Below are 57,671 nucleotides of genomic sequence, written 5' to 3' on the forward strand. Positions count from 1 at the left end.
TGCATAAAAAATCCCCTCCATTGATTCTTCGTCTAGCTTACTACGTTAAGTAACCTAGACTCAAATCCAATTTCGGGGCTTAAGAGAAAGTATGTTATAATCGGTAGGGAGTACAGACGATGGTGATCTGCTTGAGGGCGATGTGACGACGGTCGTACTTGGAACCTACTGGCGAGGTAATTTATATGTAAGGGTATAGCTTTAGCTATACCCTTTTGTTCTAAAATGATCTGTTGGCATTCACCACTCATTACTTGTGCGAAAACCGAGGAAGGAGTCTGTCATTGAAACTTCTAACTTTTACAGCGTTAGAGATTACGAATAAATTCATACGTATTCCCAAAACGGAATCGAAATTATTAAAAGAACAGTTTGAAGAAGCGTTTTGTGACATAGAGTCAGGATCATATATAGATTATAAGAGAGAATTCGGATATATGCTTTGGGATTGTATGATTGGTGGACCTGTAGTACTGACAATCGAGCAAATAAATACGAATCCTCCTTTTACAGGAGATGTTTATGTTTTCTGGGATGTACCTGAAATGAGTAAAGAATTGCATATATTAGGAAGAGACTACGTTCATAAAATGACATTTAAAGAGTTTATGCTTAACTTTTATTCATTCCCGCAAGAAACTTACGTTTTTAATGAAGAATTTCAGCACGCAATTGTTCTTTCGCATGAATATTTCCATGAACATTTACAGAATTTTTGCTTATATACTCCAGCTGAAAAAGATAACTGGTATAAATTTTGCTGACTTCAATAGCTCTAGTTTCTATAACAATTTAAGAATAATTGTTGCCCTTATTACATCCATGTATAACACTTAAGATAGATCCGCAAGAGAGAATTGTAGCTGTGCTGGAAGTTGGGACAGTGGAGCATATTTTATGTTCATCCCCCACTCCCTCGACTTTAAATATAATACGCCTTTGAATAAATGGTTCCGCTCATTAAGGTGGAGCAGGATGGTGCCATTGTGAACAAAGCCGCCTACATGGTCATCGGCATCGATCTTAGCTTCACTAGTTTTGCTAGTATAGTTATAGATAGATAAAGTTCAAATCATAAACTAGTCCGACGATTCAAATGCGAAAAAGCACCTTACCATCGACCTCGTTCGGTAAGGTGCTTATCCAAATGTAATTACGTCTATCTAACGCTTCGCCTTATAAAACTCATGATACAACTTCATCAAAGCCCGCTTCTCAATCCGCGATACATAACTCCGCGATATGCCGAGTTCCTTCGCGATCTCCCGCTGCGTCCGCTCGTCTCCGCCGTGCTCGAGGCCGAAGCGGCCGATGACGACCTCCTTCTCGCGGTCATCAAGGATGTCGAGGTTCTTGTATATCTTCGACTTCTCAATCTTGAGCTGCACCTTATCCACGATATCGTCGGCTTCCGTGCCGAGAATATCGATCAGCGTAATTTCATTGCCTTCCTTGTCCGTGCCGATCGGATCGTGGAGCGATACGTCCTTGCGGGTTTTCTTTAACGAACGCAGATGCATAAGTATTTCGTTCTCGATGCAGCGGGCCGCGAACGTCGCGAGCTTCGTGCCTTTGCCCGTTTGGAAGCTTTCGATCGCTTTGATGAGCCCGATCGTGCCGATACTAATTAAATCCTCCAAATCTTCGCCGGTGTTGTCGAACTTTTTGACGATATGGGCGACCAGTCGAAGATTATGTTCGATCAACAGGTTACGGGAACGCTGATTGCCTTCGGCCATCAACTGCAGGTGCTTCGTTTCCTCTTCCTCTTGAAGCGGCTGGGGAAACGCGTTGTTTTTGACGTAAGAGACGAGCAAGGTCAGCTGTTTAATGAACAGCGCTATCGCGGAGAACAAACCAGGCATTGAACCGTACACCCCCACGTTGTATTGCCTTAGGCCAAAAAAGCATAATCCGCGCCGTAGGCCCAGGCGAACATTGAAGTCTGTTCTTTATTGTATGTGGGTGACTGCCTAGTCGTGCATGTACCGCATAGGTTTAAATTTCGCCCGTTCGGTTTATGCTGATCGCATATCCCGCCGCCCCCATAACCGCCTTCATAAAAGGAGATGACCAACGCGTGAATAGGCCGCTGAATCTATGGATTGACCGGGCATGCTCGAATCCAAGTTTTAGACCTTATATGGTCAACAAAGGAACGATGTTTCTCTATTGCGATTATGCCGGCTTCGCCTCGCGCCATGATTACGGCGTCGCTTGCTGTGCGGTCTTTAACCGAACGGTTAAAGTAACCGCCAAGAAGCTGCCGATCGAGCGGGATCGGGGCTCGAATTACGGTGAAATCCTGGCGATCGCGCTTAGTCTGGATACGCTTGCGGCGCTCCCGGAGCAGCAACCAAAAGCCGCCGTTATTTTTACCGATTGCAGCCGCATTTCCCGCATATTGGCGCAAGACCGCTACTCGAATCCGCATGACGGGCAAGCAGTAGCCGAATTAACGGCAGCGCTGGCAAAGCTCAACAGGCGCTTTCCAGAGGTTGGCGTGCAGATCAGGTACATCCGCAAGCATAAAAGAAACAATCCTTTTCACAGGCTGGCTCACGACGCGGCCAGACAAGCAGCGATGTCATCGGTTGGCTGGTCGCTCGATGAACCTTGCATTATCCGATAGCCGACCTGCCGTGCAGCGATTCATTTTAACGGCTAGTTATCCCGCGATCGTCATACCCCGCTTGCATGAATAATTGCTGCAAGGTCGCATGCAGCATGTCATGGATGCGGCTTGCTTTCCTGACAATCTTAACGAGCGGCGTCTTCATCTCCTTATGAAGCTTACCGTTTTTATCCCGGATGACCGCTCTAATGACCTCGGCATATACGGAGGTCAGACCGGCAAGCAATCGCCCGTCCATATAATCATGCAAAATGGCAAAATCCATTCCGTTCTCGATATACAGCAGCCTAAGTTCCGCGGCGCGCTTCTCGCTGCCCGTCAGCTTCTCGAACTCGGCAATCGCCTTTTTGGCATCCTCCACATGCAGATTGGCTTTTCCGCGCGTTGGAAAAAACAGATGCTCGATCTTTTGTCGATATTCCGCGAACAGGGAATCGACCGTCGCATCGCCCCCCAAAATTTTTACCGTAATGGAATGCTCCGCGTCTTTGGAATGACCGAAACATTCCTTCACCAGCTCGATCAGCTGCTCGTTGCTCAGCCCCTTCAAATGCTTGGCAAGCTCCCGCTTCGTGAGCTTTGCTTTTTTTTCGCTTGCGGCTTTAGGGTTTGCCGCCTTCGTTCCGCCAAGCTTCGGACTTAGCGCTCTCGCCGACTGGCGCAAGCCCTCGTTCACCATATCGCGGTCAAAAAATTCGGGATCGTAGCTTCCTCCGGCCCATTCCCGCATTTCCTCGTACTCCGGATGCCGCGGATTTGCCAAAATCTCCAGCAAGTTCTGATGCCCCCAAGGACCGCCGACGTCTTCGACCGGACAAGCCCGCTCTCCATCTAAACAGGCAGCCGTAAGCTCGTCCGACTGAACATCGATTTGCTCCAGCTTGATCCGATGGCTCCAGCCGTCTCCGAAGTCGTACATATACGTAAAGACGGTATTTTTCTTATTTAAGTGCGAGCTGACGATTTCTTCCCGCGCATTTAATCCGACTTCATCCGAGAAGGCGTATCCCGTCTCATCCGGCATTTCGATTCTGTGGCCATTGATTTCAAATTCGTAGAGATGGCTGTTATACCATCCCATTACCTCCTGGATCGTTTCGTGCAGCTGATGGAACGTTATGTCCGGATGAAACGAAAAGCGGCGCCAAATGGCCGGTTTAATGTCTTCCAATTCAATGCGGCAAATATAGTTCACTCGAGTATCCTCCTGACACGAAGACTAAATTGTTGGACATACTTTCCAACTATTATAAATAAAACAAACGAACGCAAACAAGCCAGTCGCCACAAGGCAACCGGCTGTTCCTATTCGATAAGGGTAAAATATTCCGCTATCTGAGCGAAAATCAGCCTCCAACGCCTTAATAAGGGAATAAAATGGTCTTATTTCGCACCAAATCGTCCGCGCCGGCCTGAAATTGTACGAATAAGGCCATAAATTTCCCTTATTAGCCATAACCGCCGTCGTTCCGTCCAAATAAGGCCATATATTACCGCTATTTACGCAGCTGCTAGATGGAGAGCAAGCCCGGCGGAACGCCAGCAGCCATTGCCAGGCAGCGACTGAGCCTCGCTCAGAGCGCCGCGCTGAGTTTCAGCGCAGCCGCTCAGCAACATCGGGCAGCGCTCGACACGGTGCGCCGCATCGCCGGCTGCGCCACGGCAGCCCAAGGCTGCGCCCCCTGCGCCGCCGCAGTGCCGGGCAGCACCGCTGCGTCGCACCGCGCGTCGCCGCTGCCGGTCACTTCTTATCCACCTGAAGCAGCTTCACCGTCTTCAGCGTGTAAGCGTCCTTGATGCTGTCCTCCGTAATGACGTTCAGCTTGATCAGGCTCGCGACCTTGGAGGCGTCGGCGCGCGACAGCAGCCGCCAGACGTCCGGATCGGGAAGCGCCTCGTACAGCTTGCCGTCGTCGTATTCCTTCCGTTCCTGGACGACGATCTTCACCTTGTGGCTCTCGGCGTCCAGCTCGCTCACCCCCTGCTCCTCGCAGTAGCCCATAATTTCCTCGCGCAGCTCGGCGAGCTCCTGCTCAAGCTCCTTCAGCTTCTGTTTTTTCTTGAAATACCGTCCAATCGTCTTATCCATTGGCATCACGCTCCTCTTCCCTTCCATACATATGCGGGGCGTGCCGTTTTAGGACAAGACGAGCCGTGCCCGCCTCCCTCCCTTCAGTAGATGTCCTTGCGGGTGAACACGGCGAACGACGCCGCGAGCGCGGCGGCCATCCAGACGGCCAGCACGGTCAGCGAGAAGCCGAGCGTCATGCCTTCGATCGGCGGCGGCGAGCCGCTCATGTAGTCCATGAGGCCGAGGTTGACCATGAACAAATATTTAGCCGAATCCCAGGACGACACCATGTTGCTCAGAATCGCGCCCGAGATCAGGCAGGCCAGCATCGTCCCCATGCCGGCGGCGCTGCTTCTCATCAGGATGGACAGCATGAAGGACAGCGTACCGACGACGAGCGAGATGAACCAAGCCAGCCCGAACTGCTGCAGCAGGTACTGCCACTGCGAGACGAGCCGGACCCCGGATGCGTCGAGCTCGCCGCCCCGCACCTCGAACCCGGTCAGCACCGGGGCCGTCCAGCCCTTGTTGCCGAACATAAGCGCGGATATGAGATACGACAGCAAGGCGAACAGGAAGATGACGATCGACACCGACAGGACAAGCGCGATATATTTGCTGAGCAGCACGGCGGAGCGGCTGACCGGCCGCGTCAGCAGCAGCTTGATCGTGCCCATGCTCCGCTCCGACGAGACAAGGTCGACGGCGACGATCATGACGAGCAGCGGCAGGAACAGCTCGGCCGAATTTTCCGTGAAGCCTCTCATGAAAGATGGAGCGCCGGGCTCCGAAGGGTTGACGTCGTGGTCCAAATAATATTGGTACTGGTCGATCTGGATTTCCAGCTGCTCCCGCCACTGGCCCGCGCTGCTCAGCCGATTCTGCCAATCGACGATTTGTTGCTGCAGCTCCGTGCGCCAATCGACCTCGCCGAGCCTCTCCTTGACCGCTTCCGACTGCCTTGCCTGCGCGTAAGCGAACAGGGCGAGCAGAACGACGATAATGATCCCGATGATGAGGAAACGCCGCTTGCCGAGCAGCTTCATCATTTCGTTATGCACGAGATTAATCAATCGATTCCCCTCCCGTCAGCTCGAGGAATAGGTCTTCAAGTGCGGGCAGCTTGCGGTTCATCTCCATTACGCTCACGCCCGCTTCGATCAGGCGCCGGCTCCACTCCCCCGCATGCCGCTCCGAATAGACGGTCGTTACCGTCACTTCGTCCGCGCTCAGCACCTCCGTCAGGTCGCTCAAGATCAGCCGCCCGAGAGGCAGCGGGCGCAGCCGCCACACCATTCTCTCTTCGCTCGCGAGCAGCTCCTGGACGGTGTCCACGCGGATGATTTCGCCTTTGGCCATAATCGCGACCCGGTCGCACATCAATTGAATTTCGTGCAGCAAATGGCTGGAGACGAGGACGGTCAACCCTTCCTTCTCCGCCAGGGAACGAATGAACGCGCGCATCTCGCGGATGCCGGACGGGTCCAGCCCGTTCGTCGGCTCGTCGAGAATGAGGACGTCCGGCTTGCCGAGCAGCGCCTGCGCGATGCCGAGACGCTGGCGCATGCCGAGGGAGTAGGTGCCCACCTTATCCCCGATCCGCTCCTCCAGGCCGACGAGCCGGACGACCTCGTCGATCCGCTCCCGCGTTATGCCGCGCAGCATGACGGCGAAATGCCGCAAATTGTCCATCCCGCTCAAGAAAGGGTACAGCTCCGGGTTCTCGACGATGCAGCCCATACGGCTCATCGCTTTCGTGAACTGCCTCGCGATATCCAGCCCGCATATGCGGATCGTGCCGGCAGTCGGTTTAATGAGCCCGACAAGCATGCGGATCGTCGTCGTCTTGCCCGCCCCGTTCGGGCCGAGGAAGCCGAATACTTCGCCGCGCGTCAGCTCGAAGCTCAAATCTTTAATGATGACCCTCCTGCCGATAACTTTGCGCAGCCCGCGGACCGACAACGTAACGTCGCTCATGGCGCCCCTCCCTCTTCGGCGATGAGCGCGGCCAGGCGGCCGGCCATCAGCCGGTAGCCGCGCCCGTTCGGATGAAATCGATCGGTGAACAAATAATCGGCCGTATTCCGTTGGAACAGGTCGTACGTCGGCACGAACACCATATCGTCGTAGGCCGATATCGTTTCCATCGTCCTGGCGTTCCAGCTCCGGACGGCGCGCGACGTCTCCGCCCCGTCCTCCAGCTCGCGGAACGGATCGTACAAGCCGAGCAGATAGACGGTCGCGGCCGGATTGGCCGAGCGGATCGTCTCCAAGATCGACGCCAGGTTAGCCGCGAAGGCGTCCTCGAGCTTGGCCAGGCTCGCCGCCGACAAATCCGACAGCGTCTGGCCGCCGAGAAACAAGTCGTTGCCGCCGATCGTCAGCAGGACGATATCGGCTTGTCCGACCTGCCTCGCGATTTCCTTCTGCCCGAGCTGCTCCAGAAGTCCGGCGGACGTCAGCCCTTTAATGCCCAAGTTGACCATCGAAGCCCTGAAGCCCTCCTCCTTCAGCTCGTCCGCAAGATAGCCGGCGTAGCCCTTCCCTTCGTCGTCGCCGGTCCCTCTCGTCAGCGAGTCGCCCAATGCGACGACTTTGCCCGCCTGCCCTTCGGGCGCGGGTTGCTCCGCGGGCGCCGCCAGGCTCACGCCTCGACCCGAGCCGATCAAATAATCCTTGACCGTCCAGCCGAAGCCAACCAGCCATGCGAGGCAGATGACGGCGGCGAAAGCGGTCATGTATCGAACCTTTTTGCTGTGCAACGCATCCCACTCCTTGTTCTTGTCTGTGCCGGCTAACGGTCAAACCATCGCTTCACCTGCTCGCGCATCTTGGCCTTGGCCGCATCGAATTGCTTGCCCCGGTGGCCGTTCGCGCCCGAAGGATGCGGCATGTCGAACAGGCACCTCTCCCCGTTCAGCCGTCCCCGCTCGACAAATGCCCGGATCACGCCGGATACGGATATGCCGAGCGGGATGACGAGCGCGTCCTTCACCGCCGTCAGCTCCGGCAGAAGAATCGATTCCGTATAGGACCGCAAAAGCGCCGACTTCATCATGTCCGGGCTATGGCCGGTATAGTTCCGGCCGTTCTTGAACACCGGATAACGAATCGCGGAAGTCGTATGAAGCAGCGCCTTGTTCCCTTCGAACAACGACGCGCTGCCGCGGATCCCGATCGCCTCGGGCAAGCCGATCTGGTCCAGCATCCGGATCAGGTTGACCCGCATCGAGCCGGCAAAGCTGGCGAGCCGCTTCGCGTTCTCGTCGATGCGCTCCGGCGGCACGCCGCGCAGCAGGTCGTCCCTCGCGCTGCGGATCGCCACCTCCATCTGGGTGAAGCCCGGCGTAATGCCGATCAGCATCACCTTCGCCCGCTCGTTCACGTATTCGTAAGGCACGTAATAGACGGCCAGCCCTTCCCCTTCTTCAAGGAGCAGCTCGTCGACCAGGAGCTGCTCCTTGGTCAGCTTCCCAGGCGGGAGCGATCCGATATAAGCTTTGTACTTGACGATCTGCGACACGCGCATCCGCCCCTTCCGAGTGAATTGGCTACAGATCGAGCTCGACCATGCTTTGCGCGCGCTCGGGAAAATCGGTAATGATGCCGTCGATTTCAAACTTCAGCACTTCCTTCAGGACGCGCTCGCTGTTCACCGTCCACACCCATACCTCGCGCCCGTTCTTATGCGACCGCTCCACGAATTGCTCCGTCAGCATCACCTTCTCGATCGTGTAGAAATCGACGTCGAGCTGCGACAAGTCGCCGACGGCAAAATAGAGGATCTGGCCGATCTTGATGTCCGGATTCAGCAGCCGGATCTGCTGCAGCGACGCCCGGTCGAACGATTGAATGTAACAGTCCTGCGCCATGTCGAACTGCTCGATCAGCCTCACGACCTCGCGCGCCAGCTCGTCGCCGGGCCCGTAAGGCTTCAGGTCGACGATCAGCTTCGTCTTGCCATGCGCCGCCGCCAGCGCCTCCGCCAGCATCGGAATGCGCTGCGGCTCTCCGTCTAAGCCTGACGGGGAGTTCAGCCGCAGCCGAGCGAGCTCCTCGTAAGTGAGCTCGCTTACCCGCTTGGCGACGCCCGCGACCCGCATCAAATTGTAGTCGTGGTTCAGCACCGCGACGCCGTCCTTCGTCAGCTGGACGTCGATCTCGACGGCGGGCAGCCCTTTATCGATCGCATGCTGGACGGCAAGCAGCGAATTTTCCGGCGCCTCGAGCGTGTCGCCGCGGTGGGCGGAGATGAGCACGCTCCACTTGGCGTACACGAGCGTATCGTTCGCCGCGTAGCTGACGATGAGCGCGAGCGACAGATAGACGGCCGCTATGAGCGCGTACAGCGCGCGCTTGCGGGCGCGGCTTCTCAAGAAATCGAGGACGCGCCGCTCCAGCGGCCCGAGAAGCCGGCTCCGATGCAGGCGCAGCCGGTCCTGCGGCATGACGCCTCGCATGCGCCTGAAGCCGTAATAGAGGCGGGTCAGAAAAATAACGTTGACCGGAACGAGCAGCAGCGTGAACATATACGTCAGCACGGTGGACAGCGTGAGCGAGTAATGGTCCGTGAACGCCTTAAGCACGTTCATGTCGAGCCACGACGGCAAGTAGGATACCGACGAGATGGCAAGGAAGCCCGCCGCGAAGATGACGGCGTTGAGCAGGAACAAGGTAATAAAGATCGTCAGCCGCCGTCCCTTCGTCAAGGCGAGGCTGCTCCGGATCGCCGAGCGGATCGACTCGCCTTCGAGCATAATGAAATGAAGGACGAAGATCCAGCGCAGAATCGTATAGACCGAGACCGCGAAGACGAGCCCATACAGCGCCAGCAGCAGCCCCGGCGTGCCCGGCAGCCTGCTGTTCACGAAGATCGGCACGTTGAACAGGCCGTAGAGCGACGAGGACATCGGCGAATCGATAAACGGCAGCAGGAAGAGCAGAAAGAACAGCAGCTGGATAATGCCGAAGCCGAACAGCTTCGGCGTTTGGCGCAGCGCCGTCATGATCGCGTCCGAGATGAGCACGTCCTTGCCGAAATAATGCTGCTGCGCGATCGTAATGATGACGCCGAATTCGATGAACAGGACGAGGACGGCCACCAGGCAAATCGCGACGAGTCCCAGCACCCCCGTATACGTAAGCCCGATGCGGTACACCTCGCCGTTCAGCAGCGAGCCGGACCCCAGCACAAGAATGATCCGGTTGAACATGTACGTTATGATCGGAATGATGACGAAGCTCGTCAGCAGCATGAACATATATTCGAACAGAAGATGCTTTTTGTACGTAGCGCGAAAATCCCGGATACTTCGTACGACTAGCTGAAGCATAACGAATCATCCTATCTGCGATAATGGAAGGAGGCGCCTGGCTATGGACCGGACGCTCTCTTGCCATTATAACCCATTGCACCGGTCCAACTCTAATTTCGGGCATGCAAAGTAGCGCCGGGATTCTTCTCCAGAAGAAACCCGGCGCTCGTAACATCTTGCCGAATGTTTTATTTCGCCGTATTGTTCTTGGCGATATCGTTCCCCTTCAAGGCAAGCTTCGCTTTGACCAGCGTATTGTTCTCCACCGTGAACGCCGGAGCCCCGACGCCGGCATTGACCGTCGATATGCCGACGGCGGCGATATTGGCCGTGATCGTATTGCCGCGAATGACGGCCTTCAAGATGTCGTTCTTCTCCTTCTTCTTCCAGACGTCGTTCAGCTTGATCAGCTCGGTGGCGGCGTTCGTCAGCTTGACCGCGGTAATCGTATTGTTCTCCAGCACGACGCTTCTCGCCGCCTGCACGCTGATCGCTTGCGTATTGCCGAGCAGCTCGAACGTCGAGTCGCGCACCGTCAGATCGAGCTTCGGATTATTCCCGAGCAGATTGATGCCCACGGACGACGGCGATTTGAAGACGCAGCCGTTGAAGACGTACTTGCCTGCCAGCTCGGCCGCGATCGCGCCGAACTTGCCGCCTTCGGCGCCTTCGAATTCGCAGTTGTTGTACGTGCCGGGCGGCAGCGCCAAGCCGTAATTCGAATTGAAGCCGACGACCTTCAAATTGTCGAAAATGCTCCCCTCGGCCGCGCCGCCGGTGACCGCGCGAAGCGCCGGTTCGCCGGTTATCGTCACGTTCTTCAGATGAACCGGCTTTCCCCATACCACAAGGCCCGTATCGCTCTTCTTCGTATTCTCGATCGTAATATTCGACGCGCTGACGCCGAACGCCGTTTTGGCGCTGATCGAGAACTTGGAATCGGTGAACGACATACCGTCGATTTTAATATTAGGCCCGCTGAGCGTCGTGTAGGAATCGTTCATTCGGTTATTCAGAAACGTGGCGTCGTGTGCAGCGTACAGTCTCGTGCCGTCGAAGTGGTTGTTCCGCACCGTCGCCCCCGTGAATGGCTCGGATACGCTCAGGCCGATTGCCCCCTTGGAGGCGAAATGGTTGTCTTCGACGACCGCATCGCGCCCGTCGTACAGGATAAGGTCGTAAGCCGCGTTATTGTAAAACTTGTTGCCTCTAATCGTAATATTGCTGTTCCGATGCCCGTTCTCCCCGAAGCCTCCCTCGAGGTCGATGCCGGACTGCGGCGCCGTGCCTTTGATGTCGTGAAGCGAATTGTTCTCGATTACGATGTTGTCGCCGCCCGCCACCGTAATGCCCTGCCTCCGGTTGAAGGCGAACTCCGAGCTTCGCACGATCACGTTCTCCGATACGACGCGGTTCCAAACCTCGACGTAGGCGCCCTTCCTCGCGGCTTGATCGAAGACGAGGTGGAACTGGGCCGCGCCGTCCGGAATCGGGATGATGTCCCTCATCTTCCTGCCTGCCTGCTTCTCCAGAAATCTTCCGTTCGATCGATAGAAATAAATATCGAAGGTGCCGGGAAGCTTCGCCGCGTTGGACAATTCGAAATAACGCTCGGTCTTGAACATTTCGTTATTCAGGACGACGGGATTTCTCGTCCGGATTTTTTTCGGGTTCGAAATGTTGATCCCTTTCGCGTTAAGCTCCCCCTGCACGAAGCCGTTCTCGTACAGATCCTTGACCATCGTGCCGTGACCGCCGATAAAAAGCCCGTCGCCCGTGAACTCGGCGGCCTTCACGCCTTCGATCGTCACGTTCGAGGCGCCCTCCGTCACGATGCCAGACCCGTGTTCATGCGTACCGGACGTGTGCGGATTGTCCTTCCTCTTATAGTCGTGCGTCTCCCGGTCTCCTTCATAGACGCCTCCCCGCAAAGTGACGTTATTCACGCCGTAGCCGAGGTACATGAGCTCGTACTTTTCCTTGCCGTTCGTCTCCTTCCGGAGGATCGCGTCCGGCGGAAGCTCGAACGTCATGTCGCCGACCATGTCGATTCGGCTGTTCTTGTCGACCAGGTACGTGCCGGACGGAAGCGAGACGACCGTCTTGCCGTTTTGGGCCGCCCACTTCAGGGCGTTGTTGATGCCTTTCGTCGTTTCAACGGGATGCGTGCCGTCTTTATAAATCCCCCACCGCGACAGCTCGATCTCGTAGCGCGCCTGCGCGGAGGGGACCGCCTCGCCGGCGCCGGTCGAATAAATAGCCGGCTCCGCATAGCCGCTAAGGGCGGACAGCTGCAGGACGATCAGCGCGGCTAACCCTAATTTCAGAAGCATCTTGGCTTAGAACCTCCTCATTTCTGCATCAAGTAGCCCCTTAACTATAGCATGCCAACCATTCTTTATAAAGAACAAATCTACGGACTGTTCAAAAATCCCGTGTTCTGAATGTTCGTCTGCACGCGAAGGTTCATCTCCAGCCGCGGATAATAGTCCTCCCGCCAATTCGCCAGCCGCTCTCTCGGAATAATCATCCTGTAGAATTGCCCGATCCCCAATATATCCGCCTGCTTGCTCTGGATTTTTTGGAACATCGTCATAAACCGTTTCGTAAGAAGCTCGTCCAATTCGTTCATAATGACTTCGTTCGTCGGGTTGCCCCTCGTTTCCAACAGCACGACCTGCAGCTTAAGTACGCTCGTCATGTAAGGCGTCCTCCCCCTCAAACCGATCCGGTTGTGCAGCGTGTTGCTGACGATCAGCACGCTGGCGCTCTTCATCACCTCGATTCTGCCCTGCGTGCTCTCGCCGCTGAACGCGTTGAACAGCAGCGTCTCGTCGCCGTTCAGGCGCCCGACCATCCGTCCGTTCTTAATAACGGCCGATCCCCGGTGCTCGATCATGAGCGACTTCCCTGAGCGGACGATCGGAATGGCGACGTCCCGCGTATAGGAATGGATGCTGCGATAGACCTGCCACACCCGGGTCAGCGCGATCTGCGGGTTCCAGCCGGCGTTTTTTTCGAAAAAGTCGTAAAGCGTCGACCCTCTCTGCTCCATCGCCCGCTTGACGTTGGCGAAGAAAACCGGCAGCTCCTCGTCGCATATCGTGACGAGAGCCTTCGAAGAGATTTCTCTGGCCCTCATGAAGTCGGTGATCGAATCGTTCACCCCTTCCCGCGCGTAATTTTTGTCCAGCAAGATGATCTTCACGTGGAGCAGATCGACGTGCTCCTCCATGTTCGTGCTGATCTTGTCCACGGCATGGGTAATCGTATTCCCGGTTTCCGACACGATTCGGATTCTCAGCCTGTTCATGCCGGGCTCCGGAATTTGCAAAAAGACGCGAAACACGCCTTCCTTCTTGGAGACGCCCATGACGACCGGCAGCACGCGGTGATTGATATCGGTATTGTCCCAGCACCCGGCGAGCGGGATGGCAAGGCATACGGCCGCGAAGCCGAGAACGAGCCGCTTAGCGATTCCCATAGCCGCTTCTCCTTTTCTCGCGAAGTCCGAGCAAATAAACGGCGAACGGGACGATTAGCCACACGTACAGCCGAAGTACCGCGTTGCATAAGAACAGCTCCTCGATATCCTCCCAATTCCGGACCATGACGCAGCCGATGAAGGTAACGACCGACAGGGCGGTCACGATATACGACATTTTGACCTTCGGGATCGTGCGTCCCACGATAACTCCCGTCTGCCAGATCAGCAAGGCGATGAACAGCATCGTGAATGAGATCAGGCTGAGCAGCAGGAACATCGTGACGCGGTCGAACATGAGCCAGTTGATTTGGATCGTGCTGACGACCATGACGAACGGGAATTTGAACGTCGACGCCGTCGCTCGGCCGAACGTAAGCAGCGGAATGTAGACGGCCAGCAGGTAGAACGGGATCAGGGCAACGATCCCGAGCAGCACCTTTTTGGGCGAATACTTGAACTCGGGCTGGACGAAGCCCAGGAACAGGAAGCTGGTCGCGAACGCGAACAAGCTCTCCAAATACGATTTGTGCGTCAGAAATCCCAAATTGTCGTCGAGCAGCGGGAAGACATAGCGCCAGTCCGCGTTCTGAAACGACATGAAGATGACGAACGCCATTAGCGGTAGAAACAACAGACCGAGCAGCACGCCCGTACGCATAATGGAGAACGCCCCGTTCATGGCGATGAGGCCGGAAATCGCAAGCAGCAGGGCGATGATGGACCAGAGCGGCGTATTGGACAAAAAGACGATCGTAATGATTTCCGCGAACGCGCGGACCGTGATCAGGTTCACCATGAACAAATAGACGGTAATCGGCAGCAGGAACAGCACCGCCGCCGTCTTCCCGACGCCCGTAAGAATGCCGATCAAATCCTGTTTCGGAAAATAACGAAGCCCCTTCATGTACGCGGCCGTTACAATAAGATTGACAAATATGCCGAGAACGACGGGCAGCCAGTGCCCCTCCTCCGCGCTTGCGATAATATCCTCCGGGTAGACGAAGTAGATGACCCCGAGCTGCGTCAAACAATAGAGAAGCACGATATGCAGGCTTTTATCGCTTTTACCCATGTTTGATTTCACCCTTAAAGCTTAGGTTGATGTACGATACGCCGAACGTGTGCAGGCTGGCCAAGTACGAGCACAGCAGCACCATGCCCGCCATGATGCCGAGCACGCCGAACATGGCAGCGAGAATGACGGTCACGTACTTGAACATCCGGATCGACAGCGAGTTCTGGAAGCCGACGACCGTCGAATTGGCGATCGTCGTCGCGGCCAGAATGATGATGAGCATGTTGCTGACAAGCCTCGCCGTTACGACCGCTTGTCCGATAATGATGCCGCCCACCATCGTCAGCGTCGGGCCGATGCTCTTTGGCAGCCTCGCGCTCGCTTCGATGATGAGCTCCAGAATGACGAGCATCAGCAGCATCTCCACGATGGCCGGATAAGGGACGCCCTCCCGGCTTACGGCCACGGAGAGGGCCATCTCGATCCGCAGCACCTCGGGATTGACCGCGACGAGCGCGACGTAGAACGCCGGCGCGAGCAGCGTAAGCAGCACGCCGATGACGCGGATCGTCCGGATGATGATCATGATCGGAACCGTGTAGTTCCGGTCGTTCTCCAGCGCGAACATGTCCCACAGCAGGTTGGGGAGCACGTACGCGATCGGCAGCCTGTCGACCAAAATCACGACCTTTCCCTTCGTCATCGCGCTGACCGCCTCCTGCGGCAGCTCCGTCGTATTGAACTTGGAGATTGCCTGCCACTTCGTAAATCCCAGCATCCTTGACAGCGTTTGGGTCGTCGCGATCTCCCGGTCCAAATTGGCCTCGATCTGCGCAATCATCTTGCCGACCATATCGGCGTCCGCGTGGCGGGCGTCGTAGATAAGCGACAGCCGCTTTCGCTGCGCGACGCCGGCGGAGTAATTCAAAACCCGCATGCTGTCGGTACATGCCTGCTTGCGGAGAAGGCCGAGGTTCGTGTCCAAATCTTCGTTGAACGAGCCGATCGGCCCTTGCAGCACGCTTTCGTTGGACGGAGCCTCGATGGCGCGGGTCAGCTCCCGCTGCACGGCGTCGACCACGATCATGGCGGTGCGGCCTTCGATGAGAAGCACGACCTGCCCGTCAAGAACGGCCGATACCGCGAGCCGGACGCTTAACGGATGCACGGAGCCGATCGTATGCCAGAAAGCTTCCTCGCCGACTCTGGATCCCCGGGCGTTATGCTCCTGCTGTTGCAGCGACGATACGGTCATCGAAATGTCGGTCAACGTCGTGTAGCCAAGCAGCGTAACCACTTGGCCCAGGAAGACGTACTGCATTTCGAATAAATCGTCGTTGCTTCCGAGCGACCGCTTCAGCTCCTGCAAAAAAGCCTCCACCCTCTTCCTCTCCTCCCGTAAAAACGTCAAATGATTACTACGATTTTTACCCACCTGAGGGGATATATACCCTGCGCGCCCCGATGGAGCGCAAAAAAATAACGTTCCTCCGGCGAGGAACGTTAAAGCGGGTTATCCTTTAAAGCCTCTGAAGCAGCGGCTCGTAGATGCCGTACAGCAGGACATAGAAAGCGGCCCCGAGCGCCGCCCCGATGTAAGCCCCGTTCAGCCGGATGCGCTGCAGGTCGGTCTCCACCTTGCTCTCGATGAACTGCACGAGCCGCTGTTCGGTGAAGCGGTCCAGCGTCGTGCGGACGATATGCCCGATGACCGCATGCTCCGTCTCGATGATGTGGCGGACGAACGCTTGCGCGTACCGCTCGAGCCAGCGCTTCGTCTCCTCGTTCGTCTTGAACCATTCCCAGTAGCCGGCGATGAACCGGTTAATGAGCGCCTTCAAATCCGGCGGCCGGTCATCGGCCGTCTCTTCGGCCGCTTGCGGCATGTCCGGACGTTGCGACAGCAGCTGCCGGAACCGGCCGAGAATGGCTTCGATCGAAGGGAGCAGCGAGATTTGGCCGATCACCTCGTCCCGCCACGCGCTTACCGCGGCGGCGACGTCCTCGCGGTGCTCGAGCTGATCGGCCAGCTCGTACGTCATCCGCTCCAGCAGCTGCCGAAGCTCGTGCTGCGGGCTGCGCAGATCGTCCAGCAGCTTGTGCAGGTCGTTGTAAAGCGCGTTCGCCGCGTCGTCCAGGTTGAGCGCGTTCGTCGACTCGGCGATTTCGACGGCCATTTTCTTGAGCCACTTGGAGAAAATGCCGCCCTGATTGACGAACTTCTCCTTCTCCTTCGCCAGCAGGCCGCGGATCGCGGCGAGCGTCTCCTCCCCGGAAGCCCGCGCCGCCGCATATTCGACCAGCTGGCCGATCCAGCTTTGGAAGTCGCCATTGTCCATGACCCATCGCAGCGCTTTGCCCGCGTAAGGAGACAGGTTGATTCGGCGAATCCCCTTGCGCGCCTGCTCGTCGAGCCGGACCGCGATTCCGTTCAGATCGAGCTTCGCCAGCAGGCCGGACAGCAGCGTCCAAACCTGATCCGCCACCGCCCCGGCGGGACGCCGGTCGATCCAGGCGATGGCGATCTCCACGAGCGAAATTTGGCCGACCTTCTCCTTCAGCATGTCCTCGCTCAGCAGCTGCTTCTCGACCATATGCGCGACGCCGTCGATCAGCTTGTCGCGGTTTCTCGGAATGATCGCCGTATGCGGGATCCACTTCCAGCCGAACGGATGCCGGAACAGGACGGTAACGGCGAACAGATCGGCGAGCGCGCCGACCAGCCCCGCCTCGGACGCGTAGAGCAGCATGCGCGCCCACCAGGCGTCCGGGTAAGCGTACAGGCAGCAGGCGGCGCCGATGAACAGCAGGGCAAGCAGCAGAAGGCTGCGGTTCGCTTTTTTTCTCATCTCCATCTCTCGCTAGCCCCCGATCCAGAAGGTCGCCAGGTGCAGGACGACGCCGACGAGCGCCCCGACCCCGATTCCGTTAATGCGAATGTATTGCAGATCGCGCCCCGCCTTCTCCTTCGCGAGCGCGATGAGCTGCTCGAGCGAGAACGAGCGCAGCTTGCCCTCGACGACGCCGCCGATGTACGAATGCTTCTGCTCCAGCCACTTGAGCAGCGTCGTCTTCACGTACCCGTCGAGCCGGCTTCGCAGCTCCGCGTTCTCCGCCAAATAACGCACGCCTTGCCCTACCCGTTCCCGAATCCACGGGTATTTCGCCGGCTCGCCCTCCGCGGCGGACGCGGCCGCGCCGCGAAGCTTCTCCAGCCCTTTGTGAATATAGCCTTCCAGGTCGATTTCGTCCTTCACCGATTGAAGCGCCTTCGCCTTGCCCGCTTCGATCCGGCTCCGCAGCGCCTCGTCGCTTCGCAGCCGTTCGATAAACCGCTCGAAGTAGCGCTTCATTTGCCGACGCTGCGGATGCTCGCCCGATTCCAGCTGGAGGAGGAAGCGCACGAGCCACTCCTGCAGCTTCGCGCTGATCGTCGGACCGTCGAGCCCGGCCGATGCGTCGATCAGCTTCCTCCGGAATTGATCGCCTTCGTACGCGCGGATGGCCGAATCGACGATTTGGGCGACGATGCCGCGGAACGGGGCGGACCGGACGATCTTGACGAGCTCGGGGACGAGGAAGGCGATGATCCGGTCGTCGTAACGGTTGCGAAGCGTCCAATCGCCGATATCGGCCGCGATATCCGACACCTTGACCGAATCGGCATGCTCGAGCAGGAACGCCTGCACCGTCCGGGCCAGCTCCCGCAGGTCGATCGTCTTCATGACGTCGCCCGCCAGCTGCTGCAAAATATCGTCTACCGCCTCCTCGCCGCCGTGCCGCTTCAAATACGTCACGATCACGTCCGCGATATTGTAATCGTCCAGCTTTTCCTTTATATTGTCCACGGTCAGCAGCTCGTTCTGCACCATCGCCACCAGCTCGCCGATGAGGCGCTCCCGGTTGCGGGCGATAATGTTCGTCCCCATCCAGGACGGCCACTTGATCCGCAGCGGATCGCCGAACAAGGCGCTGACGGCGAACGAATCCGCCAAGCCGCCGATCGTCGCCGCGCTGAACAGCGAGAACAGCAGCCCGCCGGCGAACGTATCGTGAAACGGGAAGGCCGCCAAAATGCCGATCCCCGAGAAGACGAGCGCGAGATCCGCTTTTTTCTTCATGCTTGACTTGTTCATCGATGATTGATCTCCCATACCGAATGTCGTTACGTCCCTCATTATCCCATAAAGGAAGGGTGGGAAACAATGGAACGCGGCCCGATCCTCCCGGATAAAGAAAGAGCAGCGCTCCCGATGCCGCATCATGCGGCATCGGGATGCTGCTCCTCGCCTAGCCCGCGCCCTATTCCAGCTGCGCGCGCAAATGAAAAACGGCTGAAGACGAGGGCTTGTCTTCAACCTCGGTAAGGTCACTGCTCCGGATAGGTCTTGCGCAAGAAGGCGATCGATTGGACGATCATCTCGTTCAACACGCCGACGTCGATGTCCGCCACTTTATTGATGTAAACGCACGCCTTGCCCGTCGTATGCTTGCCGAAGCGCGCAAGCAGCTCCTCCCGCTTCTCGTCGCCGGGCGCGAAATACAGACTGATCTTCCCTTTTCTCGGCGAGAAGCCGACGAGCGCCGCATCGCCCTCGTGACCCGTCGCGTATTTGTAGTGGTAGGAACCGAAGCCGATAATGCTCGGCCCCCACATTTTGGCTTCGTAGCCGGTCGTTTCCGTAAAAATATCCAGCAGCCGGTACGCGTCCTCGCGTTTTTTCGGATTGTCGACGTTTTCGATAAACTCCAAGACGCTATGATCGGTTTCTTTCGTTTTCAGTTCATACATGCTCCGGATCACCCGTTCCTTCTTGAATTGGAATTTCCGCGTACAGCACGCCTTCGGCCCAATCGCCCGATTCGGCCAAGCGTTCCCCGCGCGGACCGAACAGATAGCCTCCGCCGGGAAAATCCTCGTCCTTCGTGCGCCCGGCTTGCGTGGCAACGCCGATGTACAGCGCCCCTTCCGCGGCGTACTTCCCCAGCTTCTCCCAGCAATTGTCCCTCCACCACGCGTGGCCGGACGACCAGTTGCGCGTCTCCTGCTCCCCGTACAGTCCGGGGGCGGCGCATTCAAAGACGGCTGCGGCGCTCATCCCGGCGTATTGCGCGAAAATGGCCGGATCGTCGATATCGGCGCAGATCGCGAGGCCGAACGCCAGCCCGGACACCGTAAACACCGGCTGCCGCCCGTCGCCGGGAGCGAACCAGTTCTCTTCCCCTTCTTTAATCGTTTTCTTCCGGTAGAAGCCCAGCAGCTTCCCGTCGCTCGCCACGAACTGGTTAATATAGGGCTTACCGCCCGGATTGGCTTCCACGAAGCCGGCGATGACGCTTGTCGCATATTCGCCGCTCAGCGAGACGACCCGCTCGATCGCCGGATGCTCCAGCGACAGGACGGCATCCGGATATTGGCCGGGATCGATGTAGCCGGTCACGTTCATTTCGGGAAAACAGACGATGTCCGCCCCGGCGGCTCGTCCGGCCGAAATATAGTCCCGCATCAGGCCGAGATTGCGGTCGATCTCCGCTTTTTCGCAGTTCATTTGCACAAGCGCGACCTTTATCGTTTTCTTTCCGTTCAATGCCGCCGCCTCCTCGTTCGTTGCAGTCCCACTCCTACTATATCAAATCGAAGGGACATCCGAAAAGGCGCGCCGGATCCCGTCCGCCGCGCCCTTTCCTTGCGTGCAAGCCGCTATAGCGGCCTCACGATATACTCGCGTCCCGCGCGGGCCGGCCAGAGTACGGTCTCCGCTTGGGCGGCGGCCGCTTCAATCTCGCCGCCCCCTGCCTCCGTTATCGTCACGGGCAGGCCCGCGCGCAGCGTGCAGTCGTTGTCGACGCTCGCCCGGATGCGAGCTTCCTGCAGCTTGCCCCGCGACCAGCGAATATCGGCCTCGAAGCCGCCTCGCGTCCGAACGCCCCTGATTTCGCCCTCGGCCCACGCGGACGGCAGCGCCGGCAGCAGATGGATTTCGCCGGCATGGCTTTGCAGCAGCATCTCCGAGATGCCGGCCGCGCCGCCGAAGTTGCCGTCGATCTGGAACGGCGGGTGGTTGTCCAGCAGGTTCGGCAGCGTGGAGTGGCCTAGCAGCGCCTGGACGTTCTCGAACGCCTTCTCGCCGTCCTCGAGCCTTGCCCAGAAGTTGATGATCCAGGCCCGGCTCCAGCCGGTATGCCCGCCGCCGTTAGCGAGGCGCCGCTCCAGCGTCACGCGGGCCGCGGCCGCCCATTCCGGCGTCGACCGCACCGTGAACCGCTTGCCGGGATGCAGCGCGAACAGATGCGAGATGTGGCGGTGACCGGGCTCCGCCTCGTCGTAATCCTCCATCCACTCCAGCAGCTGCCCGTGCTTGCCGATCGCCGGCTGCGGAAGCCGCTCCCTGCAGCTCCTCCACTGCCGCCGCTCGGCTTCGTCGATCCCGAGCCGCTCCGCCGCCTCCGAGCAGGCCGTGAACAGCTCATGCAATATTTGCCCGTCCATCGCCGGACCGATGCACAGCGTCCCCGACTCCCCGTTTGGCAGGACGTACGTATTCTCCGGCGAGACGGACGGATTCGTCACGAGCAGGCCGTCCTCCGTCTCCGACAAGTAATCGGTGAAGAACCGGGCCGCTTCCTTCATCGTCGGATAAGCCCGCTCCAGGAAGTCGCGGTCAAGGCCGTATTCGTAATGCTCCCACAAGTGAAGGCAGAGCCATGCGGCGCCCATCGGCCAGTACGTAGCCGGCAAATAAAGATCCTGCGGCGCCGTATCCCCCCATATGTCGGTATTGTGGTGGGCGACGAATCCGCCGCAATCGTACATTGCCCTGGCGGTCTTCCTTCCCGGCTCGCGCATCCGCTCGATCAGATCGAACAGCGGCTCGTGGCACTCGGCCAGATTGCCCGGCTCAGCCGGCCAATAATTCATTTGCGCGTTAATGTTGATCGTGTACTTGCTGTCCCACGGCGGCAGCATGTGCTCGTTCCATATGCCTTGAAGATTGGCGGCAAGCGAGCCCGGCCTGCTGCTCGAGATGAGCAAATAACGGCCGTATTGATAATAGAGGGCGATAAGTCCGGCGTCCCGCGCGCCTTCCTGCACGCGCTTCAGCCGCTCGTCCGTCGGCAGGCCGGCCTCGCCGCTCTCCTCGCCGAGACGCAGCGACGCGCGTTCCGCGAGTGCGGCGAAATCCCGAATATGGCGGAGCTTCATCGACTCGTAGTCCGATTCTGCCGCCTTAAGGCCCGCTTGCACGGCATATTGCTCGGGATCCGCGTGACGGAAGCTCGTCGCGGCCGTCAGCAGCAGCGTCACGCTGTCCGCTCCTTCCACGACGAGATGCTCGCCGACGATCGATACCGTGCCGCCTTCCGCGACCGCGCGCAGGACGGCGCGGAAGTCCGAGCCGCCCGCGCCGCCGCAGTTGCCGCGCATGACGATCGCGCTGCCGTCCGCCTTCGCGATCTCGTCGTAGTAGCGGTTCCTTCCGCGCGCGAGCCGGGCCGTAAAGCTGACGCTGCCCGGCCTGTCCGCCGTCAGCCGCGTGACGAGCGCCTCGTCCGGAAAGCTTGCGAATGTCTCCCTGCTGTAGCGCGCCTCTCCTTTCGTATAGCTCACGCTTGCCACGCCGCCGGCCAAATCCAGCTCGCGCGTATAATCGCTCGCCTCTTCGGCTGTCCCGTAGCGGAAGCTCAGCAGCAAATCGCCGAGCGGCATATAGTGCCGCTGCGTCTCCGGCACGCCGGACAATGCCATGACCGACAGCTCCTCCGCTTCCTTCAGCCGCCCTTCCTTCAGCAGCTCGCGGATCCGCCCCAAATTCGGAAGCGCGTCCGGGTTGTTCCTATCTCGAGGACCTCCGTACCACACGCTGTCCTCGTTCAGCGCGATTCTCTCCCTTGCCGGATGGCCGAATACCATGGCGCCAAGCTTGCCGTTGCCTACCGGCAGCGCTTCCTCCCATGCGGCGGCAGGCTGCTTGTACCAAATCCGGTTCTCTTGCTTCGTCGTCATTTTCCATTCCCCATTTCCCGAAATTGTCTTTCCATCGGCCATGCGTTCCATTACGATGTAACGTAGATGCGAAAAATCCATCGGATGCAGGAGGCCGCGAGTGACCAAACCAAACGAACAAAGCGCATTATCCGATCTGCTTCAGAAGCTGCAGATCGAGCTCATCGTCGCCGCGAAGACGCAGGTGTCGAACGGCTGGGGCGAGACGGACTCCGTCCCCGATCACAACAAGCTGTATTTCGTCGTCGACGGGGAAGGCTGGATCCGGGTCGGCGGCGACGATTATTATCCGCGTCCCGGCCAGCTGTTCCTTGCTCCTTCGCATGCGAAGGTATCCTTCTCCGCCTTGAACAACCGGCCATACCTGAAATATTGGTGCCATTTCACCGTAACGGCGGGACCGTTCGACCTGTTTCAATGGATCGGCGTGCCGCTGTGCATCGACGCGGACGACGCCGGCCGGATGGCCCTCCTGTTCGAGGAGATGATCGGCTGGCACGCCCAGCATTCCGTCATCGCCCGGCTGCGCGAGAAAGCGCTGCTGCTGGACATCGTCTGCCTCTTCCTCGGCAGCGTTCCGATCCGCGTGCTGCAGCACCGGAGCGAGGATATGAACCGGCTGAACGTCATTCAGCATTTCGTGGACAGCCGGCTTCATACGGCCATTAGCGTCGATCGGATGGCGGAGGAGGTCCATCTGCATCCCAACTATTTCATCGCCTATTTCAAAAAGCATTTCGGCGTGCCGCCGCTGAAATACGTGAACCGCAAACGCGCCGACCGGGCCAAGCAGCTGCTCGCGACGACCTCGCTCAGCGTCAAGGAAATCGCGGATCGGACCGGCTTTAAGGAAACGAGCCACTTCGCCAAGTTTTTCCGCAAGGAAACGAGCCTGACGCCGAGCGAATACCGGGCGGCCTACATGACGTAGCCGCTCGTTCCGCTACACCGATTATAAAAGCGCCCTCACGACCGCGCGATGGAAGAAACTAAGGGAATCGTGCATAAAACTAACTTGTGCGGCGGTTCATGCGAGCGTCGGCCGTTTACGGCTGGGAAGGGGCAGTTCTTAAGAACTTATGGCATATTTTTAACGGATCGGCCTGTCCCTATTGAGGAAATGCCCCGTCATGCCTTACAGTAGCTATAGATCCATATTCCCGATCTCATCGTTATTGGAGGCTGCATCATGACCATCAACGTTTACCCGGAGCTGAAAGGAATTCCGATTCGCGAAGACTTTGCCGTGCGCGTCCGCGTTCCCGGCGGGCGGTGGCAAGCGCTGCAGCTGTTCGAGGTTCAGGTCGACATGCATGACGTGCGCGAAGCTTCGATGGCCGCGTTCGATATAGACGGCGTCGCCGAGATCGAAGTCGACTGGCACGGCGGCAGCATCGAATCCGCCGTCATTCGTCCGTTATCCCGCGGCATCCCCTTCGAGCGAGAGGGCAATACGCTCCGCTTCGTGCTGGACGAGCCGTGCAAGCTGTCCGTCGAAATCAACGGCGAGCGCTTCTCCAACCTGCACCTGTTCGCGAATCCGCCGGAAGAAGGAGCGCCCCGGCCGGACGAGCCGGGCGTTCTGGCCGTTAAGCCCGGCATTCACCGCACGGAGCATCTGCTGCGGCCGCTCTGCACACCGTCCGGCGAAGGCGGGGAAGAGCCGCATACGTTGTATTTTTTGCCGGGCATGCATTATATCGAGGAGACGCTGCTGCGCATACCGTCCGGCAAGACGGTCTACCTCGCAGGCGGGGCGGCCGTCGCCGGCTCGATGGTGTGCGACCGGGTCCGCGACGTCGCCATCCGCGGCCGCGGCATTTTGTACCTGGCCGAATTTCACCGTTTCTCGGCGTTCCGGGGCGTGCGCATTCTGTTCTCCAGCCGCATCGAGGTCGAAGGCGTCACGGTGCTCAATCCGCCGCATTACAGCATCTATATCGGCCAATCGGAGCACATCCGGATTCGCAACTTCAAATCGTTCAGCTGCAAAGGCTGGAGCGACGGCATCGATATGATGGCAAGCCGCGAAGTCGACGTCGACGACGCGTTCCTCCGCACCTCGGACGACTGCATCGCCATCTACGGCAGCCGCTGGGACTACCGGGGCGATACGCGCGGCGTGACGGTGCGCAATTCGATCTTCTGGGCCGACGTCGCGCATCCGCTCATGATCGGCACGCACGGCGACTACCGCGGCGGCGGCGATACGATCGCGAACATCCGCTTCGAGAATCTCGACCTTCTCGAGCACCACGAACCGCAGGACAACTACCAAGGCGCCATGGCGATCAACGCGGGCGACCTGAACACCGTCCGCAACGTCGTCTATGAAAACATCCGCGTGGAGCCTTTCGAGCTCGGCCGCCTGTTCGACTTCCGCGTCGTCTGGAACAAGGACTACAACCCCGTCCCCGGCAGCCGGATCGAGAACGTCGTCCTGCAAAACATCTCATACGACGGCCGCGGCGCGAATCCGTCGCGCATTTACGGCTACAGCGCGGAGCGGCCCGTCTCCGGCGTCGCGATACGCAGCTTGCGGGTGAACGGGGAGGCGGTCACGGACGCCTCGCATCCGTCGATTGATGTGAACGAGCATGCCCGGGAAGTGACGTTTGAGTAGCGCCGTGCAATAAAAAAAAAACATCTCGTAAAATACAGCAGTCGCCGATTGATTTTCGGCGACTGGCTGCTTGGCTCGCGATTTAATCGTTGTACGCGCCTTAGATTTTCTATCCTTTAATTCCGCTCGCGGCAATGCCGCCGATCAAATATTTTTGGCCTATGAAGAAAATGATAAGCGGCACGACGGTCACTAAACTCGCGATAGCCATCAAGTTGTTCCATTCGGTCAAATAACTGTTCCGGAACAGATTAAGTCCCAGCGTAAGCGTATAATTTCGTTGGTCGTTTAAGAAAATAAGCGGCCCCATAAAATCAGTCCATGCATTCATCACTTGAAAAATAGCAACCGTTACTAGAGCGGGAGCGACAATCGGCAGCATAATACGCCAATAGACCTGGAAAGTGCTGCATCCGTCGATAATCGCAGCCTCGTCAAGATCATAGGGAATCGTCAAGAAATACTGCCGAAGCAGGAAAATATTGAAGGCCGCGCCGAAGAAGGAGGGCACGATCAAGCAGCGCAGCGTATCGATCCAGCCCAGCAATTTGAATTCCACATAAAGCGGAATGATCGTCACTTCATAAGGGATCATCATAGAAGCGAGCAGAATGGCGAACCAGACGTTTCTCCCTCTAAATACGAGACGCGCGAACCCGAAAGCGACAATGGAGGAGGAAATTACCGTCCCGATCGTCGTCAAGACGACAATCGTTACCGTATTTTCGAGAAATTGCTGAAACGGAGCAATCGTCCAGGCCGACTTGTAATTTTGGAATAGGAACGGGTCAGGTATCCACTGGGGCGGGAATGCGAATATCGCTCCCGGTTCCTTAAGCGAGGTCGACACCATCCAGATGAAAGGGATAATGAACACGAACGAGGAAATAATCAAGAAAGCATAGGTTACGCTTTTACCGAAGATATTCATCCTAATCCCCCTAACCCTTTCTCTCGGTCTCGTAGTACACCCACGAGCTGGACGTTTTAAACACCAACAATGTCAAAACCGCAATAATGATGAATAGAATCCATGACAAAGCGGCGGCATATCCCATTTGCAGATCCTGGAACGCCTTATTGTAAATATAAAGCGCATAGAAATAAGTGGAATTCAGCGGACCGCCATTGGTCATCACATAGCCTTGCGTAAAGGTTCGAAATGCGCCGATAACCCCCATGATCAAGTTAAAAAAAATCGAAGGCGTAATCATCGGTATGGTAATCGCCCGGAACTGCCTGAACTTCGTAGCGCCGTCTATGCTGGAAACGTCGTACAGCAGCTGCGGTATGTTTTGCAATCCGGCCAAAAAGATGACGATCCCCCCTCCGGAGCCCCACACGCTCATCATAATTAAGGAAGTAAGCGCCCAATTCGGGTCTCCGAGCCAATCCGGACCTTGAATGCCGAGAAACGATAAAAAATAATTCAAAATCCCGAAGTCCGGCTGCAGCACCCACATCCACAAAACGGCCGCCGCAACCCCTGTAATGACGGAAGGCAAATAAAACAAAGTCCGAAAGATACCCATGCCCTTTAATTTCAGATTGAGCAGTATCGCCAAAAGCAGAGACACAATCAGTCCCAAAGGAACCGAAACAACGGCATAAGTGAACGTTACCTTTAGCGATTTCCAAAATAACGGATCCAGCTTGAACATATCGATATAGTTTTTCAATCCGATAAAAACGGGCTTATCGAGCAAGCTCCACTTAAAGAAACTGATGATCAACGAAAAAAGTAACGGACCGAGAGAAAAGGCCATAAATCCGATGATCCACAACCCGATAAAGCTGTAACCCTCGAACTGTCGAGTCATTTTGTTCATTCGTTTCATCCAATCACCGCTTTATGTCAAATTATTTAAATTATTTGCCGACCTGCAACGTCGTATTGATTTCTTTTACCGCATTATTCAAAGCCTCCTGCGCAGTCATCTTTCCTAATATCGTCGCTTCCATGGCATAGACGAGCTTCTCGTCGATCTTGCTCCACTCCGGCGTGGCGTAATAGGAAGGCGTTACCGTTGCATACTTAATCATTTCAAGGAACGGTCTGAAATACGGATCCTCGGCCGTCTTCAAATCTTGAGCGATCGCCGGCATCTCCGGAAGGCCGAAGCCAAGCTTGACGAAATTCGTCTGTCCTTCCTTGCTGCCCATATATTGGGCGAATTTGAAAGCCGCATCCTTGTGCTTGGACGTTTTGGAAACGACGAATCCGCTCGTATGCAGAATACCGACAAGCTTACCGTTCTTACGGGGCATCATCGCGGTGCCGAAGCTGAAATTGCTCATCTTCCTATAATCGTTCAATGGCCATAATCCGCTTTCAAACATGGCCACCTTGCCCGTTTTGAACATCTCGGTTCCTCCGCCCATCGTGGTCGAAGCCGAAGGGGACGGCGATACTTTGTATTTATTGACCAGATCGGCATACCACTGAAGCGCTTCCGCCGTTTGCGGCGAATTCATAATACCGTCGACCGTTTTACCGTCTTCGCTGATGAACTTGCCTCCGTTGGTCCATACAAACTGCTGAAGCGTGTACGTATTTTTGGCCTCGGTGACGAAGCCGTATACCCCGTCGCCAGTAAGCTTCTGCGCGGCGCTCAAAAAATCATCATACGTCCAATCGTCTTTCGGATAAGGAACGCCGGCTTTGTCGAATAACGTTTTGTTGTAAAATATCGCTCTGGTGGTTGGGATATTGGGAATGGAATAAAGAACGCCGTTCACCTTGGAAGCGTTAAATATCTCGGGGTAATATTGATCGGGGTCTATCTCGCCGCTTTGAATATAGGAGTCTAAGGGCTCGACGGCCCCTCGGGCCACAAGCTGGGGATAGTTCCACCATAAGAAGACGTCCGGAGCGTTGCCGGCGGCAAGCGACGTGAATATTTTCTGCTCGTAGCTATCCGGTACGGACTCCACCTGAACCTTAATGTTCGGATATTTAGCCTGGAAACCGTCCACGACAGCTTTATACGTTTCCAATGAACTGGCCGTATCCCACGTCGCGAATCGGATCGTTACCGGCGCATCTTCGGGGTCGGTTTTGGGGGCATCCGTTGCGGGGCTATTGTTGGATGCATCCGTATTGCCGGAAGTGTCGGCCGTCTGCGCTCCGCTGCATGCGGAGGCCGTCAGCACAACGATTACACTCATAGAAAGAGCCATCATTTTTTTCAACATCCGTTTTTCCCCCTCATCATGATTTTTAATTTGTTCATCCCTCTGCCTCGCTTTTCATCTCGACTAAGGTGAACGCCTCGCCTGCCGCGGTTTCAAATTCAAACCATGATCCGCTGCATATTTGCGATTCGCGGTCTCCCTGCTTCACGGACACTTGCCGCTCCCCCCATGGGTTGCGCAGTCTGCAAATCCCTCCGAGCGTGGATACAATGCTTAACGTTGCGATTACGCCTTTGCGGATCGCGGACGTCACCTTAAAACCTCCATGACACCAGAGCGAAAATTCCGCGTCCCAGCCGCCGGGGACAGCCGGGAAGACGTTAATTACCGGCTCTTTGCCGGGAGCGCCAGGCCCACTTTGGCAGAGCGCAAGCTGCAGGCCGTGCGCCGCATTTCCGAGCCTCTGCGCGCTGATGGCGTTGACGCCCTCCCGTACCGTCAGCCGGTTGTCGTAATAGTTGATTTTCCCCGTATCCGCATAGTAGCAATATTCACGATCGGCATTCACGCATTCGAGCTGGGCCAACACGGCTTGTTTAAAACCTTCGGCCTCGCCCATTCCGGCGAGCATTACGGCAACGGACGACATCTCGGTAGCAGCTCTGCCCCAGTCGCCTCCCAGCATTTCCTGCTGATAGGCCAAGGTGGCTTTGCCCGTCTTGAACCAATCGGGATTTTCGCTCGCGGTCTCAAGGGAGCAGAGAATGAAATCCCGCATCGGATCGGTAGCGATATCCTGCCTATCGTCAAGCACCCGCCCGATCGCGCCGACCCATACGGGATCCTCATTTTCTTTCGTTCGGTAGATCGCCTCCGGATGATCGCTTCGCGGAAGCGGAGCCAGGTTGCGGTAAAACGCCTCCCACAGCGGACGCATGTCCTGATCCGCATCCAAGATACTGGCGGCCTTCAGCAGCACCGGAAAGATTCCGTGAAGCGCTGACATCACTTGAATCGTATCCTTGCCTCCAATGTATTTCTCACCGCTAATGGTGTTGTGCATATGGTATTTGCCGTCATCCTCCATGCGTAAGTGCGGATAATGGCGAAGGAATTCCGCCGCCCCTTTGATCATCGGGTATGCCCGATCCTTCAACCATGTCCGGTCTCTCGTGAATTCATAATAATTCCAATAGTGATAGGCGATGCCGGCGATGTTCCAAAACATGTGGGTCGTGGACCCGAAGGGGCCCCAGCCCTTATCGGAATAGACCAGGCTTCCGTCCATCCATTCTTCGCGTCCCTTCCAGTTCCAGCGACTCTCATGCGGATGCTTGTTATGCGCATATTGCTTGAATAATTCAGATCGTTCCTCCCAAGGCTTGCGCAGCAAGTACAGTTCTCTCATCTCGGCGGCAATAGTTTCGGGCAGCTCCTCCACGCCGTTAAACCAAACGGTTTCGGGGATATAGATCCCCTTGCTCCCCCACTGCTGTTCCGCCGCTTTGGCGCATGAATCGTACATGCCCGAATACATATCGAAATAAGGCTGCATCAATTCATAGTGACCTGTTGCCGGCACCGCATTGTAATACAACCTGAGATTGCTCCACCACTGCATCGCTCCCCAGTGTCTGAAATCTCCGCGCGGGCTCAGCAGCATACCGCCGAAGTTGGGCGGATACTTTCCGCCCCGGGAGTTAGACGCCATGAGATAGACATAATACGTATAATGCTTCTCCACTAATTCGGCGCTGCCATCCTCGCTGCTTAAGCGAATGTAGGATTTCTGCCAGAACTCGTTCCACCAAAGCTGATGCTCCTGCAGCAAGCGATCATAGCCTGCATTTCTTGCCGCCTCCAATTGCTTTACTGCCGAAGCGGCAACGTCCTCGTTTTCATCAAAGGCGGCGCTGCTCGCGACGAAGATTTCGAAGCTTCCCGTTTCCGGTTTGACGCATAGGCGCATTTCCGTTTCATTCGGCTGACCGAGAACTTTATTTACTCTAAAATCGGCGACCGGCGCCCTTCCGCCTAGCTCATCGTTCATCCGGATGACACCTTCGCGGCCGGATATACCGACCGCGACCGCCGAAGAACAGTAATAACTGCCTTCCCTGAATTCCTGTATTAAGATCATGACGTCCTTGTGCATGACGAGCTTGGAGACCGCCGTATGATTCTTCGTTGCCACTTCCGCCGGCCGAAGCATCTTCAGCTTGATGTTGATGCCTTGCGGGCTCTTCCTTCCATCCTCGACCTTGAAGGCAAATACATCGCTGTGGTCATAAGCAAATGCCTCGAGACCGACTCCGCTGCCGCGAATGGCGGCCGTCGCATCGTATAAGCTTAAATGCTGGCGTACCGATCCGTCCTGAAACGCGTCGTCTCCGTAATCCACAAAATCGATGTCGACGAAACCGCAGGCGTAGGCGTAATCCAAATGCCTTTGATTGAAGCTGTTCGTGGATCGGTCATTCGCATACACATCGACGCGATTGACCTGCAATTTCACGGCCGACGGCGATGTCCAAAGCAGGCTTCCCATCCTTCCGTTTCCGATCGGAAGTCCTCCTTCGCTTCGTTTGACCGTGTGCTCGTAATGCAAATCTCCGCGCGACACAAGCTCTCGATAATTCATAAATGAAATCACGCTCCAGAATTCCCTTTTTTCAAATCATCGTTATTTCTTGTATTTGTTGTACAGCTCGGTATATTCCTTGATAACGTCGGCGCCGCCCGACTGCTTCCATTTCTCAAGCTCTTTGCCCCAGCCCGCTTCGTCGATTACGCCCATGATGAACTTGATTTTCGCGTCGTCGATGATTTTCTCGTTCGTCGACAGCTTCTTCTTGCTTTCGACGCTGAGGATGAGTCCGTGCGATACGTCCGCAACGCCGTACTGCTTGATCTCTTCAAGCGTATCCGCAGCCTCTTTCGCTAGCGGCGTTCCGTTGTTGACAAGGTCCATGCGCATCGCAAGGTGTTGGACCGGCACGACTTCCTTGTTGTATTTGGTTTCGTCTAAAATATTTTGAACCCCGTTCTCTTCCTTGTAATGAACCCCGTCAACGCCAAGCATGACCGTTTTCACCATCTTGTCGTCGGCCATCTTGTCAAAGAAGCTTAGAATCTTCTTCAAATCCTCTTCTGTCTTGACGCTCGACTTCGGGAACATATACATGCCCAGGAACCCGCTGCCTTTGGCAACCCGCTTCTCGCCGGTCGTCGATACAAGCGCCGGAATGATATGAACGTCCGCGCCCGGCAGCGTTTTGCCAAGGCCGACGAACGTTTCGCCGCGGTAAGCTTCAACGATGTTCCCTCTGATGCCGATTTTTCCATTGGTCCAATCCTCCGATACTTTGGCGCCCGGCACAGTGGCAAAGTCCTGATTGAGAATCTTCTCGTCGTACAGCTTTTTCATGAATTTCAAATAGTCCATATATTCGTTGGTCATGAAATCGGGGATGACCTCGTTATTGATATAACCCCATCCGTTCGGCGCGCCGAACAGGATTGGAAATGTATACGTACTTAAATCTTTATTTTCGGTAATGCCCCACGTGTCCTGCTTCCCGTTTTTATCCGGATCGTTAGATGCAAACGCTTTCAGCACGTTGTAATAATCGTCCACGGTTTTAGGCGGTTCTTTGATCCCGGCATTGTCCAGCCAGTCCTTCCGGTAATACAGGACGACCCTTTCCGGATAACGGCCCCGGTAAAGACCGTATATTTTACCATCGATCCGGGTATTGTTCAGCGTATCTTGATCTAATTTGCTCAGGTTCGGATAATCCTTCAAATAGGGCTCGACATCCCAGAAGAACCCGCTCTGCGCGGCGCTCACGATGACCGTATCCTGCGGTTTAACGACTAGCATCGCCTGCGGCAGGTCCCCTGATGCCATCGTCACGTTCAATTTGTCCGTATAATTGGAATTCAGCACCCATGTGATATCGAGCTTCGTATTCGTCTGCTGTTCGATGTATTTCACAATGGGGTTGTCCGCTGTCGGGGGTTCCGCAGATTCAAATTGGCTCATCATTTGGATTCGAAGCGGCGCTGCCGAATCCGTACTAACTGTTTCGGACGGTTTATTGCTGCCTCCGGCGCATCCGGTCAATGCCGCGATAAGCAGCATCGATAGCGCCGGTACCATTCGCTTAAACTCTTTTCCCATGAACCTATGACCTCCATATTTTTATTGTATTTTTTTTCGGTCTCGAGCTTTCCCTATTCTTTCACGGACCCGAGCAGCACGCCTTTCGCAAAATGCTTTTGCAAGAAAGGATAGACGAGCAAGATCGGAACAGTCGATACGACCGTCACGCCCATTTGGATCGTTTTACCCGGCGGAATCACCCCCTCGAAGTTGTTTGCGGAATCGCCTATGCCGGTTTGCGACAGAAGGACGATTTGACGCAGCCATACCTGGATCGGAAACTTGCTGGAATCATTGATATAGAGAAGGGCGTTTAGAAATTGATTCCAATGCCCGACCGCATAAAACAACGTTAATGTCGCAATCGCCGGCATCGACAGCGGAATCACGATCCGATACAAGATCTGCAGGTCGTTGCAGCCGTCGATCCGAGCCGAATCCTCCAGTTCATCCGGCAGCTGGATAAAAAAGTTCTTCAATATAATCAGAAAGAATGCGCTGATGGCTCCGGGAAACAGCAGGGCGCCGAATGTGTCGAGCAGCCCCAGGCTTTTCACGACCAGATAGGTCGGAATCATTCCTCCGCTGAACAGCATGGAGAATATGACCATTAGCATGACCGGCTTTCGTACCCGCAGCCGTTTGTTGGCCAAAGGAAAAGCCATCAGCGAGGTAAGCGCGATGTTAATGGCCGTTCCCGCAACCGTGATGAATATGGTGACGAGTAACGAGTGCGGAATAGTATTTGTGCTGAAAATGTACCGGTAAGCCGCGAGCGAAAACGTCTTCGGGAAAATCACAAAGCTTTTCCGGAGCGCTTCCTCAGGAGCTTCGAACGAGCCGGTCACGTTGAGCAGAAAGGGAACGACCGTAATCAAGGCCATTAGAAACAAAAGAAAATAATTGGCGCTGTCGAACAGCTTGCTGCCCCATGATCTGTTCCTATCCATGTTTTCACCTCTTTTCTCGTCATTCTTTAGTAAATGCCTTCTTCCCCGAATTTTTTGGCCAGCCGGTTCGTGATCAATACCAGAAGGAGTCCGACCACCGACTTGAACATATCGACCGCCGTACTGAAGCCGAATTGGCCGCCCAGGATCCCCACCGTGTACACATAGGTGTCGAACACCTCCCCGACTTCGCGGTTCAGCGTATTAAGCATCAGATAGATTTGCTCGAAGCCGGAATCCAGAAACGAACCCAGCCGCAAAATCAGCAGGATGATTATCGTGCTTCGTATCGAAGGCAGCGTAATATGATAAAGCTGCCGCCAGCGGTTCGCTCCGTCCATTCGGGCCGCTTCATACAGCTGGGGATTGACGCCGGCCAGCGCCGCCATAAAAATAATCGTTCCCCATCCCGTTTCCTTCCAGATGATTTCCAAGGTGATCATCGGCCTAAACCAGCGTGCGCTGTCCAGAAAATGCACCTTCTGGAAACCAAGCGACTGCAAAATCTCATTGACGATACCGTTCTGAATCGAAAAGAAAAAATAGAAAAAGCTTACAACGATAACCCATGAAAGAAAATGCGGAACGTAAATTAGCGAAACGACGATCTTCTTATACACTTCATGCCGGACTTCATTCAGCATTAGCGCAATAATGATAGGCAACGGAAAGAATAGAAAAATGTTGTAAGCCGCCAGGATCATCGTATTTCGCAGCAGCATCCAGAAATCGGGACTCGTGAACAACGCATGAAAATGAGCGAAGCCTACCCACTCGCTTTTTGCGATTCCGAGAAACGGCATATAATTCTGAAACGCAATGACCAGCCCCCACATCGGGGCATAACGGAAAATCAGAAAATAGAGCACGCCCGGCAATAGCATAAGATATAACCAGTAGTCCCTTCTAACTTCCTTCAGGATCTTGACCCATACCCCTTCCGACTTCCGGGTGACGATAAGATGATGATGATGATTAGACGCCGGATCTGGCAACGCTTTCAAGAAGATACCTCCCATCACGTGTTTGTTACCGTTAAGGTACCGGAGCGGGGTTGCTTCTGTAAATAATCCGCCCGACTGTTCTCTTCTGATCATTCCGTGTCCCCTGTTTTCGCGGGTAATCTCCAGCGCAGTAACGAAATGATTATCCGGATTCTCAACCGCTATGCTTTATCCGATTATCTCGATACTGCTTAGGCGTGATCCCTTCCAGCTTCTTAAAATATCGAATGAAATTTTGAGAATTGCTGAACCGCAGCTTTTCTGCGATCTCCTGAATTTGATCTTCGGTCTCGGCCAGCAGTTTTCTCGCCATATTCAGCCTGTTTTGAGATAAATAATCACTGAAGCTGATCCCCTTTTCTTTTCGGAAAATTTGCCCCAAATAGTTCGGGTTATAATGAAGACGGGCCGCGCAGGCTTCCAGCGTCAGCTCCGGATCGAATTCGTCATGGATGATTTGAATGAGTGTTCTGATGATACTCATCTGCCGGGATTCACTGCGGGCCAGCATCTCCTCCAAGATCGGTTCAACGATATGCTCGTAAATCCAATCCTCCAATTCATTAACGGAAGTTTGCAGCAGCCGGTCCAGCTTTTGAAAAATCGGTATTTCTTCGACCAAGGCTGTATACCTTTCCTCCGCTTGATGGGAAATCTTGATCAAATCCATCAGCAACAGAAAGATAAACATGGAGCAATCCCGATAGCGATAGTGTCCGGAGCACATTTCCGAAATGATGTTATGCAGCGTACGCTTCGATTGCTCCGCATCACCGAATTTGATCGCATCGATTAATTCTTTCACCATAAAACCGGGGTATTTCACCGTATTGCCCAATTCGTTCGCATCAAAATCCGAAGCATACAGGATGGCCTCCCTGCCGTGCATGAACCTTGACTTTAACGCATCCGCCGCCTCGTCGTAAGCCGAAGAAGCTTCCGCCGGCTGATTGAACGGATCGCTGATCCCTATGCTTACGTGAAGACGCAGAAACTGCTTTACAGCTTCCTGGATCGTACGCGAAAGTAAATATAGCTCCTCCTTGAAAGCGTCAATATTTCGATGCGCTGAGCCGAGCAGAACGACCTGCGTACGATTGATAATGACGGGATTCAGCACGATCCATTCCGCGGCGGTTTCGCCCAGCATATTTTTTATCGCAAATAATAAAAGATCGCGGTCCTTTTCCAAATAACCGCTATTCTTTAATGTATCGATTTGAACGGCGAGCACACAAAATTGGTTCCAGTCCGTATCACGCCTGAAGTTATTTTCAATTTCCTGAGGCTTCACTTCACCTCGAAACAATTGATAAGCAAAAAAATCATTCAGCTGATTCGTTTGCATATACAATTGGCCCCTAAGTTTCTGGCTGTCCTGAAAAAAAACCTGCATCCGGTTATGAATAAAATCCATTTCGTTGCTTTGCGGCTGGCCATTCCATTTATCCGCTGAGTTCATGGAGACCATTTGGTACAACTGTTGGATAGGCGTATATAATCTTCGGGTCCCGTATAAGGAAAGCACGAAAAATACGCCGCTCACGACAAAACCGGTAAAAAAAATAAACAGACCGATAAATCGGGAGCTTTGCGCGGTCTCCAGGGTCGATACCATCGACAAATAAGTCCATTCGTATTTCTCGGAATGCCGATAAATGAACGAATAATCGGAACCGTTGATTCTGGCTGAGAAATTGCCGTGCGGATATTGCTTCACTTGCGATTGTAACGTTCGGACAATACGATTCACGTCTTGCTTGCGAAGAGCATACTGCGTGATGTTCCGAATCGCTTTGCCCTTGTCGTCAATCAGCGTCATTTGGCCCAAGTCTTTACTTCGTATCAGCTCGCGAAAAAGATCACTGCTCGAAATTTTAATGGTCACGATTCCCTGATCCCGGTCAAAGGCTGAAGAAGGCACCTTCAATGTATATTGGAAAAACTCGGAATCCGCTGTTTTACTCCATGTCGAGCCTGAGGCGAATCGCCTAAGCCGAACCATCTCTTCATCGGTGTATGCCTCGGTTATCGAGAGAGCTCCTCCGTTTTGTAAAACCCATCCTTTTTCCAAATTAACAATTTCCAGACTGTTAATAATCGAGGAATGCGAATATAATGAGCTGATCTCCGACACGATGTCGTTAACTTTTACATAATTGTCATAGCTGATCATCGTGAGGTCTTCGTCCAATACGGCTGTAAAGCTCGGCAGCCGAGTGAATTGGATGATGGCGCTTTCAACGGTTTGCAACGAATTTTCCAGCTGCAGCTGCGTCTGTTGTAACAGCTGTGCGTTTATTTTATCGATCTTCTCGTTCATTAAGCTGGAGGTCTTATAGTAGGCAATATAACCGAGAAACGAAATGGCAACGATGACCAGTGCGATGTTGAAGGAAAGCAGTTTTACGAAGTAGCTTTTCTTTCTCATAATCATCCCTCCATTCGAAATAGAAAGCATAAAAAACCGCTATTTTTAAGCGGCTTTTTATTCCTCCAATAGCTGCAGGATCTCCTATGAATGAACTCTCTCACTGACATAACGATGTTACGATTTTACTTATTCCGCTTCGGTTTTGAAGTAAAGCACTTTGGCGCAGTGCGCATCCAGGCCTCTCAGTTGAACCTTATCCGTGTATACTCCGATTTCCTCATCCGTCCAATAATCATAAAGGAGATGACTTCCCTCCAACACGAAATCGAAGTCCTTCGGTACATCGTCAAAGTTAAACACACAGATCGCCTGCCGGTTCCCCAAATCAATTCGCCCGATGATATGGTTATTATCGTCGAAACGGGCCGCTTTGCCCGTCGGAGGAAGCAGCTTTCTTAACACATTCATATTGTTCTCGGACATAGAAGGGATCAAGTCGCCGCTGACAATCATACCGCCGGACGCTAAAATAACCGCTTTATGGAATTCAAACTCCTGGTCGGAGATGACCGAGGATGTCTCTGCAATCTCCCCGCTTATCGTCCGGGATTTAAAGGTCACTCTCTCGAGTACGATGACGTCCGGGTCGTTGTACCACAGGGTGTCATTTTGCCAGTTGCGACGGAACTGCTCCTTCGCATTGCCGCTCACATGCTTCCAATCCCTTGCGATATCATTCGTAATCCGGTTGCCGTGAACAAGACCAAGCAGCGGCCAGAATGGCGCGTTACAGCCGAGAATGAAGCTGTCATGTCCGACTTCGTCGACAATGGCCTTTATACCGCGACGGAATGCCTCGATGCGGGTTGCGTTTTGATCATAACGCTTCCCCGGCAGCCCGCCGTATTGCAAGAAATCCAATTTGAAATAACGCCAGCCCCAATCGTCGTGCATCGTCTTGACGGAGGAACGCAAATAATTCAGCGCTTCAGGATGTGTCGTATCCAGCATATACCATTGTTTGTCTGGCGATTTCTTTTTTTGTCCGATTCCGTTATACGGTTTTCCCTCTTCGTCTTGGACCAGCCAATCCGGGTGCTCCCGCAGCAATACAGAACCGGGTTCAACGATGAACGGTGAAAGATAACCGGCGGCTTCCATGCCGTAGGCGCGAATGCCGTCGCTGATCGTTTGGACATCGGCTCCGAGCGCTGGATTTGGAATTAAGAAATCGCCGTCGGCTGCCGCATATCCACCGTCAATTTGAATCCGTCGCAGCTCGGGAATACGCTGCTTCATCGCCCGCGCATTGTCGTAGAACCCTTCCGCCGTCATCGGACGCAGACAATAGTAGGAGCACCAGCCGGTCGGAATTTCCGGATAATGAAGGCGTGGATGATTCCGGTTCAGGTGTCCGGCCAAATCCTCCAGCAGAAGGTTATGATCGGGACCGGAGGAACATACGAATTCCTCTAAATCCCACGAACCGCCAGCTTCCAACGTCAAGTCTTCCATGTCCATAATCACTTCCAGGTAAGAGCCTCTGAACCGAAACTCACCGGAGAACCGGCGGCAAGACGTGAAAGCCAGAAGCTGATGCCCCTGCTTCTCGGGTGACAGCAGGAACAGATTATATACGGACCATACGTTCTTATGAAACGGCGTCCTTGGCAAACGGAAGAAATCCCAATCGGTTCCATAAGCCCCGATAGGAGAGGGAGACGAGAGCGTCCCCCCATATTGGGTTAGCATCTGATAGCCTTCTCCGTAGAAGGGAGTGTCGGGACTGTATGCCGTATTACCGGCGAACAGCACCACTTCTTTCAATTGCTTCGGCCGGTTGGAGCGGTTCACCACTCTCGCTTGCAGCAGATGATCCGTCCACGATTTTTCTACAACCAATTCATTTTCCGAAGCTGTCGTATAGTCTGAAAGTCTAACACATGAACCGAATTTCTTTATTTCGTCTAATGTCAGCATGTTGACCTCCTTCAGAAGATGGACAAAGCTGGAACCCAAGTTGTCGTTACGCCTCTCTCAGCGCTTCTTCTACGGTAAGCGTGATGCCTTTTCTCGACGAAACGGCTGCGGCATGCACCAAGCTTTGCGACTTCAAATAATCCCTTCCGCTTGGTTTTGGCTCGCGCTGCTGCTTCAACGCAGCCAGAAATTCATCGAGCGACAACAGGTCTCCTACTCCTTCGAAGGTATATACTTCATCGGGCATCCCATCCCGCATGAGCTTAACTCGATTGCTTGTTATCGAAATCGCCCCCTCCGCGCCTTCGAAACGCCAATCTCCATACCATTCGGTCTGTTTTCCCTTGGCCATCATGTTGCCGTGGTAATCCACGACCGTCCCGCCGTCAAGCTCCATCCAAGCGGTAAGATGGATCGTCGTCGACTCCGTCCAGCTTCCGGGCGGATTGCTGTTCTTGGCGAACACTTTAACCGCTTCCTGACCGGTAAAATAACGGATCATATCGAAATGATGAATCGTGACATCTTCCAGCAGCCCGTTAGCCAGCCGGCCGAAATAAGGAACGGGCACGACATGATAGCGGTCGAATTCGATGTGCACCGATGACATCTTCCCGATGACGCCGCTGTCCAGAAGCTCCTTTGCTTTCAGCACCGGAGCGAAGAAACGGTAATTCTCGGATATCATGAATGGGATGTGTTTCCGTTCGGCCTGGCCGACTATATATTGCGCATCCTTGATGTCGTTTGAAATCGGCTTCTCGCAGAGCACCGGCAGACCATGCGCGAACGCGATCTCGTTAATGGCAGTGTGAATGTGAGGCGGCGTAACATTGATGACGAAATCGGGACGCTCGCTAATGATCGCATCTTCCAGAGACGAATAAAATGGGGTTTCCGGATCGATCGTTTCACGCAGCTGGGCGTTCGCTTCAACAACGCATACCGCCTGCACGCCAGCATGACGTCTCAATCTCTTATACCACCCTGAACCAAAATTTCCTAATCCGACCAGAACCGCCTTCATGCCGCTCATCCTCTCTTCGCTTCTTTAGATTTGATTTTTGTTACGGGTCGGTCCGGCATGGCACCATAAGACGACAATGGGATCTTCGACGCTTGAAATGAGATGATGGTCCTCTCCCGGCTCAATAATGACGACATCGCCCGTCTTTACGGGATAAAAGTGCGTCTTGTCGATTTCAACCTCGCCTTTGCCTTGGAGAATGAGGAAAGCTTCGCAATCTTCGTGCACGTGATAGTCGATGCCGCCAGGGCCGTCGTTCGTATGAGCGCGCGCGCCAGGCTTCTCGAAGGCAAGCCCGCCGTACGTGAGGTGCTCCCCCGGCATAATATTTTTCAGAATATGTCCTTCCGTAACGTCGGCCAACTGATTGAAACGATAAGTTCTCATTAGAAAACCCCTCCCATGTTCGTTGACGGGTGAAGTGACACCCGGATTAAATTTGATTAAGTATTGCGTTCTTGACAAAGCGGGAAAGAAATGCAATCATTCAACTTATGAAAAATCGATACTCAGCAACGAGGTGAAGCAGATGGACATCGCATCCTTGCATTACGGTCAGCACCGCGTTCCGGAATGGAGATGGAATGTCCCCGCCGGGGGTCATCCCGGGTTTACTTTATGGAGCGTATGGGGCGGAACCGGTCATATCATGCTTGGCAAGAACGGTTACAAGTTAAATGTAGGCGATGTCTTCCTTATTAATTACGAGAAGGAGGTCGATGCCTATCAAGATGATCTTGCCATTCTTGATGTTCGTTATATAGATTTTACGTTGCGAAATCCGGATAGTTTGCGCGACTTGCCGGAGCATCGGCATTTTGACCAATATCATTTTGTACTGGAGCTTTTCCATCGCTTTCGTCTGGCGAAAGAAAGCAATCATTCGTCACAAATGAAGATATGGCTGGAAGCCCTTCTTTCGGAATATCGGGATAAACCGCCGGCACCGGCAAGCGCATACTCGATAAAAATCGAGGAGCTATGCCGCATGTTTCAACAACATCCTCAAGAGCAATATGACATCAGCGAACTTGCCCGCAGCTACTCTCTCACGCCGGATCACTTTATCCGGATTTTTAAACAGGAACGCGGCGTTACCCCCTACGCCTATCTGCAGCGTTGCAGACTGGAGACTGCAAAAACACTTTTGCGGATGTCCGCTCTCAGTATCACGGATATCGCGAACCATTGCGGCTTTTCCGATATTTACAACTTTTCTCGTTTTTTTCAATCCAAAACAGGATGCTCTCCCAGAAAATTCCGTAATTGAATGAAGTTTTGTGCCGCTCGCGCCTCTCCTCCCTTGCCCTTCGATGGATTAATCATAGGCTTGCCAAGCTGCAATGTACATGTCAAAATACGATATTGATTTGTGTAAAATCGATATGATGTGCATTTCCGACTTTTGGTTTTACGTTGTTTTCTTCGTTAGCCGGATGGCGCATCCGCCATTAAATTTTAAAAGAAGGTCAAGCTGATCGCGATTCGTTACGGTTTCCGTACGGACGTTCATATCGGTCGAATGCATGAACCTGTAATGATCGTTAGCGGTAATGACTTCTTCGTATATTTCCGCCTCATAGACGACATCGGAATCTAGAAAATGCAGCGGAACATGCGCTGTCCTTCCCCCCGCTGCGCATATCGAACCGACATACCAAACCTGTCCGCTGCGTCTGGCCATCGTCACGAAGCGCCCCGGGTAGCCCTCCAGCAGGAGAGTCTGATCCCAAGCGGCCGGCACTTGCCGCAAAAAACGGTTTCCGGCGCTTTCTTCATAGGCTTCGATCGAGTCTGCGAAGCACTGCATGCCTGACTCGAATATGACCGGCAACGCCAGCTGATGGCCATGTCCGGTGCGAGTCAGCCTTGAGAACGTAACCGGCGTATAGTCCATCGAACCAACGACGTTGCGCGTGAACGGTACCGTGCAGTTATGGACCGCATTCGGTCCCTCGGCTAAAGGATTCTTCCAATATTCCGCTCCGAAAATACCTTCACGGGTAAGCACATGCGGCCAACGCCGCTGTTCGCCCGAAGGCTTGGTGGCGCCGTGATAATTGATCATCAGCTTATACTCCATGGCGATTCGCGCGATAAGGTCATACGCTTTGATTCTCTCCTGGGAATCGCTGTCGAAGAAGTCAACCTTAATTCCGCGCGCCCCCCACTCCGCCCATAAAGCCATCTTCCTTCTGGCTTCATCCTCTTCTGTCAGAGCCTTATAGTGGGACCATAACCAGATCCCGACTCCTTTCGTTTCCGCGTATCGAATGAGCTCCTGCGCGTTGACCGTGCTCTCCTCCGAATCCCAACCGCCGTCTACAAGGGAATATTCCCAGCCCATTTCCGACGCGAAATCAATAAATTGGATCTGCTTCTCATGGTCTTTCGGAGAGTCGCTGTCCGGATGCCACGACCAGCTGGAACGTCCCGGCTTGACCCAAGAGAAGTCCTTCGCTTCCGCAGGGGGATTCAGATGAAAAATCATCGTCGACTCGACAATCGACGCAAGCTCTCCGCCGATGATGGCCGCTCTCCAAGGCGTTGCGAAGGGACCGTTTGCCGAATTCGGCCCTTCCTGGTCGGGAGCGAAAGCCAAATCAAGCGTACGCTCGCGCGATCTATTCACTTTCAAATGCGATGCGCAATAATCGCCGTAAACGGCTCCCTCCGTTAGCAGCATCCAACCGGCCTCTCCAACCTGAAAGAGCATCGGCATCGCATAGGCCGCTTCATTCATAAGCTCCGGCATGCATAAATCGTACGTACGCTCGTAGCATTCCATAAACTTCGACGCCCATATATTCACTAACGGGTCTTGTGGAAGGATAAAGCCGGTCCGTTCGGCATTCACCTTATGTTCTCTCGCGGCGGGCAGCCGGTAGCGAAAGGCAATCCCCTCATTATAGACGCGGCAAACCAGCTGCAGCTCATGCCCGTTCTTGTCGAAAACAAGCGTCAATTCATTCGCTTGATTGCGGTATTGCGATTGCTTGCCATGCGGCAATGTATACGTCTCATCCACTTTGCCGGTCGAGGCGCTCCGAAAGGATAAGCCGTCAACAAAGCTTTCATAATCGGTCTCGATCCCTAATGGGGATCGTTCAAGAAATGATTGATCCCCTCTTTTGACTTCAAAGTAAAGCCTGCCATCTCGATCTAAATGAACCTCGAAACAAATCCGGGAATCTTGCGATGCAAGCGTCCAGCCCATCTGAACCCCAGTTTCAACATTTCGCGTCATGATAAGTATCCTCCCTAACCAATCGTAAAGTCTCGCCTTTGCCGGTCTCCAACTCGATGAGTCGCCCGCTGACTCGCTGCCGTTCCTTTTCCCTTATACCTATCAGACTGCCGTCCCACGGATTATAGATTTGCAATCGCGAACCCGCCTCGCTAATCACTTCTATCCATTCTACCCGCTCTCCGTCAAAGGCCGCGCTGACCAGGAAACCGCCTACCGCTCTCAGCGTATGGAAAGAAGCCCGTTTTCCTTGAGGCCAATTGCAAAACAGTCTTATCACGCCATTGTAGCTTTGCAGCAAGCATTCGTTAATAACTGCCGGAAGCGCGAAATTCTCGAACCATATGCCCATCCGCGCCATAAAGTCGAAAGGTCCGGTATCATAATAACGGCCGCCCGTCTGCAGCAGCAGGTCGGTACACGTTCCGTTCGGCAGCAAACAATATTCAATTTGGCGCTTGAATCGCTCAAGATCCAGAATACCAAGCCGGGCGGCCTGCAAATTATGGAAAACCAATTCATTGCCGCCTTCCGTCCGAAGATTGCGGTACGTCGTGCATGCAAGATGATAGGTCTCCTCATCGGAATGCAAGCCGTGATCTTCGCCGGGGAAGACGGTCGCCAAACTGTTAGGCGTGTTGTACACGATTTCGGGATCCTCGCCCGGAACGGAAACAAACACCTTCCCTTGCCTCGATTCGGTCACGGGGTAATTCGGAAACCGCAGAAGCGCATCCCGGATATCGGATAACAGATGATCGTTTTCTTCCTGAATTTTCAAAACTTCGCACGCTTGCAAGAACGCTTGAAATACAAACTTGGTCAGGGCAAGATCCACGATGCAATCCGCGTTCTTGTCAAAGCCGGGCCGAAGACCGTACAGCTCGGGCGACACCGTCGGAAAGATATGGAGCTTGCCATCCCCCCAGCGATCTCCCGACGCTTCCGGCCGATTCATATAATCAACCAAAAATAGAACCGCTTCTCTCATAGGACCGAATGCCCGATCTCGCAAAAACTGTTCATCCATCGTATAAAGATAATGCCACCACAAGCTCTGCACCGACCATGGCGTCTCGCAAATTTCCCATCCCCACGTCGGAAGCGGATATGGCATCATCGTCATCTCAACCGGATAAGCGGAATGCGGGAAGCAAGCGCCCCGAAGCTTGTAATACTCCCGTGCCCACTGCTTGCTGACAGGCAGAAGATGATCGATCATGTCCACATAAGGCAGATGCTTATCGATATGATTGCTGGAAAAGGTCACCCAAAACGGCTGCTGCGTGTTGTAATTCATGTGGTAATCGCCGTGCCATGCCGTACCGATCGATTTGTAGCTCCAATTGGCGAACAAGCCCGGACATTGCGCCCCGGCCTTGACGGAGCAATTCAGAAAATACAAATTCCAATACCAGATTCGCTCCAATAGCGGATCTTCCAAAGATACCCCCGACTTGCGCCAATAGTCGGCAAGCTGCTGCGCGGTTTTCTTGACCGCATCCTCATAGTTCGCTTCATTTGGCGAAGGCAATTCAGGAACGATTGGAGACAGCCGGTCGGCATATCCTTCATCCAGTTGAATGCAGGCCATAAACTTGTCATGGTCCCGAATACGGGCCTCGATCGAAATTTCCTGCGAATGCGCCAGCTTGATCGGATCTTTAATGCCTTCCGCATTTCCTGCTGCTGTATAAACGATATCCCCAAACGGTACGGAATCAGCCAAACGGACGCTCAATCGAAAAGCTTTGTCTCTCTCCTTCCTGCGCTTCTCGGCCCAATTCTCCCCATAAGGCAGCACCTGCCGAAAGGATAACGACTGATTGGCGGCCGGCATCAGCTCGGGCATCGGGATGTCTCTGGATCTATCCGGATCCGGAATCAGCTTCATCCGATCGAAGGGGGACGGCACCCATTCGCCGTTGAGATCGGTCGATCTTAGCCATAACCGGTCAAGCTCCGGCTCCAGTACGATTTGCACAATCCTTCTTTCATTGCGGACGAGTAATTCCACCTCGCACAAGCCGGTTGATATATCGACCCGATGTCCCAGAACTTCAACATGACGCCGGTCAAATCCGAATAATACCGATCCGCATGGCATCGGACTTGGATAAGGCTTGCCGTAATTTTCTCTCATCTTGAACAGGTAATCACGAAACCAGGGGTCTTCCTGCAACGATTCGTAATGATGCCCAATAGCTTGCACTTTCTCGAATATCTCTTGAAACGTACCGATACTTTCCCTGTTGTTCTCCGCCAAGCGGATGTCCCATACATGGTTATGGCCAAAATGAATCAGAACGGCATCGGGCCTCGTGGTGACGACGGCTCCTAGCCCTCCATTTCCTAATAGCGCGCCCTGGAAAAAATCCGGCGAAGGCATCCTCCTTTCTATCGGATGTTTGGCGGCTATCGCTGCGGCATCTATCATGTCCTCACACTCCGGTAATTTTTTGGATTATTCCGATAATTCGCCTTACTCTTTTACCGATCCAATCGTCATGCCGTGAACAAAATACTTTTGCAGGAAAGGATATACGGCAATGATCGGAATGGTGGCAAATACCAGGACGGCCATTTTTAGCGTATCCGGATTATAGGGCAATCCTGTCTGGTTAATCCCGCTAATTATGTTTTCCGTATCCGAAATATATTCTCTCATTTTGACTTGCAGCGGATATAAATCGCTGCTGCGGATGAAGAGCACGGCATGATAGAATACGTTCCAATAGGTTACCGCATAGAATAAACCTACGGTTGCAAGCGCCGGTTTGGACAAGGGCATAACGATATTCCACATCGCCCTGAAATCGCTGCAGCCGTCTATTTTTGCCGCCTCAATAATTTCGCCGGACAATTGGATGAAGAACGTACGCAAAATAATTAAATTAAACGCACTGATTCCGGACGGAATGATCATCGCCCACACGGTATCGAGCAGCCCCAAATTTTTGATCGTCAAAAAATAAGGAATCATAGGAGGTTGGAAAATCATGGTGAAAATAATGCCGAGCACAACCGGTTTGCGGATCAAAAACTCCGGCCTCGATAAAGAATACGCCAGCATCACTGTCGTCAACATGCTGAACGCCGTTCCGGCAACCGTAACGAATACGTTAACCCCCATCGCTCTCCATAGATCAGACTTGCTTAACAAATAGTTGTAGGACTCCATCGTAAAATCCACCGGCCAGAACGATACCTTATTGGCACTGACCGCCCAAGGCATGCTGAATGATATGGCTATTACATTGATAAAAGGCAAAATCATCGTTAATGCGGCTAGCGTTAATAGAATATGGTTGGAGTAACCGGCAGCGATTTCCCCAATTGTTCGGTTTTTCATCTTAATCCAGGACTCCCTTCATGCGACAAGCCTATATCGAACTGATGAGGCATTGGGTCAGTACAGGCTCTCACCCGTCGATTTTCTGGAAATATAGTTGCCAACCCATAACATCGTAAATCCGACCACCGATTTGAACAAACCGACAGCAGTAGTTACGCTGTAGTTTCCTTCCAACACGCCCGCACGGAACACATAGGTATCCAGAATATCGCCGACAGAGAATGTCAGCGGGGTTAGAAACACGTAAATTTGCTCGAATCCGAGCTCAAGGAAATTACCGATCCTGAGCAATAACAAAATCATAATCGTAGGAAGCAAAGACGGCAGCGTAATGCTTGTTAATTGTCGCCATTTCCCGGCTCCGTCGACGGTCGCCGCTTCGTATAGGCTCGGATTAATGCCGGTCAACGCGGCAAGATAGATAATCGCGCTCCAGCCGACTTCTTTCCAGATGGAAGATAACACGACGATCGATCTGAAATATTCCGGCTGCTGCATAAATAAAATCGGTTCTCCGCCAAATTGTCGCACCAGACCATTTACGATGCCATCCAGAGACAGCAATTCGAAGAAAATGCCGCCAATGATGACCCATGAAATAAAGTGGGGCAAATAAAACAAGGTCTGCAGCGATCGTTTAAACCATTTCTTTCGTACTTCATTTAACATCAATGCGAGTATGACCGGAGCCGGAAAACCGAATACAAGCTGATACAAACTGATTAGCAGCGTATTCCGAAGCACATCGATCAAATTCGAATACGTAAAGATATATTCGAAATGCTTGAATCCAACCCAAGGACTGTCCCCTATTCCGTTGAAGATCTGAAAATCCTGAAAAGCGATAACCGAGCCGAGAACCGGTACATAACGAAACAGGAGAAACCAAAGCAGGCCCGGGAAAGCCATAACATAGAGGATCCAATGCTTTCTCATATTATTGCCCAGCCTGGTTGTCCAGCTTGACCGGGATTCGGCACGCGCAGATCCTGTAGGTATACTTGTTGACAAGGCGTAACCTCCTCGTATAAAGGAAGCGGCTGTCTTATTGGTTTTCGATAGCCGCTTCACCATGACTTCGCTTCATTCCCATACCGTTATTGATTTGACTTTTGATACCATTCGTTTACTTTTTTCGTCACTTCATCGCCGCCGGACTTTTTCCATAATTCCACATATTCGTCGAACTTCTCGATCGGAAGCTCTCCGATGATGAATTTAGCGGCATATTCCTGATAAATCTTATGAGAACCAATATCTCCGAAGCCATTGTATACGGAATTCGGCATTCCGTCACTTTCGATAAAACGGGAGAAAGGTCTTGCCGTTTCCCACATTTGTTGAATCACATTGGTGAATTCGCCATGCAGCAACTCGGATGTTTTCTCGAAAAAGTCCGTGTCGTAATACGACAATGCGCTCATCGTGCCATTTCCGCGCAGCGTCATCTTCTCCTGCGTGTCCTTCTCGGGCAAATATTTAATTTTGCCGTCTTCCTTCACCCAAGTATCGTTCTCCAGCCCGTAGATCATAAACGTTTCCGCTTCTTCGCTATACCACCAATCCAAATACTTCAAGATCGTTGGCGCGTATTCGGCAGCCGCTTTCGGAATCATATAGTCAATGAAAGCGAGCGGCTTCTGGGAAATGAAACCATCGTAGCCTTCAACCTTCGGAAGCGGCGCTCCGATAAGCTCGGCGTTCGGATTCACCTTTTTAAGATTGTCAAATACCGTATTGGCCTGGTAAGGAATGTGGAACCATACGCCTACCTTGTCGCTCTGAATCTTTGCGTTCCACGTATCGCTTTTGTTCAGGAACGTTTCATTGTCGAGCAGCTTCTCTTTGTAAAGCATGTGCAGGAAGGCCAGCGCCTCTTTCATATTGGGCGTAATTCCGGCATACATCATTTGGCCGTCCACGACCTGCCATTCCGGATAACCTTCAAACATGGCAACCCCGTACATGCCGAACATCGAATCCATCCAACGCGCGCCTTCCCGTCCGCTTGTCGGCAATTCATCCTTCTGGCCGTTCTGATTCGGGTCTTTATCCCGGAAAGCCTTCAGCACCTCGACATACTCCTCCAATGTCGTCGGCACTTCCATTCCGACGTTTTCCAGCCAGTCTTTTCTCATAATGATCGATCTTCCCGGCATATCGCTGTCATACTTCGGAATGTAATAAATTTTGCCGTCATCCGACGCGGCTCTGACTTTGTTCCATACCTCCTCGGGAAATTTCTTCCACAGATTCGGGGCGTATTCCTGAAGCAGGTCGTCCAGCGCCAATGCGCCTCCTTGCGTAATCAGAGTCTGATCGATCGTTCCGGCCGGTCTGAACAATTCGGGAATATCGCCCGATGCAATAATGGTTTGCAGACGCTGCGTATAATCATTCCACGGGAACGTCTCCAGCTTCGCGTCAATTCCTGTTTTACTTATTACATAGTCATAGTAGGGATGCTGCCCGGGAATCTCGATCGAAATCGGCGCCTTCAAGAATCGGAACGATTCAACTTGTTCTCCTTTGTTGTTTGCGCCCGCTTCCCCGGTTTGATCGCCGGTCTCATTCACGGCATTGGACTTGCCGCAGCCGATAAGCAATCCTGTTAATAAAACAATAGCCATTCCGACACTTTGAACGTTTCGAACTCTTTTTCTCATGTGATACCCCTTTCAGAACGAATTTGAATGTTTGCTGCTCCTTCATGCTAAGATGGATCCGTCCCTCAGGCAATCTTCCATTTCTCAAATTCCATGCCAAAATATAAAAAAACAGCGATAAATCTCATCTTTTGCTAATTTGTTGATCATTTCGTTTTGAGCATATATCCGCATTTCCTCTTCATGCCGATATTTATTGCATAGCTCGCGAAGGGGTTGCTATACTAAACACAATTTTAAAAATGGATGTGAGCCACAAATGAATCGAATCCGGCTTTGGACGAAATACAGCCTGACCCATACCCACTCGCGGCTGGCTATTCTTATAACGCTTACCCTATTCGTAACGGTCACTGCCACGGGTCTGATCTCATACAATGTCTCCAAAAACGTTTTGAAAAGCGAAATTAATCAGCCCGAGATGCAATCATTAATGATCAATCAAGACCAAATCGAGAAATTAATTAAAAAAGCCGACCGCATTGCCATTGAAATTTTGTTTAACCCCTTTACGAACGATTTTTTGAAAAACGAGAACGTCTCCCATTCCAATACGACGAATCTGATCGCTTATTTGAGCTCCTTTAAAGTTTCGGAAAATTTTAAGGCCATCTACGTTTACGATAGCTCAAACCGGAAAATCGTAAGCAGCGATGGCGGGTACGTCTCCGATCCTGCGTATTTGGCCGATACCAGCTGGCTGCACGATACGGAAACCGTCGATAAAATGGCAATCGTGAACGGACACACCGATTCCGGCTCCAGTCGCGTAACGTTATACCGGTCCATTGTCATCAACGGGAAAAAGGCCGGCATGGTTGTCATCGATCTGAAACCCGACGTTTTGTTTGCCGGCTTGCGCCCGAAGCTGTCCGATTCCATTCAAAAGAGCCTGATGATCACGGATGATAAGCAAGATTTGGTTTATGCCTTTTCAGCTCCGCATGCCATTTCGGATCCCGATCGTTCCATTCTGTCTCAGTTCGAGCAACAGGGTTATGCCGAGAAAAAAATGGACGGCCAAAAGATCATGTTTTTTTACTTAACTTCCCGATACACCGGGTGGAAGTATGTATCGTATATTCCCTCCGATCTATTGCTCGAAAACATCGGCATCATCCGTACCATTGTGTGGACGTTATCTTTGTTGTTTGTTGCAATCGGTATCATTTCCATCGCTTATTATAACCAGAAAGCGTTTAAACCTTTGAGACGGATGCAGCAGCTTCTTGGTAAATATAAAACCGATTACAGGAAAGCCGATCTATTGGATATTGAGAGATTTGCGTCCAAGATGCTTGAGGATCATACGATGATGACCCGACAAATTCGGGAAAGCGTGCCCGAATCCAGAAGAAGGTTGATTGAAAGTATTTTCTTTAACAAAATCAGCCTATCCGAAATGCGCCATCGATGGGAACTCCATTTTCCGGATTGGAGTAACGACTGCTTTATTACGGCAAATATGAGTATCGATCAATATGAGGAATGGTCGAAGCATCTTGGAGAAAGCGATGTCCGGTTATTCAAATTTGCGATGCAGAATATGTCCGAGGAGATGCTGTCCAAGACTGATCGGCTTGTCATTATGGAACACGGGGATGAAGGATTTATTATCCTGCTGCAGCCGCTCGACAATGAGCAGGATACGCTTGCGGCAACGATCGAAAGCTTAAGGAAATTACAGTCGGAAGTCGATAGATTATTGAAGCTATCCGTAACGATTGGCATTAGTCAACCGGTAACCGATTATGCCAAATTGCAAGCGGGATACCGCCAATCGCTCAGCGCGGTTCAATGCCGTTTTTTTGATGGTTACGGCAAGGTTCATCTGTTTGCGGACCATGGTTATGAAGATGCCGGCCGCTTGAATGACCGGTGGTCCGACGATATGATTGCTCAACTTGCGGCCGGTAATCTCGATGCTGCAAAATCGGTGCTTTCCGAGCTGTTCGATGTGATCGCCTCGCGCAACTATTCGCCTTCCGAATTACTCGGCGTATTGGAGCATGTCCAATTGAATCTTGAGCAGCTCGCAATAAAAAACGGGGATGACGGGTTTGCGATGTATTCCGGTTTGTCAACCATGCATGCCGACGATATCCGCCAACACTTCCTTAGCCTTATGGATGAAATTAACCGGAAAGTTGAACAAAAATTAACGAGTAAACCGTCCGTAATGGTAAGCAGAATGGTTGATTATATGGAGCGTCATTACAATGACAATATTGGAGTCAAAGAAATTGCCGATTCCGTCGGTGCCAGCATCTACTCCGCCAATCAATGGTTCAAACAGGAAAGCGGCCAAACGGTATTTGATTACCTTACGAAGATGCGGTTGGAGAAAGCGAAAGGGCTCCTTAAGACTACGGATTTGAAAGTGTTTGAAATCGCCCTGATGGTCGGATACCAGAATGAAAACAGCTTTATTCGCGCATTTCGAAACTATACGAAAATAACTCCCGGCAAATACAGGGAGCTTGATTCGCTTGAACAAATATGAAGCCGGCCTCTAACGGACATGGATGCGCTTATTTCGATGAAACAGACAACTTTTCCATTTTAACGGACCAGAGAGACGCTATTGGCACGAAAGTTCTTCTTTCAATCCCCCATTCGGCGGAATAAGGTCGCTCAGGTCCGTTACGTTTTCAAAAAAGCGATTTCCGTTAAAATAGCGGCGCTCCTGTCCGTTACGCATCATGAGAAGGCAGAAACGCCCTGCTCCTCCCGGGCTGCCGGGGCTCTGCCGCTCTACCGCTCCTACCCGTTATTCCTCGACGCCTGCCGGTAATCGTTCGGCAGCTGCCCGTACTGCTTCTTGAACATGTCGCTGAAATGGCGCGCGTTGTTGTAGCCGACCTTCTCGGCCACCTCGTAGATCATCAAATCCGTATGCGCCAGCAGCCGGGCCGCATGGTTCATCCTGACCTCCGTTACGTATGGCTTGAAGTTCTGCTTCGTATGCTTCTTGAAGAAGCTGCTGAAGTAATAAGGATTCATGTACACCATGCCCGCCATCGTCTCCAGCGTCAAATCCTCGGCGTAATGCTCGTCGATATACTGCTTCACCTTGGCCAGCACGAGCTTGTCCTTGTTGCCCGATTCGGCGCCGATTTCTTCATGCACGCGGCGGAACATGTCCATGATCGCCCCGCCCATCTCGTCGAACGATTCGAAGGAAGCGAGCAAGCTTTGCAGCTCGCTCTTGTTCATGGCGTGCTTCGTCGGCTGCAGCCCGGACTTGGCCAGCTCCTGGAAGATGAACACGACGGAGGAGAAGCAGGCCGATACCGCGAGCGAGCGGTTGCCGTACGTCTCCTTGCGGACGATCTCCAGCCATTGCCGCAGCGAATCGCCAGCCTCCTCCCACGTCCTTGTCGTCATGCAGCGGATGACAGCCCATTGCCGCTCGTACAGCTCCTGGCTGAAGGACTGATCCCGGGCGGGCGGAACGTAGCGCAGCACGCGGCCCCCGCCGACGAAAAATTTCATCTGCAGCGCATGCTCGGCTTCCCGGTACGCCTCGGCGAGCTTCGCCAGCTCGCCGACGGCCCGGCTAACGGCAACCGACGCTTTCAGCTTCAGGAACGTTTCGATTTTGCTTCTCGCGTCCTCCGCCAGCGCGCAAGCGCCCTCGGGGTCGTCGTGACTGGCCGCGACGACGTGCATGCCCCGCTTCACGAAGGCGAAGCCGATCCCCGCATCCGTAATCGCTTCCTGTAGGACGTTGCCGATCGCGAATTCGATCAGCTTCCTCTCCTTCTCGTTCCAACGGTCTTGCCCGTCCTTCAGCCGGTCGATTTCGATAAGCGCCACCGAATAGTACGGACCGGGAAGCTTCGCTTCCATGTCGCGGTAAGCCTTCGATTGCGGCGCCAAATTGCCGTCCGTCATCTGGATCAGCGCGTCCTGCAGCTCTTCGTGACGGGATTTTCGCTCGAGCAGCCGCAGCTTCCCTTTCCGCTTCTCCTCCTCGTGATGAAGGGAGATGAGGGAGAGCGCCTTCTCCAGCACGTTCTCCAGCTGCCGCTTGACGACCGGCTTCACCAAATAGTCGACGGCCCCGTATGCGACCGCGTCTCTCGCGTAAGAAAATTCCTGGTAAGCGCTGATGAAGATGACTTTGACCGGCAGCCCGCGCTCCTTGATTTCCTTGATGATATCGATGCCCGACCGGTGCGGCATGCTGATGTCGCTAATGACGATGGCGGGATCCAGCTCCTCGATCCGCTGCATCAGTTCATTCCCGTCATCGGCCTGCCCGACGATTTCCATTCCGAACGCTTCCCAGTCGATCAGCTTCCGCAGCCCTTTGATTATGATCGGTTCGTCATCGGCCAGCACGACTCGGATCATGCGGCAACCCCTCCCTAATGGAAAATAACAGCAAGACGGATGTCCCGATATGCTTCCGACTGCTGACGGATACGCCGTACCCTTCTCCGCAGACCGATTTGATCCGCTCGTGGACGTTCTTCAGGCCGACGCTCTTCGAAGGCGCCCCCGGATCTTCAAGTGCCGCGTTCAGGCGGTCGAGCTCGCCCTTCTCCATCCCGATCCCGTCGTCGTACACCGTTACCGCGAGCTTGTCCCCGTCCGTTTCGAACGAAACTTTCACCGTGCCCTTCCCCTTCGGACGCAGGCCGTGCTGGATCGCGTTCTCGACGATCGGCTGCAGCGACAGCTTCAATATCGGCCAATCCGGATTTACCGTATCCGCGATATCGCATACGAGCTCGAACCGGTTCTCGAACCTGACCTCGATAATGTAGAAATAATCTTTCAGATGCTCAAGCTCCCTGCGGATCGCGACGAGCTCCTCGCCGTAATCGATCACGTATTTCAATTGGTTCGACAACGACAAAATCATGTCGCCGACCTCGACCGCGTCGCTATGAACGGCGTTCATCCGGATCACTTCCAGCGTGTTATACAAATAATGGGGCCGGATCTGGCTTTTGAGCGCGTTCAGCTCCGTCTGCTTCTGCTTGATTTCGGCGACGTAGGCTTCATTGATGAACGCCTTCAGCCGCTCGACCATCCGGTTGAAGCCGTGGGCGAGCCGCCCCATCTCGTCGTTGCTTTTCACTTCGACCTGAATGTCGAGGTTGCCGGATTCCACCTTCGACATTTGCCGGATGAGGCCCCTGATCGGAGCGGCCAGCTTGCGCGAGAACCACGTTCCCATGACGATCAGGACGAACGCGCATATGCCGATCGCGACATATACGGCCGTGCTCGTCGTCTCCAGCTGGCGGAACAGCTCGTCGCTCGCGAACTTGACGACGATCTCGCCGTCCAGGAACGGGATTTCCTCGCCAAGCACGAGATATCCCGCATCCGAAGCGCGCACGTCGCTTTCGCGGATCGAGGGCAGCTCGCGATTGCTGAAATAGAGGCGGTTCTGTCCGTCGACGACGTACAATTCGTCCTTGCCGCCAAGCTTCAGCTCCCGCAGGAACGGGTCGGCCAGGCTTACGTCGACGTCGAAGAACAGCGTGCCGACGATCTTCGGCTCCCGCGTTAACGTGCCCGACGTATCGATCAGGTTTCGGCCGATCGTAATGACCCGCTCGTCCGAGTCGAATACGTAGCTGTCGGCGTGCGTCGGGTAGACGAGCAGATCCGTCGGATGATCCTTCATGGCGGCCAGCCAGTCCGCGACCGGAAGCTTCTCCGCCATAATCACTTTGTTTTCCTTCGCCTGATAATAAAGCTTGCCGTCCATCTTCCTGACAAAATATGCGGCGTTGATGTACCGGTCGCTGTACATGACCATCTTCAGGTACGTATCGATCGGCACGGCGTTTATCTGCTCCAGCTCGTTGACGTTCCGGGTCTGGTTGTCGGTCGAGTCCGAGCGAAACGCATCGTATCTTCCGGTGTACATGAGCATCGAAATTTCGTTGTAATTGTTGAACGCCGAATTCAGGTTGTAGCTGACGTACAGCACCATTTGGCGCAAATTGTCCGTCGTGTACCGCTGGACGTGGCCGGAGAACGTCTGCACGGAGAAATAACTGAGCGCGAACAGCGGGATGAGCCCCACGATAATAAAAGCCGCGGAAAATTTCACGAATACGCTGTTCCATCTAGGCATCCAAGCTTTCAAGCCGCAGCTCCCCTTCTATCCATCCTTTACCGCCTAATGATACCATATCGCGGCATAACGCGAACGGCTACCCCTCGAATCTCGCCGCGATTCTCGGGATAGCCTCGGCCATCGGTTATTGAATTGCGCCGCCGGGCAAAGCCGCTAGCCCTTGATGGCTCCCGACGACACGCCTTTCACGAAGTACTTCTGCAGCGACAGGAAGGCGATCAGGACGGGAACGAGCGACATCGTCGTGCCGGCAAAGATCATGTCCCAGCGCGAGGAGAACTCGCCGACGTAGTAGAACAGCTCCACGATCATCGTCTTCGCTTGGCCGGTAGGCAGCACCATCATCGGCATGAGGAAATCGTTCCAGATGCCGAGTCCCTGCAGCACGACCATGCTGGCCGTAACCGGGCCGAGCAGCGGAAATACGATTTTCCAGAAAATCCCCGTTCTCGTGCAGCCGTCGATTTCGGCCGACTCCTCGATCTCCCGCGGCACGCCCTTCAGGAAGCTGGTGTAGAGCAGCACGCCGAAGCCGACGGAGCCGGCGATGTAGATCAGGATCGGACCCGTGAGGGTGCCGAACAAGCCGATCAGCTTGAGCTGCTTGAACAACGGAATCATGTACACCTGGAACGGAATCATCATGCCGAACAGGAAGTACGTGAAGATGCCGTTCGTCCATCTCGCGTTCGTCCTCTCGATCGCATAGGCCGCCATCGGGATGACGAGCACCATGACGGCGATCGAGCTTACCGTCAGGATGGCGCTGTTCAGCATCGCTTCCGGATATTTCGTCTCGGTCAGGAGGTACTTGAAGCTTTCGACGTAGAGCTCCTTCGGGAAGGCGATGGCGTCGCGCATAATTTCGGGATTGCTTTTGAACGCGGACATGATATTGAAATAGATCGGAAACGCGAAGACGACCGCAAGGAGCAGCGTGGCGGCGAAGACGACGATTTCGCCCGCCTTGATTTCTTGTTTCATCCTACATCTGCACCTCTCTCTTGCGAAGCAATTTGATCTGAATCAGGGAGATGATCAAGGTGAGCGCGAACAGCACGATGGCGAGCGCCGTGCCGAAGCCTTGCCTTAATTCGCCGAAGCCGACCTTATAGATGATGTACGTCAGCGTTTCCGTCGCAAAGCCCGGTCCGCCGTCCGTCATGACCGCGATTTGGTCGAAAATCTTCAGCGAGCCGATCATCGACAGCATGACGCATACCGTCGTGGCCCCCGCGAGCAGCGGAAACGTAATGTGGCGGAATTGCTGCCAGCGGTTCGCGCCGTCGATGCTCGCCGCTTCGTTCAGCTCCTGAGGGATGCCCTGCAGGCCTGCCAAATAAATAATCATATAGTAACCGGCCGCCTTCCATACGGTGGAGAGGATGATCGAGATAAGGGCGTAATCGGGATCGCCCAGCCAGTCCGTCTTCAACGAGCCGAGACCTGTCATATCCAGCAATTGGTTCATGACGCCAAAGTTGTAGTTGAGAATAATCATCCAAATAAAGCCCATAATAATCCCGCTCATCAGGACCGGGAAATAAAAGATGCTGCGAAACAAGTTGCGGAACCATCTGACCTGATCGACCAGTACGGCGAGCGCGAGCGCGACGACGTTCTCCAGAACGACCAGCGCGACCGCGAAGATCATCGTGTTCTTCAAGGCGTTATGGACGCGCGGGCTCTTCGCGATCTCGATGAAATTATCGAGTCCGATGAACCGGATGTCGTCGCTGATCCCGTCCCAGGACGTAAAGCTGAGATAGACGCTGCTCAGCGTCGGCACGATGACGAATCCCGTATAGACGAGAAGAGCCGGCAGCAGAAACCAAAAAGCGTAATTCGTCCATTTCTTTTTCTTTATGTTGGCCATCATGGCTTTCTCCTACTTCCTGCAAAGAGTTTGAGAAAAAGAGAACCTCCGCGTCGGCAGAGGTCGCTCTTAGGTTATCATTGCGTCATCGCATGCTTCGTTACTGCTGGTTCGCCTTCACGTTGTTGTCGTATTCGGCGTCGGCCTGCTTCATATACTCGGTCACGTCGCCGTCCTTCAGCACGAGCTCCTGAAGCAGCTTGTAGAACCAGTTGCGGAATTGCGGCGGAATCGCGTTCTCGCCGTACCAGTTGGCAAGGCCGAGCGATTTGACGACGGAATCGTCGCTCATGAGGCGGAGAACCTCTTTCATTTGCTCGCCCGTTTCGTACGTCACCTCGGCGGTCGTCGTCGGGATGCCGTTGACGGTCGCAAGGTACGGCCCGTACTGGGCAGGTTCGAAGAAGAACTTGATGAATGCCTTCATGGCCTCCACTTTGTCCGCATCCTTCGCCGCTTCCGCCGACAGCGACCAGCCGGCCAAGCTTGGCAGGCCGTTAATGACCGTCTTGCCTTCGCGGTTAGGCAGCGCGTAGAAGCCGAATTCGAAGCTCGGATCCGCTTCCGTGATCTGGCCGAACATCCACGGGCCGGAATACAGCTGAGCCGCTTTGCCCGTCACGAGAATGGAAGCC

Annotated in this window: 44 protein-coding genes (1 of these 44 running past the window's edge); 6 read left to right on the plus strand and 38 right to left on the minus strand. The window is 54.0% G+C overall.

Translation table 11 applies throughout. From position 1 onward, the window contains the following. Window positions 1-284 precede the first annotated feature (284 nt). On the plus strand, window positions 285-764 hold the full coding sequence (locus IDH41_RS27150) for a hypothetical protein (protein WP_190866797.1): 480 nt from the start codon (window positions 285-287) through the stop codon (window positions 762-764). Between the two features lie 399 nt (window positions 765-1,163). Here IDH41_RS27150 and sigK read toward each other — a convergent pair whose 3' ends face one another. Then, window positions 1,164-1,865: an RNA polymerase sporulation sigma factor SigK gene (gene sigK / locus IDH41_RS27155; protein WP_028611699.1), complete on the minus strand. Its 702-nt coding sequence runs from the start codon at window positions 1,863-1,865 to the stop codon at window positions 1,164-1,166. Window positions 1,866-2,080: 215 nt separating this feature from the next. On the opposite strand from sigK, the gene IDH41_RS27160 reads away from it, so the two are divergent. Continuing rightward, window positions 2,081-2,632, plus strand: coding sequence for a hypothetical protein (locus IDH41_RS27160; RefSeq protein ID WP_190866799.1), 552 nt, complete (start codon window positions 2,081-2,083; stop codon window positions 2,630-2,632). A 25-nt stretch (window positions 2,633-2,657) separates the two neighbouring features. On the opposite strand, the gene IDH41_RS27165 is transcribed toward IDH41_RS27160, so the two are convergent. The 16 genes from IDH41_RS27165 to IDH41_RS27240 form a co-directional block, all read right to left on the minus strand. Beyond that, the gene (locus IDH41_RS27165) at window positions 2,658-3,830 is read right to left on the minus strand and encodes a plasmid pRiA4b ORF-3 family protein (protein WP_190866801.1); all 1,173 of its coding nucleotides are present in this window, start codon (window positions 3,828-3,830) and stop codon (window positions 2,658-2,660) included. Between the two features lie 546 nt (window positions 3,831-4,376). Continuing rightward, complete coding sequence (locus IDH41_RS27170) at window positions 4,377-4,724, minus strand: hypothetical protein (RefSeq protein WP_397328667.1); 348 nt, start codon at window positions 4,722-4,724, stop codon at window positions 4,377-4,379. 83 nt (window positions 4,725-4,807) lie between these two features. Continuing rightward, window positions 4,808-5,779, minus strand: coding sequence for an ABC transporter permease (locus tag IDH41_RS27175; protein WP_190866805.1), 972 nt, complete (start codon window positions 5,777-5,779; stop codon window positions 4,808-4,810). Continuing rightward, the gene (locus IDH41_RS27180; protein ID WP_190866807.1) at window positions 5,772-6,683 is read right to left on the minus strand and encodes an ABC transporter ATP-binding protein; all 912 of its coding nucleotides are present in this window, start codon (window positions 6,681-6,683) and stop codon (window positions 5,772-5,774) included. Before IDH41_RS27180 ends, IDH41_RS27175 begins: the two co-directional genes overlap by 8 nt. Further along, window positions 6,680-7,468 carry a GDSL-type esterase/lipase family protein gene (locus IDH41_RS27185; RefSeq protein WP_190866809.1) on the minus strand — a complete coding sequence of 263 codons (789 nt, stop codon included), beginning with the start codon at window positions 7,466-7,468 and terminating at the stop codon, window positions 6,680-6,682. Before IDH41_RS27185 ends, IDH41_RS27180 begins: the two co-directional genes overlap by 4 nt. Before the next feature lie 32 nt (window positions 7,469-7,500). Next, a complete protein-coding gene (locus IDH41_RS27190; protein ID WP_190866811.1) occupies window positions 7,501-8,229 on the minus strand; it encodes a uracil-DNA glycosylase family protein in 729 nt (242 codons plus the stop codon). Window positions 8,230-8,257: 28 nt separating this feature from the next. Then, complete coding sequence (locus IDH41_RS27195; RefSeq protein ID WP_190866813.1) at window positions 8,258-10,039, minus strand: glycerophosphodiester phosphodiesterase; 1,782 nt, start codon at window positions 10,037-10,039, stop codon at window positions 8,258-8,260. Between the two features lie 170 nt (window positions 10,040-10,209). After that, entirely contained in the window at window positions 10,210-12,354 is a 2,145-nt protein-coding gene (locus IDH41_RS27200; RefSeq protein WP_190866815.1) for a right-handed parallel beta-helix repeat-containing protein, read from the minus strand. 80 nt (window positions 12,355-12,434) lie between these two features. Beyond that, window positions 12,435-13,505 carry a Ger(x)C family spore germination protein gene (locus IDH41_RS27205; protein WP_190866817.1) on the minus strand — a complete coding sequence of 357 codons (1,071 nt, stop codon included), beginning with the start codon at window positions 13,503-13,505 and terminating at the stop codon, window positions 12,435-12,437. Then, a complete protein-coding gene (locus IDH41_RS27210) occupies window positions 13,492-14,580 on the minus strand; it encodes a GerAB/ArcD/ProY family transporter (protein WP_190866819.1) in 1,089 nt (362 codons plus the stop codon). Before IDH41_RS27210 ends, IDH41_RS27205 begins: the two co-directional genes overlap by 14 nt. Beyond that, a complete protein-coding gene (locus tag IDH41_RS27215; RefSeq protein ID WP_190866821.1) occupies window positions 14,573-15,904 on the minus strand; it encodes a spore germination protein in 1,332 nt (443 codons plus the stop codon). The genes IDH41_RS27210 and IDH41_RS27215 overlap by 8 nt, the downstream gene beginning before the upstream one ends. Window positions 15,905-16,043: 139 nt before the next feature. Continuing rightward, a complete protein-coding gene (locus IDH41_RS27220) occupies window positions 16,044-17,378 on the minus strand; it encodes a DUF445 domain-containing protein (protein WP_190866823.1) in 1,335 nt (444 codons plus the stop codon). A gap of 6 nt (window positions 17,379-17,384) precedes the next feature. Next, complete coding sequence (locus tag IDH41_RS27225) at window positions 17,385-18,659, minus strand: DUF445 domain-containing protein (RefSeq protein ID WP_190866824.1); 1,275 nt, start codon at window positions 18,657-18,659, stop codon at window positions 17,385-17,387. 233 nt (window positions 18,660-18,892) lie between these two features. Next, window positions 18,893-19,315, minus strand: coding sequence for a DUF1801 domain-containing protein (locus IDH41_RS27230; RefSeq protein ID WP_190866826.1), 423 nt, complete (start codon window positions 19,313-19,315; stop codon window positions 18,893-18,895). Continuing rightward, entirely contained in the window at window positions 19,308-20,111 is an 804-nt protein-coding gene (locus IDH41_RS27235; protein WP_223830105.1) for a carbon-nitrogen hydrolase family protein, read from the minus strand. The genes IDH41_RS27230 and IDH41_RS27235 overlap by 8 nt, the downstream gene beginning before the upstream one ends. A gap of 113 nt (window positions 20,112-20,224) precedes the next feature. Next, the gene (locus IDH41_RS27240) at window positions 20,225-22,528 is read right to left on the minus strand and encodes a glycoside hydrolase family 95 protein (RefSeq protein WP_190866829.1); all 2,304 of its coding nucleotides are present in this window, start codon (window positions 22,526-22,528) and stop codon (window positions 20,225-20,227) included. Window positions 22,529-22,628: 100 nt separating this feature from the next. Between IDH41_RS27240 and IDH41_RS32050 the strand changes: the two genes are divergently transcribed. Both IDH41_RS32050 and IDH41_RS27250 read left to right on the plus strand, forming a co-directional pair. Next, window positions 22,629-23,459, plus strand: coding sequence for an AraC family transcriptional regulator (locus IDH41_RS32050; RefSeq protein WP_190866831.1), 831 nt, complete (start codon window positions 22,629-22,631; stop codon window positions 23,457-23,459). Window positions 23,460-23,717: 258 nt separating this feature from the next. After that, complete coding sequence (locus tag IDH41_RS27250; RefSeq protein ID WP_190866833.1) at window positions 23,718-25,151, plus strand: glycosyl hydrolase family 28 protein; 1,434 nt, start codon at window positions 23,718-23,720, stop codon at window positions 25,149-25,151. Between the two features lie 109 nt (window positions 25,152-25,260). Here IDH41_RS27250 and IDH41_RS27255 read toward each other — a convergent pair whose 3' ends face one another. The 11 genes from IDH41_RS27255 to IDH41_RS27305 form a co-directional block, all read right to left on the minus strand. Continuing rightward, window positions 25,261-26,082 (minus strand): carbohydrate ABC transporter permease, encoded by an 822-nt coding sequence (locus IDH41_RS27255; RefSeq protein ID WP_190866835.1) that lies wholly within the window; start codon window positions 26,080-26,082, stop codon window positions 25,261-25,263. A gap of 10 nt (window positions 26,083-26,092) precedes the next feature. Further along, window positions 26,093-26,980, minus strand: a complete 888-nt coding sequence (locus tag IDH41_RS27260) for a carbohydrate ABC transporter permease (protein ID WP_223830106.1) — start codon at window positions 26,978-26,980, stop codon at window positions 26,093-26,095. A 40-nt stretch (window positions 26,981-27,020) separates the two neighbouring features. Next, entirely contained in the window at window positions 27,021-28,319 is a 1,299-nt protein-coding gene (locus IDH41_RS27265) for an ABC transporter substrate-binding protein (protein ID WP_190866839.1), read from the minus strand. Between the two features lie 61 nt (window positions 28,320-28,380). Further along, window positions 28,381-30,927, minus strand: coding sequence for a glycosyl hydrolase family 95 catalytic domain-containing protein (locus tag IDH41_RS27270; RefSeq protein WP_190866841.1), 2,547 nt, complete (start codon window positions 30,925-30,927; stop codon window positions 28,381-28,383). A gap of 42 nt (window positions 30,928-30,969) precedes the next feature. Further along, on the minus strand, window positions 30,970-32,469 hold the full coding sequence (locus tag IDH41_RS27275; RefSeq protein WP_190866844.1) for an extracellular solute-binding protein: 1,500 nt from the start codon (window positions 32,467-32,469) through the stop codon (window positions 30,970-30,972). Between the two features lie 53 nt (window positions 32,470-32,522). After that, a complete protein-coding gene (locus tag IDH41_RS27280) occupies window positions 32,523-33,401 on the minus strand; it encodes a carbohydrate ABC transporter permease (protein WP_190866846.1) in 879 nt (292 codons plus the stop codon). A gap of 26 nt (window positions 33,402-33,427) precedes the next feature. Beyond that, the gene (locus tag IDH41_RS27285; protein WP_190866872.1) at window positions 33,428-34,285 is read right to left on the minus strand and encodes an ABC transporter permease; all 858 of its coding nucleotides are present in this window, start codon (window positions 34,283-34,285) and stop codon (window positions 33,428-33,430) included. A gap of 274 nt (window positions 34,286-34,559) precedes the next feature. Next, window positions 34,560-36,836 carry a helix-turn-helix domain-containing protein gene (locus IDH41_RS27290; protein WP_190866848.1) on the minus strand — a complete coding sequence of 759 codons (2,277 nt, stop codon included), beginning with the start codon at window positions 36,834-36,836 and terminating at the stop codon, window positions 34,560-34,562. 129 nt (window positions 36,837-36,965) lie between these two features. Then, the gene (locus IDH41_RS27295) at window positions 36,966-38,681 is read right to left on the minus strand and encodes a glycoside hydrolase family 36 protein (protein ID WP_190866849.1); all 1,716 of its coding nucleotides are present in this window, start codon (window positions 38,679-38,681) and stop codon (window positions 36,966-36,968) included. A gap of 124 nt (window positions 38,682-38,805) precedes the next feature. After that, window positions 38,806-39,795: a Gfo/Idh/MocA family protein gene (locus IDH41_RS27300; RefSeq protein WP_190866851.1), complete on the minus strand. Its 990-nt coding sequence runs from the start codon at window positions 39,793-39,795 to the stop codon at window positions 38,806-38,808. A gap of 15 nt (window positions 39,796-39,810) precedes the next feature. Further along, window positions 39,811-40,173 (minus strand): cupin domain-containing protein, encoded by a 363-nt coding sequence (locus IDH41_RS27305; RefSeq protein ID WP_190866853.1) that lies wholly within the window; start codon window positions 40,171-40,173, stop codon window positions 39,811-39,813. A gap of 142 nt (window positions 40,174-40,315) precedes the next feature. On the opposite strand from IDH41_RS27305, the gene IDH41_RS27310 reads away from it, so the two are divergent. Beyond that, window positions 40,316-41,056, plus strand: coding sequence for a helix-turn-helix transcriptional regulator (locus IDH41_RS27310; RefSeq protein ID WP_190866854.1), 741 nt, complete (start codon window positions 40,316-40,318; stop codon window positions 41,054-41,056). A gap of 141 nt (window positions 41,057-41,197) precedes the next feature. On the opposite strand, the gene IDH41_RS27315 is transcribed toward IDH41_RS27310, so the two are convergent. The 5 genes from IDH41_RS27315 to IDH41_RS27335 form a co-directional block, all read right to left on the minus strand. Further along, window positions 41,198-43,033 (minus strand): glycoside hydrolase family 97 protein, encoded by a 1,836-nt coding sequence (locus tag IDH41_RS27315; protein ID WP_190866855.1) that lies wholly within the window; start codon window positions 43,031-43,033, stop codon window positions 41,198-41,200. Further along, complete coding sequence (locus IDH41_RS27320) at window positions 43,017-45,470, minus strand: glycosyl hydrolase family 95 catalytic domain-containing protein (protein WP_190866856.1); 2,454 nt, start codon at window positions 45,468-45,470, stop codon at window positions 43,017-43,019. The genes IDH41_RS27315 and IDH41_RS27320 overlap by 17 nt, the downstream gene beginning before the upstream one ends. Window positions 45,471-45,515: 45 nt before the next feature. Beyond that, window positions 45,516-46,385: a carbohydrate ABC transporter permease gene (locus IDH41_RS27325; RefSeq protein WP_190866857.1), complete on the minus strand. Its 870-nt coding sequence runs from the start codon at window positions 46,383-46,385 to the stop codon at window positions 45,516-45,518. A gap of 57 nt (window positions 46,386-46,442) precedes the next feature. Continuing rightward, the gene (locus IDH41_RS27330; protein ID WP_223830116.1) at window positions 46,443-47,324 is read right to left on the minus strand and encodes an ABC transporter permease; all 882 of its coding nucleotides are present in this window, start codon (window positions 47,322-47,324) and stop codon (window positions 46,443-46,445) included. A 161-nt stretch (window positions 47,325-47,485) separates the two neighbouring features. Next, entirely contained in the window at window positions 47,486-49,054 is a 1,569-nt protein-coding gene (locus IDH41_RS27335) for an extracellular solute-binding protein (RefSeq protein WP_190866858.1), read from the minus strand. A 259-nt stretch (window positions 49,055-49,313) separates the two neighbouring features. Here IDH41_RS27335 and IDH41_RS27340 point away from each other — a divergent pair, with 259 nt between their 5' ends. Then, window positions 49,314-51,557: a helix-turn-helix domain-containing protein gene (locus tag IDH41_RS27340; RefSeq protein ID WP_190866859.1), complete on the plus strand. Its 2,244-nt coding sequence runs from the start codon at window positions 49,314-49,316 to the stop codon at window positions 51,555-51,557. Window positions 51,558-51,817: 260 nt separating this feature from the next. On the opposite strand, the gene IDH41_RS27345 is transcribed toward IDH41_RS27340, so the two are convergent. From IDH41_RS27345 to IDH41_RS27365, 5 genes are all read right to left on the minus strand, one after another. After that, complete coding sequence (locus tag IDH41_RS27345) at window positions 51,818-53,413, minus strand: response regulator (RefSeq protein ID WP_190866861.1); 1,596 nt, start codon at window positions 53,411-53,413, stop codon at window positions 51,818-51,820. After that, the gene (locus IDH41_RS27350; protein WP_223830108.1) at window positions 53,388-55,169 is read right to left on the minus strand and encodes a cache domain-containing sensor histidine kinase; all 1,782 of its coding nucleotides are present in this window, start codon (window positions 55,167-55,169) and stop codon (window positions 53,388-53,390) included. Before IDH41_RS27350 ends, IDH41_RS27345 begins: the two co-directional genes overlap by 26 nt. Window positions 55,170-55,313: 144 nt before the next feature. Continuing rightward, window positions 55,314-56,144 carry a carbohydrate ABC transporter permease gene (locus IDH41_RS27355; protein ID WP_190866862.1) on the minus strand — a complete coding sequence of 277 codons (831 nt, stop codon included), beginning with the start codon at window positions 56,142-56,144 and terminating at the stop codon, window positions 55,314-55,316. Between the two features lies 1 nt (window position 56,145). After that, the gene (locus IDH41_RS27360) at window positions 56,146-57,036 is read right to left on the minus strand and encodes a carbohydrate ABC transporter permease (RefSeq protein WP_223830109.1); all 891 of its coding nucleotides are present in this window, start codon (window positions 57,034-57,036) and stop codon (window positions 56,146-56,148) included. 100 nt (window positions 57,037-57,136) lie between these two features. Further along, window positions 57,137-57,671, minus strand: partial view of an ABC transporter substrate-binding protein gene (locus IDH41_RS27365; RefSeq protein ID WP_223830110.1) — the 3' portion only. It continues 818 nt past the right edge of the window; the window shows 535 of its 1,353 coding nt (coding positions 819-1,353); its start codon lies beyond the right edge, outside the window; its stop codon occupies window positions 57,137-57,139.

The sequence above is a fragment of the Paenibacillus arenilitoris genome, from assembly GCF_014705655.1.
Classification (GTDB): domain Bacteria; phylum Bacillota; class Bacilli; order Paenibacillales; family Paenibacillaceae; genus Pristimantibacillus; species Pristimantibacillus arenilitoris.

What these genes read in the sequence shown, in the direction of transcription:
- IDH41_RS27310 (WP_190866854.1), top strand. Translation starts at nt 40,316, where the DNA reads ATGGACATCGCATCCTTGCATTACGGTCAGCACCGCGTTCCGGAATGG.
- IDH41_RS27255 (WP_190866835.1), bottom strand. Translation starts at nt 26,082, where the DNA reads ATGAATATCTTCGGTAAAAGCGTAACCTATGCTTTCTTGATTATTTCC.
- IDH41_RS27335 (WP_190866858.1), bottom strand. Translation starts at nt 49,054, where the DNA reads ATGAGAAAAAGAGTTCGAAACGTTCAAAGTGTCGGAATGGCTATTGTT.
- IDH41_RS27205 (WP_190866817.1), bottom strand. Translation starts at nt 13,505, where the DNA reads ATGGGAATCGCTAAGCGGCTCGTTCTCGGCTTCGCGGCCGTATGCCTT.
- IDH41_RS27220 (WP_190866823.1), bottom strand. Translation starts at nt 17,378, where the DNA reads ATGGAGATGAGAAAAAAAGCGAACCGCAGCCTTCTGCTGCTTGCCCTG.
- IDH41_RS27265 (WP_190866839.1), bottom strand. Translation starts at nt 28,319, where the DNA reads ATGAGTGTAATCGTTGTGCTGACGGCCTCCGCATGCAGCGGAGCGCAG.
- IDH41_RS27320 (WP_190866856.1), bottom strand. Translation starts at nt 45,470, where the DNA reads ATGATAGATGCCGCAGCGATAGCCGCCAAACATCCGATAGAAAGGAGG.
- IDH41_RS27230 (WP_190866826.1), bottom strand. Translation starts at nt 19,315, where the DNA reads ATGTATGAACTGAAAACGAAAGAAACCGATCATAGCGTCTTGGAGTTT.
- IDH41_RS27355 (WP_190866862.1), bottom strand. Translation starts at nt 56,144, where the DNA reads ATGAAACAAGAAATCAAGGCGGGCGAAATCGTCGTCTTCGCCGCCACG.
- IDH41_RS27260 (WP_223830106.1), bottom strand. Translation starts at nt 26,980, where the DNA reads ATGAACAAAATGACTCGACAGTTCGAGGGTTACAGCTTTATCGGGTTG.
- IDH41_RS27285 (WP_190866872.1), bottom strand. Translation starts at nt 34,285, where the DNA reads ATGCTATTGCCGGGCGTGCTCTATTTTCTGATTTTCCGTTATGCCCCG.
- IDH41_RS27200 (WP_190866815.1), bottom strand. Translation starts at nt 12,354, where the DNA reads ATGCTTCTGAAATTAGGGTTAGCCGCGCTGATCGTCCTGCAGCTGTCC.
- IDH41_RS27210 (WP_190866819.1), bottom strand. Translation starts at nt 14,580, where the DNA reads ATGGGTAAAAGCGATAAAAGCCTGCATATCGTGCTTCTCTATTGTTTG.
- IDH41_RS27280 (WP_190866846.1), bottom strand. Translation starts at nt 33,401, where the DNA reads ATGGATAGGAACAGATCATGGGGCAGCAAGCTGTTCGACAGCGCCAAT.
- IDH41_RS27305 (WP_190866853.1), bottom strand. Translation starts at nt 40,173, where the DNA reads ATGAGAACTTATCGTTTCAATCAGTTGGCCGACGTTACGGAAGGACAT.
- IDH41_RS27340 (WP_190866859.1), top strand. Translation starts at nt 49,314, where the DNA reads ATGAATCGAATCCGGCTTTGGACGAAATACAGCCTGACCCATACCCAC.
- IDH41_RS27180 (WP_190866807.1), bottom strand. Translation starts at nt 6,683, where the DNA reads ATGAGCGACGTTACGTTGTCGGTCCGCGGGCTGCGCAAAGTTATCGGC.
- IDH41_RS27275 (WP_190866844.1), bottom strand. Translation starts at nt 32,469, where the DNA reads ATGGGAAAAGAGTTTAAGCGAATGGTACCGGCGCTATCGATGCTGCTT.
- IDH41_RS27325 (WP_190866857.1), bottom strand. Translation starts at nt 46,385, where the DNA reads ATGAAAAACCGAACAATTGGGGAAATCGCTGCCGGTTACTCCAACCAT.
- IDH41_RS27170 (WP_397328667.1), bottom strand. Translation starts at nt 4,724, where the DNA reads ATGGATAAGACGATTGGACGGTATTTCAAGAAAAAACAGAAGCTGAAG.
- IDH41_RS27300 (WP_190866851.1), bottom strand. Translation starts at nt 39,795, where the DNA reads ATGAGCGGCATGAAGGCGGTTCTGGTCGGATTAGGAAATTTTGGTTCA.
- IDH41_RS27315 (WP_190866855.1), bottom strand. Translation starts at nt 43,033, where the DNA reads ATGACGCGAAATGTTGAAACTGGGGTTCAGATGGGCTGGACGCTTGCA.
- IDH41_RS27250 (WP_190866833.1), top strand. Translation starts at nt 23,718, where the DNA reads ATGACCATCAACGTTTACCCGGAGCTGAAAGGAATTCCGATTCGCGAA.
- IDH41_RS27345 (WP_190866861.1), bottom strand. Translation starts at nt 53,413, where the DNA reads ATGATCCGAGTCGTGCTGGCCGATGACGAACCGATCATAATCAAAGGG.
- IDH41_RS27240 (WP_190866829.1), bottom strand. Translation starts at nt 22,528, where the DNA reads ATGACGACGAAGCAAGAGAACCGGATTTGGTACAAGCAGCCTGCCGCC.
- IDH41_RS27290 (WP_190866848.1), bottom strand. Translation starts at nt 36,836, where the DNA reads ATGAGAAAGAAAAGCTACTTCGTAAAACTGCTTTCCTTCAACATCGCA.
- IDH41_RS27360 (WP_223830109.1), bottom strand. Translation starts at nt 57,036, where the DNA reads ATGGCCAACATAAAGAAAAAGAAATGGACGAATTACGCTTTTTGGTTT.
- IDH41_RS27270 (WP_190866841.1), bottom strand. Translation starts at nt 30,927, where the DNA reads ATGAATTATCGAGAGCTTGTGTCGCGCGGAGATTTGCATTACGAGCAC.
- IDH41_RS27330 (WP_223830116.1), bottom strand. Translation starts at nt 47,324, where the DNA reads ATGAGAAAGCATTGGATCCTCTATGTTATGGCTTTCCCGGGCCTGCTT.
- sigK (WP_028611699.1), bottom strand. Translation starts at nt 1,865, where the DNA reads ATGCCTGGTTTGTTCTCCGCGATAGCGCTGTTCATTAAACAGCTGACC.
- IDH41_RS27225 (WP_190866824.1), bottom strand. Translation starts at nt 18,659, where the DNA reads ATGAACAAGTCAAGCATGAAGAAAAAAGCGGATCTCGCGCTCGTCTTC.
- IDH41_RS27195 (WP_190866813.1), bottom strand. Translation starts at nt 10,039, where the DNA reads ATGCTTCAGCTAGTCGTACGAAGTATCCGGGATTTTCGCGCTACGTAC.